The organism is Pseudomonas sp. GL-B-19 (assembly GCF_019956415.1).
GTDB lineage: Bacteria > Pseudomonadota > Gammaproteobacteria > Pseudomonadales > Pseudomonadaceae > Aquipseudomonas.
The window spans coordinates 1-57671 of sequence record NZ_JAHBDK010000097.1; the positions used below are offsets into that span (position 1 = coordinate 1).

The 57671-nt window shown below is 59.4% G+C and carries 49 protein-coding genes and 1 pseudogene (1 of these 50 running past the window's edge); 15 read left to right on the forward strand and 35 right to left on the reverse strand.

Features of this window, described 5'->3' with window-relative positions:
* The 8 genes and pseudogenes from KGB06_RS27980 to KGB06_RS28015 all read right to left on the reverse strand — a co-directional run.
* Positions 1–334, reverse strand: a pseudogene (locus KGB06_RS27980) (aconitate hydratase B); the annotation flags it as partial.
* A gap of 412 nt (positions 335–746) precedes the next feature.
* Positions 747–1430 carry an MliC family protein gene (locus tag KGB06_RS27985; protein WP_223521515.1) on the reverse strand — a complete coding sequence of 228 codons (684 nt, stop codon included), beginning with the start codon at positions 1428–1430 and terminating at the stop codon, positions 747–749.
* Positions 1431–1755: 325 nt separating this feature from the next.
* Entirely contained in the window at positions 1756–2115 is a 360-nt protein-coding gene (locus KGB06_RS27990) for a hypothetical protein (RefSeq protein WP_223521517.1), read from the reverse strand.
* 239 nt (positions 2116–2354) lie between these two features.
* Complete coding sequence (locus tag KGB06_RS27995) at positions 2355–3719, reverse strand: purine-cytosine permease family protein (RefSeq protein ID WP_223521518.1); 1365 nt, start codon at positions 3717–3719, stop codon at positions 2355–2357.
* A 5-nt stretch (positions 3720–3724) separates the two neighbouring features.
* Positions 3725–4402, reverse strand: a complete 678-nt coding sequence (locus KGB06_RS28000) for an isochorismatase family cysteine hydrolase (RefSeq protein WP_223521520.1) — start codon at positions 4400–4402, stop codon at positions 3725–3727.
* Positions 4403–4493: 91 nt separating this feature from the next.
* Positions 4494–4646 carry a hypothetical protein gene (locus tag KGB06_RS28005; protein ID WP_223521522.1) on the reverse strand — a complete coding sequence of 51 codons (153 nt, stop codon included), beginning with the start codon at positions 4644–4646 and terminating at the stop codon, positions 4494–4496.
* A 123-nt stretch (positions 4647–4769) separates the two neighbouring features.
* The gene (locus tag KGB06_RS28010; RefSeq protein WP_223521524.1) at positions 4770–5813 is read right to left on the reverse strand and encodes an LLM class flavin-dependent oxidoreductase; all 1044 of its coding nucleotides are present in this window, start codon (positions 5811–5813) and stop codon (positions 4770–4772) included.
* Positions 5814–5918: 105 nt separating this feature from the next.
* Positions 5919–6404, reverse strand: coding sequence for a flavin reductase family protein (locus KGB06_RS28015; protein WP_223521526.1), 486 nt, complete (start codon positions 6402–6404; stop codon positions 5919–5921).
* A gap of 322 nt (positions 6405–6726) precedes the next feature.
* Between KGB06_RS28015 and KGB06_RS28020 the strand changes: the two genes are divergently transcribed.
* On the forward strand, positions 6727–8133 hold the full coding sequence (locus tag KGB06_RS28020) for a purine-cytosine permease family protein (protein WP_223521527.1): 1407 nt from the start codon (positions 6727–6729) through the stop codon (positions 8131–8133).
* Between the two features lie 655 nt (positions 8134–8788).
* On the opposite strand, the gene KGB06_RS28025 is transcribed toward KGB06_RS28020, so the two are convergent.
* From KGB06_RS28025 to ribBA, 5 genes are all read right to left on the reverse strand, one after another.
* On the reverse strand, positions 8789–9943 hold the full coding sequence (locus KGB06_RS28025) for an ABC transporter ATP-binding protein (RefSeq protein WP_223521528.1): 1155 nt from the start codon (positions 9941–9943) through the stop codon (positions 8789–8791).
* Between the two features lie 17 nt (positions 9944–9960).
* On the reverse strand, positions 9961–10770 hold the full coding sequence (locus KGB06_RS28030; RefSeq protein ID WP_223521529.1) for an ABC transporter permease: 810 nt from the start codon (positions 10768–10770) through the stop codon (positions 9961–9963).
* Between the two features lie 6 nt (positions 10771–10776).
* Positions 10777–11721: an ABC transporter permease gene (locus KGB06_RS28035; RefSeq protein ID WP_223521530.1), complete on the reverse strand. Its 945-nt coding sequence runs from the start codon at positions 11719–11721 to the stop codon at positions 10777–10779.
* Positions 11718–12743, reverse strand: coding sequence for an ABC transporter substrate-binding protein (locus KGB06_RS28040; protein ID WP_223521531.1), 1026 nt, complete (start codon positions 12741–12743; stop codon positions 11718–11720). Before KGB06_RS28040 ends, KGB06_RS28035 begins: the two co-directional genes overlap by 4 nt.
* A 340-nt stretch (positions 12744–13083) precedes the next feature.
* Positions 13084–14193, reverse strand: coding sequence for a bifunctional 3,4-dihydroxy-2-butanone-4-phosphate synthase/GTP cyclohydrolase II (ribBA, locus tag KGB06_RS28045; protein ID WP_223521532.1), 1110 nt, complete (start codon positions 14191–14193; stop codon positions 13084–13086).
* A 71-nt stretch (positions 14194–14264) separates the two neighbouring features.
* On the opposite strand from ribBA, the gene KGB06_RS28050 reads away from it, so the two are divergent.
* Entirely contained in the window at positions 14265–14561 is a 297-nt protein-coding gene (locus tag KGB06_RS28050; protein ID WP_223521533.1) for a DUF1330 domain-containing protein, read from the forward strand.
* Between the two features lie 118 nt (positions 14562–14679).
* On the opposite strand, the gene KGB06_RS28055 is transcribed toward KGB06_RS28050, so the two are convergent.
* From KGB06_RS28055 to KGB06_RS28110, 12 genes are all read right to left on the reverse strand, one after another.
* The gene (locus KGB06_RS28055) at positions 14680–15243 is read right to left on the reverse strand and encodes an NUDIX hydrolase (protein WP_223521535.1); all 564 of its coding nucleotides are present in this window, start codon (positions 15241–15243) and stop codon (positions 14680–14682) included.
* Between the two features lie 2 nt (positions 15244–15245).
* Positions 15246–15998, reverse strand: a complete 753-nt coding sequence (locus KGB06_RS28060; protein ID WP_223521537.1) for a GntR family transcriptional regulator — start codon at positions 15996–15998, stop codon at positions 15246–15248.
* Positions 15999–16085: 87 nt separating this feature from the next.
* Entirely contained in the window at positions 16086–16475 is a 390-nt protein-coding gene (locus tag KGB06_RS28065; RefSeq protein ID WP_139645298.1) for a carboxymuconolactone decarboxylase family protein, read from the reverse strand.
* A gap of 123 nt (positions 16476–16598) precedes the next feature.
* Positions 16599–18050 carry an NAD-dependent succinate-semialdehyde dehydrogenase gene (locus KGB06_RS28070; RefSeq protein WP_223521538.1) on the reverse strand — a complete coding sequence of 484 codons (1452 nt, stop codon included), beginning with the start codon at positions 18048–18050 and terminating at the stop codon, positions 16599–16601.
* A 31-nt stretch (positions 18051–18081) separates the two neighbouring features.
* Positions 18082–18567: a flavin reductase family protein gene (locus KGB06_RS28075; protein WP_223521540.1), complete on the reverse strand. Its 486-nt coding sequence runs from the start codon at positions 18565–18567 to the stop codon at positions 18082–18084.
* Between the two features lie 12 nt (positions 18568–18579).
* Positions 18580–20061 carry an aldehyde dehydrogenase gene (locus KGB06_RS28080; RefSeq protein ID WP_223521542.1) on the reverse strand — a complete coding sequence of 494 codons (1482 nt, stop codon included), beginning with the start codon at positions 20059–20061 and terminating at the stop codon, positions 18580–18582.
* Positions 20058–20891, reverse strand: a complete 834-nt coding sequence (locus tag KGB06_RS28085) for an alpha/beta fold hydrolase (protein WP_223521544.1) — start codon at positions 20889–20891, stop codon at positions 20058–20060. The genes KGB06_RS28080 and KGB06_RS28085 overlap by 4 nt, the downstream gene beginning before the upstream one ends.
* Positions 20892–20934: 43 nt before the next feature.
* Positions 20935–21525: an amino acid synthesis family protein gene (locus KGB06_RS28090; protein ID WP_201112043.1), complete on the reverse strand. Its 591-nt coding sequence runs from the start codon at positions 21523–21525 to the stop codon at positions 20935–20937.
* 248 nt (positions 21526–21773) lie between these two features.
* On the reverse strand, positions 21774–23111 hold the full coding sequence (locus KGB06_RS28095; protein ID WP_223521778.1) for an MFS transporter: 1338 nt from the start codon (positions 23109–23111) through the stop codon (positions 21774–21776).
* A gap of 276 nt (positions 23112–23387) precedes the next feature.
* Entirely contained in the window at positions 23388–24803 is a 1416-nt protein-coding gene (locus KGB06_RS28100) for an amino acid permease (RefSeq protein ID WP_223521545.1), read from the reverse strand.
* A gap of 176 nt (positions 24804–24979) precedes the next feature.
* Positions 24980–26035, reverse strand: coding sequence for an ornithine cyclodeaminase (locus KGB06_RS28105; RefSeq protein WP_223521546.1), 1056 nt, complete (start codon positions 26033–26035; stop codon positions 24980–24982).
* Positions 26036–26085: 50 nt separating this feature from the next.
* Positions 26086–27120, reverse strand: a complete 1035-nt coding sequence (locus KGB06_RS28110; protein WP_223521547.1) for a histone deacetylase family protein — start codon at positions 27118–27120, stop codon at positions 26086–26088.
* Positions 27121–27239: 119 nt separating this feature from the next.
* Between KGB06_RS28110 and KGB06_RS28115 the strand changes: the two genes are divergently transcribed.
* Both KGB06_RS28115 and KGB06_RS28120 read left to right on the forward strand, forming a co-directional pair.
* Positions 27240–27740, forward strand: coding sequence for an Lrp/AsnC family transcriptional regulator (locus tag KGB06_RS28115; protein WP_223521549.1), 501 nt, complete (start codon positions 27240–27242; stop codon positions 27738–27740).
* Between the two features lie 202 nt (positions 27741–27942).
* Positions 27943–28716, forward strand: coding sequence for a ParA family protein (locus tag KGB06_RS28120; protein ID WP_223521551.1), 774 nt, complete (start codon positions 27943–27945; stop codon positions 28714–28716).
* 287 nt (positions 28717–29003) lie between these two features.
* On the opposite strand, the gene KGB06_RS28125 is transcribed toward KGB06_RS28120, so the two are convergent.
* Entirely contained in the window at positions 29004–30278 is a 1275-nt protein-coding gene (locus KGB06_RS28125; protein ID WP_223521558.1) for a glucarate dehydratase family protein, read from the reverse strand.
* A complete protein-coding gene (locus KGB06_RS28130; protein WP_223521563.1) occupies positions 30275–31672 on the reverse strand; it encodes an MFS transporter in 1398 nt (465 codons plus the stop codon). The genes KGB06_RS28125 and KGB06_RS28130 overlap by 4 nt, the downstream gene beginning before the upstream one ends.
* 106 nt (positions 31673–31778) lie before the next feature.
* Between KGB06_RS28130 and KGB06_RS28135 the strand changes: the two genes are divergently transcribed.
* Positions 31779–32681, forward strand: coding sequence for a LysR substrate-binding domain-containing protein (locus KGB06_RS28135; protein ID WP_223521565.1), 903 nt, complete (start codon positions 31779–31781; stop codon positions 32679–32681).
* Positions 32682–32760: 79 nt separating this feature from the next.
* Here the strand turns inward: KGB06_RS28135 and KGB06_RS28140 are convergent, their stop codons facing one another.
* The gene (locus KGB06_RS28140) at positions 32761–33201 is read right to left on the reverse strand and encodes a hypothetical protein (RefSeq protein ID WP_223521567.1); all 441 of its coding nucleotides are present in this window, start codon (positions 33199–33201) and stop codon (positions 32761–32763) included.
* A gap of 604 nt (positions 33202–33805) precedes the next feature.
* Between KGB06_RS28140 and KGB06_RS28145 the strand changes: the two genes are divergently transcribed.
* A complete protein-coding gene (locus KGB06_RS28145; protein WP_223521569.1) occupies positions 33806–35527 on the forward strand; it encodes a type I secretion system permease/ATPase in 1722 nt (573 codons plus the stop codon).
* On the forward strand, positions 35520–36890 hold the full coding sequence (locus tag KGB06_RS28150) for an HlyD family type I secretion periplasmic adaptor subunit (protein WP_223521571.1): 1371 nt from the start codon (positions 35520–35522) through the stop codon (positions 36888–36890). The genes KGB06_RS28145 and KGB06_RS28150 overlap by 8 nt, the downstream gene beginning before the upstream one ends.
* A gap of 135 nt (positions 36891–37025) precedes the next feature.
* Here KGB06_RS28150 and KGB06_RS28155 read toward each other — a convergent pair whose 3' ends face one another.
* From KGB06_RS28155 to KGB06_RS28180, 6 genes are all read right to left on the reverse strand, one after another.
* Positions 37026–42641, reverse strand: a complete 5616-nt coding sequence (locus KGB06_RS28155) for a putative Ig domain-containing protein (protein WP_223521573.1) — start codon at positions 42639–42641, stop codon at positions 37026–37028.
* A 282-nt stretch (positions 42642–42923) separates the two neighbouring features.
* Complete coding sequence (gfa, locus tag KGB06_RS28160; RefSeq protein ID WP_223521575.1) at positions 42924–43502, reverse strand: S-(hydroxymethyl)glutathione synthase; 579 nt, start codon at positions 43500–43502, stop codon at positions 42924–42926.
* A gap of 371 nt (positions 43503–43873) precedes the next feature.
* A complete protein-coding gene (locus KGB06_RS28165; protein ID WP_223521577.1) occupies positions 43874–44317 on the reverse strand; it encodes a hypothetical protein in 444 nt (147 codons plus the stop codon).
* A 183-nt stretch (positions 44318–44500) separates the two neighbouring features.
* Complete coding sequence (locus KGB06_RS28170) at positions 44501–45103, reverse strand: TetR/AcrR family transcriptional regulator (RefSeq protein ID WP_223521579.1); 603 nt, start codon at positions 45101–45103, stop codon at positions 44501–44503.
* A 143-nt stretch (positions 45104–45246) separates the two neighbouring features.
* On the reverse strand, positions 45247–46575 hold the full coding sequence (locus tag KGB06_RS28175) for a spinster family MFS transporter (protein WP_411741880.1): 1329 nt from the start codon (positions 46573–46575) through the stop codon (positions 45247–45249).
* The gene (locus KGB06_RS28180) at positions 46572–47555 is read right to left on the reverse strand and encodes a flavin reductase family protein (RefSeq protein ID WP_223521580.1); all 984 of its coding nucleotides are present in this window, start codon (positions 47553–47555) and stop codon (positions 46572–46574) included. The genes KGB06_RS28175 and KGB06_RS28180 overlap by 4 nt, the downstream gene beginning before the upstream one ends.
* A 151-nt stretch (positions 47556–47706) precedes the next feature.
* On the opposite strand from KGB06_RS28180, the gene KGB06_RS28185 reads away from it, so the two are divergent.
* The 6 genes from KGB06_RS28185 (at position 47707) to KGB06_RS28210 (ending at position 55551) form a co-directional block, all read left to right on the forward strand.
* The gene (locus KGB06_RS28185) at positions 47707–49188 is read left to right on the forward strand and encodes a coniferyl aldehyde dehydrogenase (protein WP_223521582.1); all 1482 of its coding nucleotides are present in this window, start codon (positions 47707–47709) and stop codon (positions 49186–49188) included.
* 53 nt (positions 49189–49241) lie between these two features.
* Positions 49242–49475 (forward strand): hypothetical protein, encoded by a 234-nt coding sequence (locus KGB06_RS28190; protein ID WP_223521584.1) that lies wholly within the window; start codon positions 49242–49244, stop codon positions 49473–49475.
* A gap of 153 nt (positions 49476–49628) precedes the next feature.
* Positions 49629–51197, forward strand: coding sequence for an amidase (locus KGB06_RS28195; protein WP_223521780.1), 1569 nt, complete (start codon positions 49629–49631; stop codon positions 51195–51197).
* A gap of 159 nt (positions 51198–51356) precedes the next feature.
* Positions 51357–53066: an FAD-binding protein gene (locus tag KGB06_RS28200; RefSeq protein ID WP_223521586.1), complete on the forward strand. Its 1710-nt coding sequence runs from the start codon at positions 51357–51359 to the stop codon at positions 53064–53066.
* 8 nt (positions 53067–53074) lie between these two features.
* A complete protein-coding gene (locus KGB06_RS28205) occupies positions 53075–54775 on the forward strand; it encodes an FAD-binding protein (protein ID WP_223521587.1) in 1701 nt (566 codons plus the stop codon).
* A complete protein-coding gene (locus tag KGB06_RS28210; protein WP_223521588.1) occupies positions 54772–55551 on the forward strand; it encodes an SDR family oxidoreductase in 780 nt (259 codons plus the stop codon). Before KGB06_RS28205 ends, KGB06_RS28210 begins: the two co-directional genes overlap by 4 nt.
* A 137-nt stretch (positions 55552–55688) precedes the next feature.
* Here KGB06_RS28210 and KGB06_RS28215 read toward each other — a convergent pair whose 3' ends face one another.
* On the reverse strand, positions 55689–56474 hold the full coding sequence (locus KGB06_RS28215) for an enoyl-CoA hydratase (RefSeq protein WP_223521589.1): 786 nt from the start codon (positions 56472–56474) through the stop codon (positions 55689–55691).
* Positions 56475–56616: 142 nt separating this feature from the next.
* Between KGB06_RS28215 and KGB06_RS28220 the strand changes: the two genes are divergently transcribed.
* Both KGB06_RS28220 and KGB06_RS28225 read left to right on the forward strand, forming a co-directional pair.
* On the forward strand, positions 56617–57402 hold the full coding sequence (locus tag KGB06_RS28220) for an SDR family oxidoreductase (protein ID WP_223521781.1): 786 nt from the start codon (positions 56617–56619) through the stop codon (positions 57400–57402).
* A gap of 56 nt (positions 57403–57458) precedes the next feature.
* On the forward strand, positions 57459–57671 hold the beginning of the coding sequence (locus tag KGB06_RS28225; protein ID WP_223521590.1) for a bifunctional MaoC family dehydratase N-terminal/OB-fold nucleic acid binding domain-containing protein. Its footprint extends 756 nt past the window's final position; the window shows 213 of its 969 coding nt (coding positions 1–213); the start codon lies at positions 57459–57461; its stop codon lies beyond the right edge, outside the window.

A 57671-nucleotide genomic window follows, 5' to 3' on the forward strand; every position in this document is an offset into this window, starting at 1 on the left:
CCAGTTCGGCGTCGTCCAGCAGGTTGACCAACGTGACAATGTTGTAGCCGCCCTGCATGGTGCCGAGCAGTTCAACCGCGCGCTTCTTGTCGATCAGAGGGGATTTGGCTTCGCCTTTGGCGAGGGCGGACAGGAAGCCGGCCTTTACATAGGCCGCTTCGTCCACGCCAGGTGGAACGCGATGGGTGATCAGGTCAATGAGGAACGCTTCTTCGCCAACCGGAGGATTTTTCAGCAGCTCAACCAGGCCTGCCGTTTGTTCGGCGTTAAGCGCCAAGGGTGGAAGCCCTTGCTCGGCACGTGCTTGTAATTGTTGTACGTAGGTCTCAAGCACTGGGCTTCTCCTGTCATACCGCGTGTTGTTGAGTGAACGAACAGGGCGCAAAGCAGCCGGGTATTGGTCCACTAAATAAAGGTAGGAACAGTTGTTCAGTAATCGAGGGTGACCACCCAAAACCACCAGATCAACTGTTCCTACAAAAGGTGTTCTGTCCCGAAGCCGGAAGGCACAGATCGGTGTCTGCCCCAATCGGAGATTTTCGCCAATGACACTCATTGTCGACACTATTTCGTGATCGAGCCGAAATATAATGATTTGTCGGAGGGTAATCAACAGGATTGTCGACACATTTTGGATGGTGGTCGAAATGTTATGCCGCAAATGGCGGTTGGGGCGGCTGAAATATTTGATTGATCGCAACGGGTGTCGACAATGAGATGGCTCTGTTGCAGGCGTGCCAGAGCCCTCAGCCGACCGGCTCGACCGTACAGCTCATTTCCCCAGAGCCTGGCTTCTGGAAAAACACCCCATAGTCGTTTTGTCGGAAGCTGTAGTTCCCCTGGTAATCCTTGCCGATGTATCGGCTTCCTGAATCACTTGGCACCTGGTTCAAGGTGATCGAGGCGTTTGCCCATTTCAGGTACACGACACCCGGCTGCGTGTGAAAGTAAGTGGCGGCAATCAGCGCGTTGAGTCCGATACACCGAAACGCCAGGGGGCCATCGGTCAGTCTGTCGGGGTCTTTGGTTCTCACAATGGCCGAGCCTTGGCGTAGCTGGTGCGCACGCTCGGCATAACTTCGGACCGTGCAGGTCTTGGGCTCCGGCGCGGTGCCACACTGATTGCGGGCATCGATCCAGAACTGCTGGTCACGCATGACTTTGTCGGGAAGCGGTACGGAATGTTCATCCGTGAGCGCCAGGCGATAGAGACGCATCAGTTCAATATCCATCTGCGCCAGTTGTGGATCGTGGCAGATGAGTTTTTCTACGCGTGCTCTGGCGTCGCCGCAGTCGAAGCTGGTTTTGTAGGTTGGCGCAGGCTTGGCAGGCTTGGCATGCTTTTCATGCTTGGCAGCATCGGCAAAGGGGATCGTCGCCGCGCATACGCTGACGAGAAGACAGGTGAAAAGGGTCGTGACCGTTTTCATGTTGACGTCACCCGGATTGTGACAAGCTTCTAAAAAACAAAATAAAAATCTAATAAAAACAAATTGTTATGAGGTCTTGTAGCTAATAAAAAACCCTCGGGAATTTGGTTTTCTATCGTTTTCAATCAACCTCTTTCTTGCCCACACCTGTACCTGATCATTTCAAGTCAAAGGCGTGACTGTAAAGTAGCACGACGGTCTGACAGTCGCTCATTACGGTGCCGACGCTGCGATGCTCGGTCATAGCCATCACCACTGACGAGTAGGACCCCGAGTCCAGGACGCATTACTGTGAACAAAATGATGGTTATCCAATTTTGAACAATTAAACCGGTGGTTCGTCGCGCTGGCGAAATTGTTGGGCGCGCTCGACGCTGTGGGTCATCTGTGCGGACGCGTGAAGGGTCAAGGGATGCTGGGTAAAACCGGGTCTTGGGGAAATGTAATCGGCCATTTCTCTGGCAACGGCGAGCTGACGTTCCGAGCCTTCGGCCAGCAACGCGATGACCAGGTTTTCCAGGGCAATGACTCGGACTCGCAAGTGAACCAGTTCGGCGTTGGTCAGCGCGGGCGGGGCGGTAAACGCATCGCCCTCGATGGATGTTGCAGCGGCTTGATCGTCCCATGTCGACAAAGGTGGATGGACTGGTGTCTCAGCGTTTGGGAAAGGATTTTTATTGAGCATGAGCGAGGTCTCCAAGGGTGTTCAGCGGTTAGAAGCTTAGCCCCTGGATCGCGCATGGGGAGGGCAATCGCTCGATGTCGATATCTTGATATCAATCAAGGATGGCTTTGCGCAGAGGCTGTAGGGTGGAAAAACGCCTCGGGGCTGGATCTGGCCGAGCACAACGAGCGTGCCTACAACCATTAAGGTGGCCTGAAACAGTGCAACGCCGGCCCAGGGCCGGCGTTGTTGTTTTACGGTTACTGCGACGCTTGATTCAACGCCGGCGCCCGCTTGCCGAGTTTCATTAGCCAGTAGTAACTCAAGGCCGGCACCAGCAAGCCGACCAGCCAGGCCAGGTCGACACCATCCAGTGCCGTGGCCACCGGGCCAACGTACAACGTGGTGTTCATGAACGGAACCTCAAGGGCAATCGCCAGCAGGAAACTGCCGCAGGCGATCCAGTTGACCCTTCCATACATCCCGTTGAGGTCGAAGATGTCATCGATCCGGTACTGGCCTTTTCGCAGGCAGTAGTAGTCCACCAGATTGATTGCCGTCCAGGGGATCAGGAAGTAGCTCATGAAGAAAATGAAGTTGAGAAAGAAGCTGATGAAGTCGTCCTGACTGATCGTGCACAGCGCAGTCGCCACCAGGCTGATCACCAGCATGAACAGGCCACGCACTCGCGGTGTCACCTTGAGCCGGGCGAAAGGTTCAATCACGGTGATGGTCGACATGAACGCCCCGTACAGGTTGAACACGTTGATTGACACCTGGCCATAGACAATGAAGGCGAACAGCAGGATCGCGCCGCTGCCGAACAGCCCGGCGACATGGCCGCCAACGTTGCTGGAAAAGTCGCCGATGCCGACGCTCAGGATTGCCCCGAGAATCATCATCCACGCGCCGCCACTGACCGTGCCGGCGTAGCTGTACCAGAACACCTGAGCGGTCGGCGTGCTGCTTGGCAGGTAGCGCGAATAGTCAGCGACATAAGGCGCATAGGACAGCTGCCAGGTCACGGCAATGCTCACCGCCACCAGAAACTTCGACAGCGAAAAGCCTGTTGGCAGCCATTGTTCGGCGGGAATCGACAGCTGTAAGGCAAACAACGTGGCGGCGGCAAACACCAGCAGTGAAAGGATCGAGAGCAGCTTTTGCAAACGGTGAATCAGCCGATAGCCGTACAGCGCAACGACGAAGCACAAGGCACCGATCAGGTAGATGTTGCCGCTGGCCGGCAACGGGCTGACGGACTCCAGCGCCTGAGCGGCGAGCAAGGTGTTGCTGACGAAGAAACCCAGGTAGATCAGCATCACGAACAACAGCGGCAATACGGCGCCCAACACGCCGAACTGGGCGCGGCTCTGGATCATCTGCGGGATGCCCAGCTTCGGGCCCTGGGCTGAGTGGGACGCCATGAAAATCGCCCCGACCAGCGAGCCGATGATGATTGCCAGCGCGCTCCAGAACAGGTTGAGCCCCATCACCACCGGCAGCACGCCGGACGCGATGGTGGTGATGTTCATGTTGGCGCCGAACCAGATATAGAACAGCGAAGCGGGACGACCGTGGCGTTCGGTTTCGGGGATGAAATCGATGCTTCTTTTTTCGACTTTCATGGCGATTACTCCTGAGTCCGAACGAGATGGGCTTGCAGACGGGCGATGGTGCCTGGCAGCTCATGGGGCTGATGGGCAAACATGTCCGGGTGCTCGGGATTCAGGCTGACGTAATCGAGCTGTTGCAGGGCGCGCTGACATTCGGTGCTGGTGAGAATTTCCAGTGAATAGACCCAGTTGGCCATGATCAGCAATGCCGAATAGTGCCCCGCCAGGGTGGTCGTGGTGCAGGCGTCGCTGACCAGCCGAACGTGATAACCCAGCGCAAAGGCATCGAACACGCTGCTGAGTACGCAGACATCCGTCAACACACCGCAGATGATCAACGTGTCGACTTCCAGCGTCTTGAGCAGGGTATCGAGGTTGGTGCGGTGAAAGGCACTGTAACGGCCCTTGTCGATGATGAGTTCACCCGGTTGAGGCGCCAGCTGTTCGATGATTTCCACTTGCCGGGTGCCGGCGCGATAGCTACTGGGGCCGCCGTCGCTGGCCCGGGGTTCACCGCGCGGCAGGTCAATGCCGTCGGCTCGGTTGGTATGGCGGGTATAAATGACAGGCGTCCGCTGACTGCGGGCGGTTTCGAGCAGGGCTGCGGTATGGGCAATTACCGGGTCGAAGTTTTCCAGGACGAAACCGTCCTCCTGCTGCATGTCGATGATCAACAGCGCGTTTTTATTGTTCATTGAGCAAACCTGATCAAAGGCGAAACACGATGCACCGTTATTCGCCGTGAGAGGGCGAGGTGTCGGTGCGTGAATTCCAGTTCGGGTGGGCTCAGTGAACTAACTGCCAGAAGCCATTCTGCTTGGCTGAAACACTGGCGCGCAGGCGCTTGAAATGCAGGTGCGAAGCGGTCCATTCACCGCGCAGATAAGCCCGCGCGGCGCCGGAGGGAAGGGCGAGTGATTGGAGACGACCATTGAACATGGGAATCGACCCTTGTGGGAGTGAGCCTGCTCGCGAAAACGCCCGGACAACGCGGTTATTCAGGCGGAGCACGTTATCGTTGACGTCCATCGCGAGCAGGCTCGCTCCCACAGCGCAGAGTACTCAGCGGAACGCCGGGACCACGTGTTTGATAAACAGCTCCAGGGACTTTTTCTTCTCGGCGTGCGGCAGGCTGTTGTCGCACCAGAAGCTGAATTCGTCGACGCCCAGTTCCTGGTAGTACTTGATGCGCGGAATGATTTCTTCCGGGGTGCCGATCATGGCGGTCTTGTGCAGGCTCTCCAGTTCGAACTCTGGACGGCCGGCGAATTTCTCCTCAGGGCTCGGCGCCAGGAAGCCGTTGACCGGCGTTTCCTTGTTGCCGAACCAGGCATCGAAGGTGCGGTAGAACTTGGCGATCGCCTTGGCCCCGACTTTCCAGCCTTCAGGTTCGTCAACCGAGTGGACATGGGTGTGACGCAACACCATCAACTGTGGGCGTGGCACGTCCGGGTTGTTGTCCAGGGCGGTCTGGAATTTGTTCTTCAGGTCGAGGACTTCTTCGTCGCCCTTCATCAGCGGGGTGACCATGACGTTGCAGCCGTTGGCCACGGCGAAGTTGTGTGAGTCCGGGTCGCGCGCGGCGATCCACATCGGCGGATTAGGCTTCTGGATCGGCTTCGGCACGCTGGTGGACGTCGGGAATTTCCAGATATCGCCATTGTGGGCGTAGTCACCTTGCCACAATGCTCGAACCACCGGAACCATTTCCCGCAGCGCCTGACCACCGGAAGAAGCAGGCATGCCGCCGGCCATCCGGTCGAACTCAACCTGATACGCGCCACGGGCCAGGCCGACTTCCATGCGACCGTTGCTGATCACGTCCAGCAATGCGCATTCACCGGCGACCCGCAACGGGTGCCAGAACGGCGCGATGATGGTACCTGCGCCCAGGTGAATGGTGGTGGTCTTGGCAGCCAGGTAGGCCAACAAAGGCATGGGGCTTGGCGAGATGGTGTATTCCATGGCGTGGTGTTCGCCGATCCAGACGGTGCTGAAACCGCCGGCCTCGGCCATCAGGGTCAGTTCGGTCAAATCTTCGAACAACTGGCGGTGGCTGACGCTTTCGTCCCAACGTTCCATGTGTACGAACAAGGAAAACTTCATGACGCTACCTCGGATCTTTTGTTGTCGGCCTGTCGACTGCGGGCCTGATGGTTATTGGTATACCATAATACGCTATTCGCGCAAATTATTTCCGGATCAGCTGACTCATGCAAGTACGGGCAGGGCGCCCATCTTGCCGTGGCAATACACCAATGGTCCGGTGTTTTGCTGTGGCACGATCAGGTTCTTCACGGCACCCACCATGATCGCGTGATCGCCGCCTTCATATTCGCGCCACAACTCGCACTCGATGACCGCCGTAGCGTTGGCCAAAATGGGGTTGCCCAGTTCGCTCAAGGTCCATTCGATACCTTGCGCCTTGTCTTTGCCTTTTCGCGCGAACGCATAGGCTTCGCTCTGCTGGCCGCCGGAAAGCACGTGAATGGCAAAGCGTTTGTTCTTGATCAGAACGGGATAGGAGTCGGAACTGTAGTTCGGGCAGAACAGCACCAGGGCCGGGTCCATGGACAGCGAGCTGAAGGCGCTTGCGGTCAGGCCGACGATTTGACCGTCGTCATCCAGCGTGGTGATCACCGTTACGCCGGACGGGAACGAGCCCATGACTTGTTTGTAGATGGCGGCATCAATCATTGGACGGTCCTCGGGTGGTGAAACGTGTTTTTATCGGTTTGTAGGTATGATGGTATACCGTAATACATCGTTTGCAAGTGCTTTTTCTGTGGACTGATAAACGTACACCTTTGGTCTAAAAGTCAGCATTTACGGGGGGTTAAGATAGGAGGCGTGTGCACTTTTACGGCAGGATTGCGGATCAGATGGGTGCGCAAAGACCGAATCAGTCTTGTGAAAATGTTGGAATACCATAATATGGTCCGCATCTGAGGGGTGCCAAGATGTGCCCCCGGTTTGGCTTCATACAAAGATAAGAACAGACAAACTCGAGTTCATGCATATGTCCCAGATGTCCCGGCAAGACCCGTTGATCGAGAATCACACGGTCGATTACGTTCCACTCGCAGAGCGCCACGGGAAGGCCCGCGATCTTTTCACTTTATGGTTCAGCACCAACATTGCACCGTTGCCTATCGTTACGGGTGCCATGGTGGTTCAGGTGTTCCATCTCGATCTGTTCTGGGGGCTGCTGGCGATAGCGCTGGGGCACATGGTCGGCGGGCTGGTGATTGCCCTCGCATCGGCTCAGGGACCCCGCATGGGAATTCCGCAAATGGTGCAGAGTCGCGGCCAGTTCGGGCGCTATGGCGCGCTGCTGATCGTGTTCTTTGCCGCCCTGATCTACATCGGTTTCTTCATCTCCAATATCGTGCTGGCCGGCAAATCGATTGTCGGAATCGCTCCCTCAGTCCCGGTCCCCGCAAGCATCCTCATCGGCGCCCTCAGCGCTACGGCGATCGGGGTGATCGGTTATCGTTTCATTCACACCCTGAACCGCATCGGCACCTGGGTCATGGGCAGTGCCTTGCTTGCGGGTTTCCTCTACATCTTCGCCCATGACCTGCCGGCGGATTTCTTTACCCGCGGCGGGTTTAACCTGTCGGGCTGGTTGGCCACGGTGTCTCTGGGGATCATCTGGCAGATCAGTTTCTCGCCTTATGTGTCGGACTACTCGCGCTACCTGCCGGCCGATATCGGCATCGCCCGTCCGTTCTTCGCCACTTATCTGGGCGCAACCCTGGGCACGATCCTGTCGTTTACCTTCGGCGCGGTGGCGGTACTGGCGACCCCTGAAGGTACCGAAGCCATGGCGGCGGTGAAGCAATCCACCGGGTGGCTGGGGCCGATTCTGATGGTGCTGTTCCTGCTCAATATCATCAGTCACAACGCCTTGAATCTGTATGGCGCGGTACTGTCGATCATTACCTCGATCCAGACCTTCGCCAGTCAGTGGACGCCCAGCATCAAGGTGCGTGTGGTGTTGTCGAGTGTGGTGTTGGCAGGTTGCTGTGTGGTGGCGCTGGGGGCGTCTGCAGATTTCATTTCGCAGTTCATCGGACTCATCCTCGCGCTGCTGCTGGTGCTGGTTCCATGGGCCTCGATCAACTTGATCGACTTCTATGTGATCAAGCGCGGGTGCTATGACATCGCCTCGATCTTCCGTGCGGATGGCGGGATTTATGGGCGGTTCAATTGGCATGCAATCGTGGCGTATTTCATCGGGATCATCGTGCAGCTGCCGTTTGCCAATACGTCGCTGTATGTGGGGCCGTATGCCAATCTGGTTGAGGGTACGGACCTGTCGTGGTTGGTGGGGTTGGTGGTGACTTGTCCGCTCTACTATTGTCTGGCTACGCGAGGGGAGGCTCGGGGGAGCAGGGCTTCGAGGTTGAGTTATACCCGTTGATTTAAGTTTGTTTGGGATGCCCGGCTTTTTGCCGGGCATTTTTGTTTGGGCTCTTTGATTGTGTACATATCCATTCCTGCGGTAACGGCTGCTAGCGGTTTCGCTCTTACAGCGAGTCACTTGGAAAAGCCCCAAGTAACCAAGGGCTCTTGCCCCTTTCGTTCGGTGCCTCGGCCAGGCTCGGCATGCCCTCGCTCCGGTCCTGCTCCGTGGGCCCGCCGCCATCGGCCATCCATGGCCGGGGGCGGCTAACCCGGCATCCATGCCGGGTTGCCCACTGCGCAGAACCTCCACTCGGCCTCTCGAGGGGGCGTGCACCGCAAACGCTAAAGCGAGGCGGCCGACCGGCCTGACCGGGAGGTTGTACGCATTTCCCTGTGGGAGCTGAGCTTGCTCGCGATGACTGTAGAGCAGTCGACATCGAAGCGCCTGACCCACCGCCTTCGCCAGCAAGCCGTGCTCCTACAGGGGAGTGTGCCAAACACAAATGTTGTGTACATCACTGAACAATGTGGGAGCGAACCTGCTCGCGATGACGTCTGCGAAACAAATAAGGCGTGGAATAAATGCAAAAAAAAGGGCCACCGCAACCCGACGTTGCGGCGACCCGAGAGTGGCACTTAACTAGCAGCTCACTGGCGTGAACATCAAAAAATCAATGCGCCCCAGCAGCCTTGTTCAAATCGCTCTCAGCCCATTCGGTATAGACGCAGGCATCCGCAGTAGCCCAGCGCACACGCACCGGATCACCTGCTTTCATTGGCATGCCAGCAGCTGAAAGTGCCTTCACGGTCATCGACGTACCGCCCGAGGTCAGTACGCTGCAGGTCTGGCTTTCGCCCAGGAACAACACCTCCACAACCTTGGCTGATACTTCATTCCAGCCCGCAGCCAGCGGCTCCTGAGTGGCTTGTTCGATACTCAGTGCCAACGCCTTTTCCGGGCGCACCATCAGCAAAACATCCTGATTGGTTTGCAGGCCGGCTGTCAGGCGGATCGACAGCGATTGCCCTTCGAACGAAGCCACCGCGTTGCCCTGAGCCTTAAGTTTCAGGAAGTTCGAGTTACCGAGGAACGAGGCGACGAACGCATTCGGCGGGTTCTGGTACAAGTCATAGCCACTGCCCAGGCCGACGATCTTGCCGTGACTGAAAATCGCGATGCGTTGGGACAAACGCATGGCTTCTTCCTGGTCGTGGGTCACATAGACAATGGTGATGCCCAAACGTCGATGCAGTTGGCGCAATTCATCCTGCAAGTCTTCGCGCAGCTTTTTATCCAGCGCACCAAGGGGTTCATCCATCAACAGAATGCGTGGCTCATAGACCAGCGCCCGGGCGATGGCGACGCGTTGTTGCTGCCCCCCGGAGAGTTGCGAAGGGCGGCGATGGGCGAATTGTTCAAGCTGCACAAGCTTGAGCATTGCATCGACCCGACGTTCACGTTCCGCTGTGGCCAATTTGCGAATCGCCAATGGGAAGGCGATGTTGTCGCGCACCGAAAGGTGCGGGAACAACGAGTAGCGCTGAAACACCATGCCGATGTCACGCTTGTGTGGCGGCACGTTGACCAGCGATTGGCCATTGACCAGGATCTCGCCGCTGCTCGGTGTTTCGAAACCGGCCAGCATCGACAGGGTGGTACTTTTACCGGAGCCGCTGGAGCCGAGAAAGGTGAGGAATTCACCGTCCTTGATGTCCAGCGAAATGTTGTCCACGGCGGCAAAGTCGCCGTAGTGCTTGTTCAGGTTGCGCAGGCTTACCAGCGACTGGTCGTTCTGTTGAGCGGAATCTTTAATCACTGCACTCATGTCGTACTCCTGCGCGCTCAGGCGCTGATTTCATTGCGCCGGCGCAGTGCGGCGGCGATCACCATGACCAATACCGAGAGGCCGATCAGCAGCGTCGAAGCGACGGCGATCACGGGCGTCAGGTCCTGGCGCAGGGTGGTCCACATTTTCACGGGAAGGGTTTGCAGGGTCGGGCTGGCCATCATCACGCTCAGCACCACTTCGTCCCACGACACCAGGAACGCAAACAGGGCACCGGCGACCATGCCCGGACGGATCGCCGGAAAGGTCACCTTGAACACCGCTTGCAGGCGTGATGCACCGCAGATCACAGCGGCATCCTCGATCGACTGGTCGAACAGCTTCAGCGAGTTGATGATCGAGATGATGGTGAACGGCAATGCAACGATGACGTGGCTGACCACGAAAGCGAACATCGTCCCGGTGTAGCCCAGTTTAAGGAACAGCGCGTACACCGCCACGGCGATGATCACCAAGGGCACGATCATCGGCAGGGTGAACAGGCCGTAGAGCATTTCCCGGCCAGGGAAGCGGCCGCGTACCAGGGCAAATGCAGTGGGCAGGCCCAGGGCGACGGCGAAGAATGTTGTCAACACCGCAACCTTGAGGCTGGCCATTGCAGCGTTCATCCAGTCGGCGTTGGAGAAGAACTGGCCGTACCATTTCAGCGTCCAGCCCGGTGGCGGGAACACCAGCCATTGCGACGATCCGAACGACAGCAGCACGATGAACACGATCGGCAGCAAAAGGAACAGACCGATCAGCCCGGTGGTGAAGTACAGGCCGAAGCGCATCCGACGGCTCATGGCATTAGGGGTCAGGAGCATGACGGCTTACCTCGCGTTGCTGGCGCCAACCGGGGATTCCGGTTGAAGCTTCAGGTAGAAGTAGAACAACACCAGCGTAATGACGATCAACAACGCGGCACCGGCGCTCGCCAGCCCCCAGTTGAGGAAAGACTGCACCTGTTGAATGATGAACTCGGGCAGCATCATGTTCTGCGCACCACCCAGCAGCGCCGGGGTGACGTAGTAACCCAGAGACATCACAAACACCATCAGGCCACCGGAGAACAGGCCTGGCCGGCACAGCGGCAGGAACACCCGGAAGAAGTTGGTCCAGGGACTGGCACCGCAGATCGAGCCGGCTTGCAGAATCATCGGGTCGATAGCCTGCATGGTCGCCTGCAGCGGCAGTACGATGAACGGGATCATGATGTAGCTCATGCCGATCACCACGCCGGTGAGGTTATGCACCATCTCCAGCGGTTGATCGATGATGCCCATCGCCATCAACGCCTTGTTGATGACCCCCGAAGCTTGCAACAGCACAAGCCAGGAGTAGGTACGGGCAAGGAGACTGGTCCACATCGACAACAACACAATGTTGAGAATCCAGCGACCCCAGCCATGCGGCACCAGGGTGATGGCCCAGGCCAGCGGAAAGCCCAGCAGCAGGCTGAACAGTGTCACCAGGCCGGCCACCGAGAAGGTGTTGAGCAGCACCCGGGCATACGCCGAGTTGGCGAACAATTGCTCGTAGTTGCCCAGCCCTGGAACCGGCTCAAGCACGCCGCGCAGCAGCAGGCCAATCAACGGTGCCAGAAAGAACAGACCGAGGAACAGAAGGGCGGGGATCAGGTTGCTCGAACCACGCCAGCGTTGTGCCAGAGTCGGGGATTGCCTCATCGCAACCGCCTCGCCGAGGGCCAGACCGGCAGCACCATTGGCGCTACCGGATGCAGTGGGTTGACGGGGCGCGGTTACCGTCATTTTCATTTGACCAGCCATTCGTTCCACCGTGTCGCGATGGCAGGACCGTTTTTGGCCCAATACGCGAAATCAAGAGTGATCTGATCCTTGGCGTAGGCAGTCGGCAGGTTAGGTGCCAAAGCCGAATCCAGGAGCGCGACGCTGTCGACGTTGACCGGAGCGTAGGCGGTCAGGTTGGAGAAGTCGGCCTGACCCTTGGCACTGCTGGCGTTAGCCAGGAACTTCATTGCTGCGTCCTTGTTTTTCGAACCTTTGGGAATGACCAGGATGTCGGCCATGACCAGGTTCTGTTTCCAGCTCACGCCGACGGGGGCGCCGTCTTCTTGCAGCGCGTGAATGCGGCCGTTCCAGAATTGACCCATGCTCGCTTCGCCGGAGGCCAGCAACTGTTGCGACTGAGCGCCGCCGCCCCACCAGACGATGTCTTTCTTGATGGTGTCGAGTTTCTTGAAGGCCCGATCCAGGTCTAGCGGATAGAGTTTGTCCGCGGCGACGCCGTCAGCCAGCAGCGCCAGTTCCAGCACACCTGGGCTTGGCCATTTATAGAGTGCGCGTTTACCGGGGTAGGTCTTGGTGTCGAATAGCGCGGACCAGTCCTGGGGTTTGCTGGCGCCGAGCTTGCTTTCGTTGTAGCCGAGGACGAAGGAGAAGAAGAACGAGCCGACGCCGTGATCGGAGACGAACCGCGGGTCGATTTTATCCCGTTCAATGACTTTGAAATCGAGGGGTTCGAGCAGGCCTTCGGAGGCGGCGCGCAAGGCGAAGTCAGCTTCGACATCAACCACGTCCCACTGCACGTTGCCGCTTTCGACCATGGCTTTGAGTTTGCCATAGTCGGTGGGGCCATCCTGGACCACGGTGATGCTGCTGGCCTTGCTGAACGGATCGGCCCAGGCTTGCTTTTGCGCATCCTGAGTGCTGCCGCCCCAGCTGACAAAGTTGACGCTTTCAGCTGCCATCAACGCTTGGCTGGTCACGCTCAGCAGTCCCGCAAAAAGAACCGCGGTTGCACGTTTGTTCAACACCATTTTCACGCCCTCATTGTTGTGTTTATGAGCGGGGCTTCGAGCGCCCGCCTATCGGGAGCAGTAGGTCCATCGAGTCAGTTCTGACTGTCCGGTCTATGGAATATCATATTATGGTATTCCAAACTTTGTGCAAGCACTTTGCCGTACCGGCTATCAGCCAAAACATGCTTTTTTGTTCGGCGAGGGCATTGCCCAACCTAACTCGAATCCAGAGGACGACTTGCCCTTTGTAGGAGCTGGCTTGCCAGCGATGGATTCACAAACACCGCGTTTATCCGGCAAACACGCGTCATCGTTGACGACCATCGCTGGCAAGCCAGCTCCTACAGTGGGTCACTATTCACTGGGCGAACGGGATGCTTTCTACGACTTCCAGGTCGTACCCGGTCAAACCCGCGTATTTGAGCGGTGGGCCGAGATGACGCAGTTTGCCCACGCCAAGGTCTTGCAGGATCTGCGCCCCAGTCCCCACTTCAGAATAGATGCGTGACTGCGAACGGCTGAACTGGCGAGGCGGCTGCGTGAGTTGCGGTACACGCTCGAGCAATGCCTGTGACGACTCATGGTTAGCCAACACCACCACCACGCCACGACCTTCTTCGGCAATCCGCTGCAACGCGGCCCATAGCGTCCAGTTGGACGGGCCGCTGTACTCGGCGCCGACGAGATCGCGCAATGGGTCGATCACATGCACACGCACAAGCGTCGCTTCATCGCGGCGCAAGTCGCCCATCACCATTGCCATGTGGACACCGCCTTCGATGCGATCCTCGAAGGTGATCAGACGAAAGGTGCCGTGCACGGTGGGCAGCTCGCGTTCACCGATGCGCACCACGGTGTGTTCGGTGCTCAGACGGTAGTGAATCAGGTCGGCGATGGTGCCAATCTTGATGCCGTGCTTGCGCGCGAACACTTCCAGGTCCGGACGACGGGCCATCGTGCCGTCATCGTTCATGACTTCTACGATCACCGAGGCCGGCGTGAAGCCTGCCAGGCGCGCCAGGTCGCAGCCAGCCTCGGTATGACCGGCGCGGGTCAGCACGCCGCCTTCCTTGGCGCGCAACGGAAAGATGTGCCCCGGCTGTACCAGATCGGTGGGCCCGGCATTCGAGGCAACGGCCGCCGCAACGGTGCGCGCCCGGTCCGCCGCGGAGATGCCGGTAGTCACCCCGGTGGCGGCCTCGATGGACACGGTGAACGCGGTGCTGAACACACTGCCATTGCTCGGAACCATTTGCTCCAGACCCAGGCGCTGGCAGTGGTCGTCGGTCAGCGTCAGGCAGATCAGGCCACGCGCCTCACGGGCCATGAAGCTGATCGCTTGGGCTGTGCAACAGTCGGCTGCCAGCAGCAGATCGCCTTCGTTTTCCCGGTCCTCGTCATCGACCAGTAGCACCATTTTGCCTTGGCGATAGTCTTCGATAATTTCTTCGATAGTGTTGAAGGCCATGTCGGGAATCTCAGTGTTTGATGGAAATGTATTGTGGTATACCATAATACAAAATCAACCGAGAGGTCACTATGAAGGCGTACTGGATTGCTCACGTGGATGTCACCGACCCCGATCAATACAGCCAATACACCCTGCGGGCACCGCAGGCATTTGCCGAATATGGCGGACGATTGCTGGCGCGCGGCGGGCGCAGTGAGGCGATGGAAGGTCGGCCGACGCCACAACGCAGCGTGGTGATCGAATTTGACTCTTATGAACAGGCGCTGGCGTGCTATCGGTCAGATCTGTATCAGGAGGCGAAAGGGCATCGCGAGGGGGTGGCTCGGGCCGAGGTGATTATTGTCGAGGGTGTAGCGCCAGCATGAAAAACGCCACATAACCCTGTAGGAGCCGGCTTGCCGGCGAAGGCGTCCTTGAGCATTGCACTTATCTTGCGGGCGCCTTCGCTGGCAAGCCAGCTCCTACAGGGGATACCGGTTTTCGCTAGCGGATGAAATGAATCTTGCCGCTGTCGTCGTTGCCGATGTAGATGCCATAGACGCCGGCCTGCCGTTCCTCGATGTAGCGCTCGAGGATCTGCCGGATCGCCGGGTAATAGATGCTGTCCCAAGGGATGTCCTCGGGTGCAAAGAATTTGTAGTCGAGGGTTTCCGGCCCGAACTGGCCAGTGATTTCCAGGGCGATGGCGCGGAAGATGATGTACACCTCGCTGATCTTCGGCACGCTGAAGATCGAGTAGGGTGAGAGGATTTCGCCCCGCACGCCACTCTCTTCCCAGACCTCGCGCAACGCTGCCTGCTCGGTGGTTTCGCCAGCCTCCATGAAGCCCGCTGGTAACGTCCAGGTGCCGGGGCGCGGCGGGATCGCGCGTTGGCACAGCAAGTACTTGCCGTCCTGCTCGATGATGCACCCGGCAATGATTTTCGGATTGATGTAGTGGATATAGCCGCAGCTGCGGCACATCAGGCGCTCGTGCGTATCGCCCGGCGGTTGCTGCTGACCGAGGTCATTGCCGCCGCACTTTGGACAAAAGCTCGGGCTGAACATGATTAGCGACCTATGCGCGGTTCTTTGAGCGCGATGGGTTGGGTGATCTCGGGGATCGCCCCGGTCTCATCCTGCTTGCGCTTGAGGTAATCGAGGGCGACGGTGGCGGCGGCGCGGACGTGGTCGACGCAAGCCTGGTGAGCGGCCAGAGGATCACCGCTCTTGATCGCCTCGACCATGCGTTCCATTTCCTGGTTGCTGGCGCCACGACGGTTTTCCTGGGACACCGACGTCGCGCGCAGGTAGCTGATGCGCGCCTGAAGCTGACGCAGCTGAGTAGCCGCGACGTGGTTACCGGAGCCTTCGAGCAGTACGTCGTAGAAACCTTGCACGGAGTCGATGACTTGTTGCAGTTCGCCTTCCTTGAGCGCCTGACGGTTTTCCTCCAGGGCTTTTTCCAGGGCCTTGATGTCCTTGGCCTTGGCGCGCAGGGTGAACAGCTGAACGATCAGCCCTTCGAGCACGCAACGCAGCTCATAAATATCGACGGCATCGGCCAGGGTAATGATCGCCACCCGTGGGCCCTTGGCGTCGGCAAATTCCACCAGACCTTCGGATTCCAGGTGACGCAACGCTTCGCGCACGGAGGTACGGCTGACGCCCAGGCGATCGCACAGATCGCGTTCGACCAGACGGTCTCCCGGCAGAAGCTGGAAGTTCATGATGGCGCTTCGCAGTTTATCCAGCACGATTTCGCGCAGGGTAACGGGGTTGCGATTGACCTTGAAGCTGTCGTCGAGTGGCAGGCGTTTCATGGGGTCCGCTCTGAATGTGGCTGTCCATGCAAAAAGAGCACTTCGATCCTTTGGATCATCCGTACTCATTCAATCAAACAGCCAAGGTTAACTGGAGGCCTCGGCATCGGCTTCGGCGAACGCTTCACGGGCGAGCCGGAAACTGTCGACGGCAGCGGGTACACCGCAATATATGCCGACCTGAAGCAGAATTTCGCGTATTTGCTCACGACTCAGGCCGTTACGCAAGGCACCGCGCACATGCAGCTTGAGTTCGTGAGGCCGGTTGAGGGCCGAGATCATGGCCAGGTTGATCATGCTGCGCTCTTTTAGCGACAAACCCTCACGACCCCAGACGTGGCCCCAGCAGTACTCGGTGACCATTTCCTGCAACGGACGGGTGAAGTCGTCGGCATTCTCGATGGAGCGTTTCACATAGGCTTCACCCAGTACCTGGGTGCGGATCTGCAAGCCTTTTTCGTACTTCTCGTTACTCATTTCGCTTATCTCCGTGGGGCACGGATATCAGTGCTGTTCTGTCGGAGCCCGGCTTGCCGGCGAAGGCGTACTCAAGAACGCCATCGCCGGCAAGCCGGACTCCTACAATATGACCAACATGACCTAGAGCCCGCCCATCAGGGTGTATTTAAGTTCAAGGTAGTCTTCGATGCCGTACTTGGAGCCTTCGCGGCCCAGACCCGAGGATTTGATCCCGCCAAAAGGCGCGACCTCAGTGGAAATCAGCCCTTCGTTGATCCCGACCATGCCATATTCCAAGGCTTCACTCATGCGCCATGCCCGGCCCAGATCACGGGTGTAACAGTAGGCGGCCAGACCGAACTCGGTGTCGTTGGCCATTTGGATCGCTTGGGCTTCGCTGTCGAAGCGAAACACGGCTGCCAATGGGCCAAAGGTTTCTTCCTGGGCGACTTTCATCGCGCATGTCACGCCGGCTAGCACTGTTGGCTGGAAGAAGCCGTGGCCCAACGCGTGACGCTCGCCACCACAAAGCAATTGCGCACCTTGTGCAAGCGCGTCCTGCACATGGTCTTCAACTTTGGCGACGGCGCGGTCGTTGATCAGTGGGCCTTGATTGACCCCGGCATCGAAACCGCTGCCGACGTTGAGTTGCGAAACCCGTTCGGCCAACCGCGCGACGAAGGCGTCGTGAATTCCGTCCTGCACCAGGAAGCGATTGACGCAAACACAGGTCTGGCCGGCATTGCGAAACTTGGCGATCAGCGCGCCCTCCACGGCACGTTCCAGGTCTGCATCGTCGAAGACAATAAATGGCGCGTTGCCGCCCAGTTCCAGCGAGACTTTTTTCAGTGTCGGTGCGCACTGCGCCATCAGCAATTTGCCGATGCCAGTGGAACCGGTGAACGACAGCTTGCGCACCAAGGGACTTGCAGTCAGCTCGCCGCCGATGGCGACAGCGTCCCCGGTGATTACGTTGAAGATGCCCGCTGGAATGCCGGCCTGTTCGGCCAATGCGGCCATGGCCAATGCCGAAAACGGGGTTTCCGGCGCCGGTTTAACGATGCATGGACAACCCGCAGCCAGTGCCGGACCGGCCTTGCGAGTTATCATCGCGGCAGGGAAATTCCATGGCGTGATCGCCGCGACGACACCGATCGGCTCTTTGCTGACGACGATGCGCGCATCGCCCTTGTGGCTTGGAATGGTGTCGCCGTAAATGCGTTTGGCTTCTTCGGCAAACCACTCGATGAAACTGGCCGCATAGAGAATTTCCCCCTTGGCTTCCGCCAGGGGCTTGCCCTGTTCCAGAGTGAGGATTTCGGCAAGGGCATCGGCGTTTTCCAGCATCAGGGCGTGCCAGCGCTTGAGTGCGTTGCTGCGTTCCTTGGCGGTTATTGCACGCCAGGCTGGCCAGGCTTGATTGGCAATAGCGATGGCCTGGCGCGCTTCGGCGGCGCCAAGATTCGGCACCCGGCCAATCAGTTCGCCGGTGGCGGGGTTGAAAATGTCCTGTTGCGCACCATCGGGCGCATCCAGCCATTGGCCGCCGATGTAGGCCTGCTGGCGGAACAGTTGCGTGGCTGCTGGGCTCATGCCGGCTCCTACAGGGTTTTTTGTGAAGCCATCAAGCCAGGGCGGGCAGGGGACCCAGCTTGCCCTTGTGATAGATCATCGGTGTCACGGGTTGCTCGGGAAGAATCAGGTTCTTCACGGCGCCGACTATGATGGCGTGATCACCACCATCGTATTCGCGCCACAGTTCGCACTCGATGATCGCGGTGGCTTTGCGCAGTAGCGGGTTGCCCAACTCGCTCAGGTGCCAGTCGATGCCGCTGGCCTTGTCCTTGCCTTTTCCGGCAAAGGCATAGGCTTCGGCGGTCTGGTCGGCGGACAGCAGATGAATCGCGAACTGCTTGCTATCGCGTAACACCGGGTAGGTGTCGGATGCGTAATTGGGGCAGAACAGCACCAGTGCCGGGTCAATCGACAGTGCACTGAAGGCGCTGGCGGTAATGCCGACGATGCCGCCGTCCGGGTCCAGGGTGGTCACTATCGTGACGCCTGACGGAAACGAGCTCATGACGTCTTTGTAAATGCCGGGTTCGATCATTTCTCAAGACTCCTAACGCATCACGAACGGATCAGGCATCGGTGCCTGGGAGAGGTTGATCCACACCGTTTTCAGCTCGGTGTAGGCCAGCACCGAATCGATGCCGCTTTCGCGTCCATAGCCGCTGTTTTTGAAACCGCCGATTGGCGCCATGGCCGACACTGCGCGGTAGGTGTTGACCCAAATGATCCCCGAGCGCACGTCCCGGGCCAGGCGATGGGCACGGCCCAGGTCGCGGGTCCAGATGCCGGCGGCGAGGCCGAACTGCGAGTCGTTGGCGATCGCCAGGGCTTCGGCTTCGTCCTTGAAACGAATGACTGAAGCCACCGGGCCGAACACTTCTTCTTGCATGATCTTCATCGAGTTGCTATCGCACTCGAACAGCGTCGGCTCATAGAACCAACCGTCACCGAGATTGGCCGGACGCTTGCCGCCCAGGCGCAGTTTCGCGCCTTCGGCAATGGCATCAGCCACCAGACCTTCAACCACTGCCAGTTGCTGCGCGGTGGCCATAGGGCCCATTTCGCTGCTGTCTTCCTGCGGGTTGCCGATGCGGATGCGCTGGGCGCGTTCCACCAAGCGGCCGACGAATTCATCGTAGATTTCGTCTTGCACCAACAGACGCGAACCGGATACACAACTTTGCCCGGAAGCGGCATAGATCCCGGCGATCGCGCCGTTGATCGCGCTGTCGAGGTCAGCGTCGGCGAAAATAATGTTCGGCGATTTGCCGCCCAGTTCCAGCGACAGCTTGGCGAAATTTTCGGCGCTGCTGCGTACAACATGCCGCGCTGTAGCCGCACCGCCGGTGAAAGCGATTTTGCGAACCAGCGGATGGCGGGTGAGGGCGGCGCCGGTGCTTGGGCCGTAACCGGTGACGACGTTGACCACACCGGGCGGAATCCCGGCTTCCAGCGCCAGGCGCGCCAGTTCGAGAATGGTTGCCGAGGCGTGCTCGGACGGCTTGATCACGATGGTGTTGCCTGCCGCGAGGGCCGGAGCCAGTTTGATCGCCGTCAGGTACAGCGGGCTGTTCCACGGAATGATCGCGGCGACCACGCCCATGGCCTCGTGCACGGTGTAGGCAAACAGGTCAGGCTTGTCCAGCGGCAGCGTTCCGCCTTCCAGTTTGTCAGCCAGGCCTGCGGTGTAGTGAAAGAATTCCGGCAGATAGCCGACCTGGCCGCGAGTCTCGCGAATCAGCTTGCCGTTGTCGCGGCTTTCCAGCTGCGCCAGTTGTTCCTTGTTTTCGGCGATCAGATCGCCCAGGCGGCGAAGCAGTTTGCCGCGAGCGGTGGCGGTGAGACCTCGCCAGGCCGCACTCTCGAAGGCAGTCTGCGCAGCCTGTACGGCGCGCTCGACGTCAGCTTCGTCGGCATCCGGCAATTCAGCCCAGGCTTGTGCCAAGGCCGGGTTCAGGCTTTCAAAGGTCTTGCCGGACAGGGCATCGACCCATTCACCGCCGATGCACATCTGGAAGCGTGCGAGTGTCATGCAACGATCCCCTTTATATGGTTTGGTCGGGAGTGCGCGGTGTCGAGAAACTCCAGCAACAGCTGGTTGACCAGGCGCGGCGATTCTACGGGCATCATATGCCGCTGTTCGGCGAGCACGGCAACGGTCGCGCCGGGAATGCGCTGGGCCAATTGCTCAGCCATTTCGGGAGTCGATCCCGGATCCAGCTCGCCGGTTGCAATCAATGTCGGCACCTGGATGCTGGCCAAGTCCTCGGCACGGTACATGTCTTGGGTTGCAAACAATTCATAGGTGGTCAAGTAACCCTGAGGATCATTGCCCGCCAGTGTCTGGCGGATCGCAGCGATCTGCGCAGGATTGGCTGCCTGGTATTCACGACTGAACCAGCGTGACAGCGCCGCCTCAGCGTTGGCGTCCGGCCCGTGTTCGGCGGCCTGGCTGGTGCGGGCGATAACACCGGCACGTTGTTCAGGGCTGCGATTGAACACGCTGTTGAGCACCACCAGACTTTGCAAGCGCTGCGGGTAATGCAGGGCAAAAGCCCGCGCCACCAGCCCGCCCATGGAAAAGCCGATCACCGCGGCCTTGGGCAATTGCAGGTGATCGAGCAACTCCAGCAACTGGTCGGCATAGCCAAGCAGGGGGGTTCCATTTTCCGGACGAGGACTGGCGCCATGGCCCAGCATGTCGTAGGCAATGACACGGTACTTCGTGGCCAAGCCAACGATCTGGCCGCCCCACATTTCTTTATTCAGGCCCACGCCGTGGATCAAGACCACGGGCTGGCCTTGGCCGGTCGCCAGGTAACTGGTTCCAGCCGGGGTGCGTTCAGCGGTGAGCCGAATCATGGAGCGCTCCTGCATACCTTTTTGTTGTAGTGACCGACCTTTATTACTGGGCTTTTTCGGCCGCCAGTTCTTCCAGGTCGATGTAGCGGTTGCCGATGCGTGGGTGCAGACGGCCGCCGTCCGCGCAACCCAGGACCACGACAATTTCGTCGGCACGTGGCGCGTCTTCGATCTGCATTTCCAGGGTGATGTAGTGCGAACGCAGGCCTTCGTCATCCTTGTGCATCATCGGAATCTGGATCGAGGTGCCCGGGCCACCGCGCTTGTTGGTGAAGCTCAGATAACTCTTGGCTTTAACCGCTTCGCGGTAATGGTTACCGAAACGCAGGGTGTGGATGACGGCGGAAGCGTGTTCGATTTCACCATCGGCACCGACGACGGCTGCCTTGCCATAAGCCTCGATTTTCTCGGCACCGCCGATGATGCCTACCAGGCGCTCAACCATAAGTGCTCCGAGGTCCGAGCAGTTGGCGCGGATTTCCGGCTTGAGGTCTTCGACGAAGCCGCGACCCAGCCAAGGGTTTTTCATCACCACAGCCAGGCCGACCATGGTCACTGGCGTATCGGTGGCCTTGCCGCCTTCGATAAAGGTTTCTTCGACATAGCTGACGATCTTGCGGATTTCGAAACTCATGAGCTGCTCCGTTTCAGGTTGAAAGTGTCTGTGCGTATGATGGTATACCATAATACCGGATGCGCAAGACCCTGAAATGAGTTTCTGGTCGGAAGGTGATGAAAAGAGGGGGGGAAGGGCGCAGTAGCTTTTAAGCGTCTCCACCAAAGCACTGCTACTCAGACATGGGCCTGCAGCAATACCCGGTGCTCCGTGCGGTGGATCGTCGGCAAGAATGGGCGACCCACCGTCTCGGCTCGTTTCGTGTTTCAGGCCGCAGCGCTCACTCCTGCGCCTTTCCCCTCCGTCGGAATGTCATGAAGGGAAATCCTTGAAGTCTCCGGCAATGCCAGTCCACCCGCCAGCGCAAGCAAAGCCACAGCGATTAGGTAGAACGCCGGCGACAAGTTGCTGCCGGTGGTGCTGATTAGCCACGTAGCCACCAGCGGTGCAGTGCCGCCGAAAATGGTATAGGCCATGTTGTAGGTAATCGCCGATGCGGTGTATCGAGTACGGGTAGGGAAGGTTTCCGAGAGCAAGGCCGCCGTTACCACACCGCACAACACCGCTCCAATCGCCAAGAGCATAACGCCGGCGATGGATGCTGCGAACGAGCCGGAGCTGGCCATCAGGAATGATGGATACACGGCCACAATTAATAGAGCGCAAGCCGTCATCACCGTTTTTCGACGCCCGACCCGGTCCGAATACAGCCCGGCCAGTGGGCAGATCGCCGCAGCGAATAGCAATGCAATCAGTGACACCAGCAACGCTGTTGCGCGGCTCAGGCCGCCCGCGACTTGCAGGTAGGTAGCGAAGTAGGTGGTGAACATATAAAACGATAGCGCCGTGAGCGACACAAAAGCGCCCAGGCAACAGATTGCCGCACCATGGTTGCGCAAGGTTTCCCTAAGTGGGGAATGGGCTACTGCATGCTCCTGAGTCACCGCCTGGAATGCCGGTGTCTCATCGAGCTTCCAGCGCAAGTACAGGCCCACCAGGCCCAGCGGCGCGGCAATCAGGAATGGCAGGCGCCAGCCCCAGCTACCCATCGCTTCGGCCGATAATGATGCCTCGAGTGCGTAGGCCACCACGGCTGCCGCGGCGAAGGCGGAAAAAGTAGACACCGGAATGAAGCTGCCGTACCAGGCGCGTTTATCATTCGGTGCATGCTCCATCAGATAGGCACAGGCACCTGCGTATTCTCCCCCGGCGGAAAAGCCTTGGGCGCAACGGATCAGGGAAAGCAGAATCGGCGCCATGACCCCGATCGCGGCATAAGTGGGCAGCAGACCGATCAAGGTCGTTGCACCGGCCATCAGTAGAATCGTCATCGCAAGGGTTCGCTTGCGGCCGATCCTGTCGCCCAGCATGCCGAAGAAAATCCCTCCAAGAGGCCGAAACGCAAAAGCCACGGCGAATACCGCAAAGGTTTTCAGCAGCGCGGCACTGGCATCGCCGCTTGGGAAAAATTGCTGGGCGATGGTTGTGGCCAAAAAGCCGTAGACGGCGAAGTCGAACCACTCGACGAAATTGCCGATGCCGGCGGCCACAATCACTCTTCTCAGGGTTCTTGGGCTGACTTGTTCTGTCGTTGCGCTCGTCATGCTGGACCTCGAGAGTTCGTTAGTAAGCTTTCGATTATCGGGGCAGGTACTAAGGCTGCTCACTTCAAAAGTGTCATCCACATAGTCAGTACCGACTTCAAGCACTTGAATTAAGCATTACTCGCGCCAGATGGGTTGGTCGTTCATCCAAAGAGTTGGCCGTCAGTGATATTTGACGGCCTTGGCTTGCAGCTTTTCGATCCGCAGGTGCCCCACAAATGCAACGTCGCTCAAGGGCGTTTCACTGCATCGGCACCCGAAGGCTCCAGGTGAACATCAGCTGTACTGACTTGTCGATCCAGCTGCGGGTTTGGGCCTCCAGTTGTGGGTCAGCTGATAGGCAATTGCCAGCCATATGAACCATCCCGGCATGACCATTAAGGCAATACGGGTGTCAGGTCTTAATGCCAGCAAACAGAGAACAAAGCCCAGGAACGCCAAAGAGAACCAGGCCATCGGTACGCCTCCAGGCATCTTGTAGGCTGATTGAGCATGCAGGTCGGGCCGGCTTCTGCGATAGGCAATGTACGACGCGAGGATGGTCGACCAAGTGAAAATCACCAGGATCGCCGACACGGTAGAGACGATGGTGAACGCTGTCATGACTTCTGGAACGATGAACAGCAGCAGTACACCCACCAGCATCAACAGTGTGGTGAACGCCAGGCTCAACAGAGGCACGCTATTGCCCGACAAACGCCGAAAAATTCCCGGAGCATTGTCGTGACTGGCCAGCCCAAACAGCATGCGGCTGGATGAAAATACGCCACTGTTGGCCGATGAGGCGGCAGACGTCAGCACCACAAAGTTGACGATACCTGCTGCGGCGGGAAACCCTGCCACTAGAAACAGTTCGACGAAAGGGCTCTTGTTGGGCGAAACCTGTTGCCAGGAAGTCACTGCAATAATGCAGGCCAGTGCCAGCACATAAAACAGGATGATTCTCAACGGAATCGAGTTGATGGCTTTAGGCAGGGTCTTCTCGGGGGAGCGCGTTTCGGCGGCTGCAGTGCCGATCAGCTCAGTGCCGGCAAAGGAGAAGATTGCCATCTGGAAACCGGCGAAGAAACCAAACAGGCCGTTGGGGAAGGCTGCCTGTTTATCCAGCAGGTGGTTCAGGGATGCAGTGACGCCATTGGGTGAGACGAAGGAGCTGGCAATCAGCACCATGCTGACGCCAATCAAGGTGACGACGGCAATGATCTTGATGATCGCGAACCAGAACTCCACTTCACCGAAAAGCCTGACCGTCAGCACGTTCAAGGCAAACAGCGTCATTAACATACCGATGGCCGGTATCCAGGCGGGTACATCGGGGAACCAGTACTGAAAGAATCCGCCGACCACTACTGCATCGCCTACCACCGCGACGCTCCAGCTCAGCCAGTACGACCAACCGAGGAAGAATGCCGCTCGTGGGCCGAGGTAGGCACCGGCAAAATCCGCGAAGGTTTTGAAGTTCAAGTTGGAGAGCAACAGTTCGCCCATGGCGCGCATGACGAAATAGACGAACAGACCGATGATCATATAGATGAGGATGATCGACGTGCCGGAGAGGGCGATGATCTTCCCGGAGCCCATGAACAGACCTGTTCCGATGGCACCTCCCATGGCCATTAACTGAATGTGACGATTGCTGAGCGTGCGCTGCAGCGCGGGCTGTTCAACCAGCCCGGACGGAGTCGATTTCATTACAAAACCTCTTGATTTTATGTTTTTGAGTTTTGGCAGAAAAGTGGATGTCTAGCGTTCTTGTTAGAGATGCAACGGCTACTGACGGTGGTGGTTTGCGGGTGGCAGGGTTTCTCGTCCGCGAATAAGGTGCGCGGCCCCTTGGCACCTTGCTCAGGGGGCCTCACCTATGGCGATCAGCTGACTGTGCGCAGGCGCGAGGGGGCGATTGCTGGCTGCGGATCAAGCAGTTGGTAGAGATTTTTTATGTTGGCAGGCGTCGGCACCAAGTGGATGCGCTCACCGATTGCATGCTCCCGCGCTAGGTCGTGCACGTAGCGCAGTGACGAAAAGTCTTCCAGAGCAAAACCCACTGAATCGAACACAGTGACCTGTGCGTCGTTCTCGCGCCCCGGGACTTCGCCTTGAACAATCTGGAAGAACTCGACGACGGGAAAGTCGGGCTCCAGTTGTTGAATATCGCCTTCAATCCGGGTTTGAGGTTCAAACTCAACGATGACCCGGGCATTGCGCAGGATGTCGGTGTGCAGTTCGGTTTTCCCCGGGCAGTCACCGCCGACGGCATTGATATGCATGCCGGGCTCGATCATCTCGGGCGTCAAAATCGTTGCATAGGCCTTGTCTGCAGTGACCGTGGTGACGATGTGCGCGCCCTTGACCGCTTCCTGTACCGAGTTGGCCAGAATCACCTCAATCCCCGGGAATGCGGCCAGGTTGTGCTTCAACTTGAGTGAAGCATCGCGATCGATATCGAAAATGCGGATTTCCTTTATAGACAGCATTTCGTGGAAAGCGAGGGCCTGAAACTCGCTCTGGGCGCCATTACCGATGATTGCCATGATGCTTGAACCAGGGCGCGCCAGGGACTGCGCGACCAGCGCGGAGGTCGCTGCAGTGCGCACGGCTGTGGTCAGCGTCAGTTCGCTGAGCAAGGTTGGATAGCCACTGTGAACATCGGCCAGGACACCGAAGGCCATGACCGTCAGCAAGTCCCTTTGACCGTTGTCCGGGTGACCATTCACGTATTTGAACGAGTACTGTTGGCCATCGTCGGTCGGCATCAACTCGATCACACCGTCGGCCGAATGATTGGCGGTGCGAGGCGACTTATCAAACTGCGCCCAGCGTGAGTAGTCAGCTTCGATGTAAGCCGCCATTTCGCGGATTACCCGGCGGATTCCCACCTTGGCGAACAGGCGTGCGGCATGATCGACATCGATAAAAAGAGTCATGTTTTTATTCTCCGGTTCAATAGTTGAAACGCTGCGATTCAGGGGATGACTCAGGCGCGTTTGCTCTCGTAACCATGCAGCACGTTGACCGCATTGATCCCGATTTCATCGACCATGTAGCCGCCTTCCATCACGAACAGGGTGGGGCAGCCCACACCCGCTATCAGCTCGCCGATGCCGATGAAGTCTTCGCTTTCCAGCAGGAAATGGCTGATGGGATCGTCCTTGAACGTGTCGACGCCCAGTGAAATAACCAGCACTTCAGGGGCAAATTGCTGGAGCTTCTTGCAGGCGTGGAACAAGGCGTTGCGGTAACTTTCCCAGGTAGTGTTCTTCGGCATCGGATAGTTCAGGTTGTAACCTTCGCCGTGGCCTGCGCCGACTTCATGGCTGAAGCCTGAGTAGTACGGATAGGACACCGCCGGCTCGCCGTGCAGCGAGACAAACATGACGTCGCTGCGCCCGTAGAAAATGTTCTGGGTACCGTTGCCATGATGAAAGTCGACGTCCAGTACCGCGACATGCTTGGCGCCTCGGGTAATGGCCTGCTGTGCGGCGATGGCGGCGTTGTTGAGATAGCAGTAGCCGCCCATGTATTCACGCGCGGCGTGATGGCCGGGCGGGCGGCAGAGGGCAAAGGCACTGTCGTGGCCTTCATCGATCAGCGCCAGTCCGGTCAGCGCGATATCGGCGCTGGTTTTTACCGCTTGCCATGTGGTGGCGGTAATGGGGGAGCCGGCATCCATGGCGTAGAAACCCAGCTTGCCGTCGATGAACGTCGGGACTTGCTCGTTCGCCAGATCGCGCACCGGCCATACCAGCGGCAAGGCATCGTGGGTGCGTCCGGTTGCGCTCCATTCAGACCAGGCGGATTCCAGAAAAGTTACGTAGCGCTCGCTGTGCGCGTTGACATAGCACGACCGGTCAAATGCTCGTGGTTCGATGATCTGGCCTAGCCCTACCTGTTTAACCCGATGATGGACGGTATCAGCCCGACTGGGCTGTTCAAAGGACGGTTTGAGCACGCCGTCTTTCAATTCGGTGCCGTGGTGCAAACGGTGGGAATCACTGAAAACTGTAAACATTGTGCGCATCCGTTGATGTGAGCCAGTGCAAATATTTTGTTCTGGTTCAGATGCGAAATCTTTGCTTTGTTTTCAAGGTTTGGTAGATATTGCGGGTGGTTTTACTCAGGAATGGCGCCATGCAGAAAAAAATATCCAAACGCATCAGTCTCGACGACACCGACCTGGCGATTCTCGCGTTGTTGCAGGAGGATGCGAGTATCTCCAACGCCGAGCTCAGTGAGCGCCTGTCGTTAAGCCTTACGCCTTGCTGGCGGCGTCGTAAGAGAATGGAGGAGGCGGGCGTGATTAAGGGCTATCAGGCGAACCTTGATCGACGAATGCTGGGGCTGGATATCCTGGCGTTCGTGCACATCCGTTTTTCCACCCACGCTGATCACGCTCCCGACGCTTTCGAGGCGGTGATTGCGCAATTGCCTGAAGTGTTGTCCTGTCACAAGATCACCGGGGATGCCGATTACGTGCTGCAAGTGTTGGCAGAGGATCTTGATAGCTACAGTGACTTTATAGAGCAGGTGCTCAGGCGTCAGGTGGGTATTGCCTCCATCCAGTCCAGCCTGGCTTTACGCGAGGTCAAGACCAGTAGCCGCATTGCGATACCCAAATCGAGCAAGGACTGAGCGGGCAGGGGTTAGATCACCTTTTCAGGGGCGTGTTAGGAGACTGTATTGTTTCGACGGCACTTGGCAGTCAAACGCTCTAATCCGCGGCTTCGGCTAATCACTGTCGTAAAACTGTAATGTTACGGTCATAGAATTGACACGACTTCTTACATTTGACCTAAGCTGGCCTCTGGCCTTTTTCACGGATGAGCAAGCCCCCATGCGTCGTGTCGTATTCAATCAGAAAGGTGGTGTTGGAAAATCCAGCATTGCCTGCAACCTTGCCGCTGTGAGTGCTGCCGAAGGCTACCGAACGCTGCTGGTAGATCTCGACCCCCAGGCAAATTCGACTCACTATCTCACTGGCCTGATCAACGAGAGTATTCCGACGGGCATCGCCGATTTTTTCAAACAAACATTGTCTGGCGGCTTCGAAGGCAGAAAGAGTCGCGTGAACATCATCGAGACCCGTTACGACAACCTCCACCTGGTGGCTGCCAGCCCCGAACTGTCAGACCTCCAATCAAAACTGGAGAGCAAGTTCAAGATCAATAAGCTGCGCAAGTTGCTGGTAGAGCTTTCCGAGGATTATGAGCGCATCTACATCGATACACCTCCGTCACTGAATTTTTATACCTTCAGCGCGCTGGTGGCTGCGGACAGGTTGCTGATTCCGTTTGATTGCGACAGTTTTTCTCGTCAGGCGCTGTATCGCGTCATCGCGCAGGTAGAAGATCTACGTTGTGATCACAATGAATCACTGAAAGTGGAAGGGGTGGTGGTTAACCAGTTCACTGGGCACACTGGCTTGCACCAAAGTCTCGTTGATGAGCTGCTGGCAGAAGGATTACCAGTACTGCCGGTTTACCTGAGCAGCTCCGTCAAGATGCGCGAATCTCACGAAGTTTCAGTCCCCCTCATCCATTTAGCTCCTCGCCATAAGCTTTCACTGGAATTTGTTGGCTTGCTGGATGCCCTGGAGCGGGCCGCCTAGCGTAAGCGTCCAGCCAACACACCTTCCAAACGCCAGCATTAAAGGCGAGGGTGTCTAATGCCGATCAGTTAAGGCGTTGAACGCCGAAATCCTTGTGGGAGCGAGCCTGCTCGCGATGACGGTGGAGCAGTCAACACTGCGTTGCCTGACAGTCCGCCATCGCGAGCAGGCTCGCTCCCACAGGTTCTTGCCCTTTAACTGATCGGCATTAGGCGAGGGTGTCCGCGTATGTTTTATCGGTGCTGAATAACCGGTGCCTTGCCCTGACAGCCGGGCACCGGACACCCTCAAAAACGCGGTTTGATGGTTTTCCAATCAGGCTTGTAACGCTGCATCTGTTTCACATCATCGCGCTGGCGAATGCCACAAGTCAGGTATTGGTCATGCAGCTTGCCCAATTGATCGTGATCCAGCTCCAGGCCCAACCCGGGCGCTCGGGTAATTTTCACGCAACCATCGACGATGGGCAGCTTGCCGCCCTTGATCACCTCTTCGTCCGGCTCCTGCCAAGGGTAATGCGTGTCACAGGCGTAATCGAGATTGGGCACCGAGGCGGCGACATGCGCCATGGCCATCAGGCTAATACCCAAGTGTGAGTTGGAATGCATGGACACGCCCACGCCAAAGGTTTGGCACATTTTCGCCAGCGCCTGAGTGTCGCGTAGCCCGCCCCAATAGTGGTGGTCGGCGAGGACGATCTGCACGCTGTTCAATGCCACACTGCGGCGAAACTCATCGAAATCAGTGACCACCATATTGGTCGCCAGCGGCAGGCCGGTGCGTTTGTGCAGTTCGGACATACCCTCCAGGCCCGGCGTCGGGTCTTCGTAATATTGCAGGTCGTCGCCCAGCAGTTCGGCCATGCGGATCGAGGTTTCCAGGGACCAGTTAGCGTTCGGATCGATCCGCAGCGGGTACCCCGGGAAGGCCTTTTTCAGCGCCTTGATGCACGCAACCTCATGCTCTGGCTCCAGCGCGCCAGCCTTGAGCTTGATGCTCTTGAAACCATAGGTCTCGATCATGCGCCTCGCCTGGGCGACGATCTGCTCTTCGTTCAGCGCTTCACCCCAGCTGTCTGGTTTGTAAGGCGAATCGATATGCTGGGCGTATTTGAAGAACAGATAGGCGCTGAACGGAATCTCGTCACGGATCGCACCGCCCAGCAAGTCCACCAACGGCACGTTCAGCGAGTGTGCCTGTAAATCCAGGAACGCCACTTCGAACGCCGAATACGCATTGCTCACCGCTTTGCTGGCGTGCGAACCGGGTGCCAGTTCTGCGCCGGCGATGCTCGCCGGTTTGTTCGCCGCCACAGTGGCCTGCACGATGGCGCGCAGCTGATTGAGATTGAACGGGTCGAGGCCGATCAACTTGGCTTGCAATTGCTGCTGGATCGCCAGCGCCGGAGCGTCGCCGTAGCTCTCACCCAGGCCAATGTAGCCATTGTCGCTCTCGATCTCGATGATCGATCGCAGCGCAAACGGTTCGTGGATACCACTGGCATTGAGCAGTGGCGGATCACGGAAAGCGATGGGGGTGACGGTGACTCGTTTGATTTTCAAGAGGCTGCTCCCTTTGAACCTGAACTCAAGGCTTGTTGACTGATGGATTTTTTGCAGGCTGCGTCTGCGACGGGTTTGCCGGTCAGCGAGCGAAAGGCGTCGCCACGGGGTGCCGTGCGGGCGAAAAAGATCATCACGGCCGCTACCAGTGATGTGGCGGCCAGGCCGTAAAGTCCACCCTCGATAGAGCCGGTTTTTTGTTCCAGAAATCCGAACGCCGTCGGGGCGACGAAACCGCCAAGGTTGCCGATGGAGTTGATCAGGGCGATCACTGCGGCGGCGATGCGCGCATCCAGATAGCCTTGCGGAATCGGCCAGAACAACGCCGAGGCAGCCTTGAAACCTATGGCCGCAAAACAGATGGCGACGAAGGCGAAGATCGGTCCGCCCGTGGTCGACATGAACATGCCGAAGGCCGCAATCACCAGCGTCAACGACACCCAGGCTTGCTGGTGTTTCCATTTACTGGCCATGGCGGCGAAGCCATACATCGCAACGATGGAAATGAGCCACGGAATCGAGTTGAACAGGCCGACCTGGAAGTCGCCGAGGTTGCCCATTTTTTTGATCATGCTCGGCAGCCAGAACGTGGCGCCATAGATGGTCAAGGCAATGGAAAAGTAGATAAAACAGAACAGGGCAATTTGCTTGTCGGCCAGCAATTTGAACATCGACGGTTTGATCGTCTGCGCGGCTTCGCGAGCCTGCTGCTCCAGCGCGATGGCGCCAACCAGCGCGTCCTTTTCTTCGGCGCTCAGCCATTTCGCTTCACGCGGATGGGATTGCAGCCAGAACCAGACAAAACCGCACAGGACGATGGAGGCGAAGCCTTCAATCAGGAACATCCACTGCCAGCCATGCAGGCTGAAACCGCTGACGTTCAGCAGCGCACCGGACACCGGGCCAGAAATGACCGAAGCAATGGCGGAACCGCTGAGAAAGATCGCCATGGCTTTGCCCCGTTCAGTCGACGGCAGCCACTGGGTGAAGTAGTAAATGATGCCCGGAAAAAAACCCGCTTCGGCCGCGCCGAGAATGAAGCGCAGCACATAGAAGCTGGTTTCGCCACGCACGAAGGCCATGGCCATGGCCGCTGCGCCCCAGGTGAACATGATGCGCGTCAACCAGGCGCGAGCACCGTAGCGTTGCAGCAGCATGTTGGAGGGCACTTCGAATATCGCGTAACCGATGAAGAACAGCCCGGCACCCAGTCCATAGGCCGCTGCGCCGATGCCCAGGTCGGTTTCCATGTGGCTGCGTACGAAGCCGATGTTGACCCGGTCGATGTAGTTGACGATGAACATCACCACAAACAGCGGCAACACATGGCGCTTTACCTTGGCTGCGGCGCGGGCAAGCACATTCGGGTCCGGCGGATTCTGGAGGGTATTCAAGAGGCAACTCCCGATCATTGTTTTTTTAGGGACGAGCCGATCATGGACGCGGCAATTAATCCCGTCTAATCTAACTTGGCATTCGATTGATACCTGGATTAGATCAATGTTCGAACTGACTCAACTGCGCTGCTTCACCACGGTGGCCACCGAACTCAACTTTCGTCGCGCCGCCGAGCGCCTGAACATGACGCAACCGCCCCTCAGTCGACAGATCCAACTGTTGGAGCACCACTTGGGTGTCGAACTGTTCACCCGCACTACCCGCAGCGTTGCTCTCACCGCCGCCGGTCGCGCCTTTTTCATCGAAGCGCAGAATCTGCTGGAGCGCGCCCAGCAAGCCGCCGTCACTGCCCGACGTTTTGCCGAAGGCGACATCGGCTCGATCAACATCAGCTTCGTTGGCAGCGCGGTGTACGAATTCCTGCCCAAGGTCATTGCTGAAGCACGGCTCAAACAGCCTCATGTCAAAATCGATCTGTCGGAGATGAACACCTACCAACAGCACGAAGCCCTTCGCGCCCGGCGTATCGATCTGGGCATCGTCCGTGCGCCCTTGCTGGAACCGGGCTACGCCACCGAGTGCCTGGTGCGCGAGCCATTTGTATTGGCCGTCCCCAGTCGCCACCCGCTGGCCAGTGCCGAAACCGTGTCCGTCAAAGACCTCGATGCGCAACCGTTCCTGATGTACTCCCACGCCGCCTATCCACCGTTCAACGAACTGCTGACCGGCATGCTGCGTTCAGCCCGCGTCGCTCCGGAATACGTGCAATGGCTCGGTTCGTCACTGACTATTCTGGCGCTGGTCAACGCCGGAATGGGCCTGGCCCTGGTCCCTCGCTGTGCCACCAGCGTGGTGTTCAAGAACGTGGTGTTTCGGGATATCGATCTGGGGGAAGGCGTACAGAGCGAGCTGCATTTAATCTGGCGCGAGAATAATGACAACCCGGCGTTTGCGATGTTGCTGGAGGGGATTCGAAAGGCTGTGAGGGAAGGGTGGGGCTTGTGAATTTGGCCATTTTTTTGTTGGCTCAAATGTAAGTCTGGGTTACGCAGTTATTGAGCGGTGATCTGGTTAGCGCAGAGCGCTAGCTACAAGTGAGACTGACTGCCTTTGCGGCGCGTTCGAGTTGTTGTTTAACATCGACGGGTATCCGCTGCTTCTTTAATCGTTGTTCGAGGAATGCTTGATTGCCTCGAGCGTCCACCTCGGCCTCGACAGCGGCGTCCTCCGCTTCTATGGCGGCAGAGTGACTCTCCATGACCGTATCAACATCTGCCGCGCTATTCGCACCTTCGAGAGCGCGGATCAGTTTCGCCACTTCCTCTTCTTCAGCGTTAGCGTACGCCTCTACGGTCATCCCGGCAGCCAAGGCTCGCGCTCGAATTTCCACTCCTTTTAAGGCGTGCCTGGCTTCACTGCAAGAAACTTCTTGATTCTGCTTTGCGACGGCTCTCCATTGGAGTAGACCAACGGTCATCGTGCTGATGATTGCCAGGGTGATAGCACCGCTCAGGATCCGCTTCATGGCCACTCTTGGTCTCTATGAAGTGAGTTTTCGATAGGCGTCGCTTCATCTCATGTCGATGAGATCAAAGCGTAGCATTTACGTCAGTTTAAGGGGCTGTCGATCTCCTGCCACCGACGGTGCAACCTGGAACTGACTTACTGACTATAGCTAGGAGCAGATGAACCGGGTTCAAAATTTTGTCCTGATTTACTCCTGGGCATGAACGCCCGAGGTTTCAAAAAGAATCTCACAGCGGCACCCGAGCGTCTTGGATTCTCTCGTTCTACTGGCCTTTAAAAATCTTTTTAAACCCGAAGGTTCAAAGGAAAAGGCAACTTTGCAGGGCGGTACGTCGTCCCTGAGCCGTCAATCCCCACCTTGAGGCCCTCAGGTCCCCTTGGGCGAATGCAACATTCCCGCCCGTCACCCACATGAACCCCCAGCCTGTCGAACCGGCACTAACCCGTCGTTGCGTTGTCAGTAATTGGCACCTGTAGCGACGAGGATCGTCTCTGATAGCGGCACATCAAGCTACGTGTAGTGTTTTCTCCAATGCCTTACGGCAAAAAAACTCGCGACGGATTGCTCTTGGACCGACTATTCCTTTTGCGGGCGACACTCTATGGGTTTACTTCTCGATCCGCGTCATGACATTGATGCCGCTTTATTAAGCTATCGCCGGGTGTTCTGGTCGCTGGCGCTGTTCAGTGGCGTGATCAACCTGCTTGTGCTGGTGCCGTCGCTCTACATGATGCAGGTGTACGACCGGGTCCTCACCAGCCGCAACGAAACCACCTTGTTAATGCTCACATTGATCGCCCTGGGACTGTTCATGTTCAGCGCCCTGATCGAGTGGGCACGTGGTGTGGTGATGATTCGCATGAGTGCGGGGCTGGACGATGCCTTGGGCGAGCGGATTTTCGACGCCGCCTTCGCCCGCAGCCTGCGCGAGCACAACGCCAACCCGGCGCAGGTGCTCACCGATCTGGCGACACTGCGTCAGTTAATCACCGGCCAAGGTCTGATAGCCTTGCTCGATGCGCCGTGGTTGCCAATCTTCCTGCTGGTGGCGTTCATCTTTCACCCCTGGTTCGGCGTGCTGACGCTGGTTCTGGCCCTGGTGCTGATTGGCCTGGCGCTGTGGGGCGAGTTGGCGACTCGCACGCGCTTGGGCGAAGCCAATCGCCTGGGTGTGCAGTCATCGATCTATGTAAACAGCACGTTACACAATGCCGAAGTCATCCAGGCCCTGGGCATGCTCGGGCCGTTGCGCCAGCGCTGGAGCCTGCTGCAGCAACGCATCATTGCCGCCCAGGCCCATGCCAGCGATCGTAGCGCGCGTATCACTTCGACGACCCGTTTTGTACGCATATCCGGACAGTCGCTGGCCCTGGGGCTGGGGGCGTTGTTGGTGCTTGAAGGCCAATTGTCGGCGGGCATGATGATTGCGATGTCGCTGCTGCTGGGGCGGGCGCTGGCGCCCGTGGAAATCGCCATTGGCTCGTGGAAGCAATTCAACTCCGGCCGCCAGAGCTACCAGCGCCTGAGCCAACTGCTTGCCCAGCATCCGCGCGAGCGCCTGCGCATGCCTTTGCCACCGCCCACCGGCGCGGTGCGCCTGGAGCAGTTGTATGTCGGCCCGCCCGGCGCCTCGCAACCGGTCCTGCGGGGCATCAATTTCAGCCTTGCCAAAGGTGATGTACTCGCCGTCGTCGGCCCCAGCGCCAGTGGTAAATCAACGCTGGCCAGAGCGCTGGTCGGGGTATGGCCGGCCATGGGCGGGTCGGTGCGCCTGGACAATGCCGAGATCAGTCAATGGTCCCACGACGCCCTGGGCCCACACCTCGGATACCTGCCTCAGGACATCGAGCTGTTCGACGGCAGTGTGGCCGACAACATTGCCCGCTTCGGCGAGCAGGACGCCGACAAGATCATCGCCGCCGGGCGTCACGCCGGCATTCACGAGATGATCCTGAGGTTCCCCAAGGGTTACGACACGCCGCTGGGCCCCGGCGGGCTTGGCTTGTCCGGTGGACAAAAGCAACGCCTCGGCCTGGCTCGCGCGCTCTATGGGTGCCCGTCGCTGATCGTGCTCGACGAGCCCAATTCCAACCTCGATGAAGCCGGAGAGCTGGCGCTGGTGCAGGCCATCAATGCGCTCAAGGCTGCTGGCAGCACCGTGGTGCTGATTACCCACCGGCCTAATGTGCTGGCGGTGGTCGATCACATCCTGGTGCTCAAGGACGGCACTCAACAAGCATTCGGTCCACGGGATCGGGTACTCAAGGCATTGATGCCGGGGCCAAGACCGGCCGCAGTCAGGGAGGCTGGCAGAAATGCGTGATCTGACCCCTGGGACACAAATGTACAGCGAGCAGGGGCTGACCGTGCGCGGCACCACGCCGCAGCCCTGCGCCAGTACCGACGCCGGGGGGGCGGCACGCTATGGTGTGGGTTTCCTGGTCCTGACACTGGGCGGCTTCCTGCTCTGGGCCTGCCTGGCGCCGCTCGACCAGGGGGTCGTGGGCAGCGGCACTGTGGTGGTGGCGGGCGAACGCAAGGCTGTGCAGTCGTTGGTCGGTGGGGTGGTGGAAAAGCTGCTGGTCAGCGATGGCGACCGCGTCACGCAGGGACAGTTGCTGGTGCAGCTCAATACGGTGCAGGCGCAGTCGCAACGGGATGTGACCCTGGGCAAGTTGCTCAACGATCGTAGCGTCGAGGCGCGATTGATTGCCGAGCGCCTGGGCTCAGCCGAGATCCAATGGCCCGCTGAACTGCTGGAACGTGCCGACGAGCCACGGGTCAAGGCCGCCATGGTCTTGCAGAGCCAGTTGTTTCTGACCCGCCGCGCAGAATTGGGCAGCCGCTTGCAGATCATCGAACACGAAGTCGCGGCATTGCAGCAGCAATTGCAAGGTTACGAAGGTGTCAAACGTAACTACGACGCGCAGATGCGTTTCCAGCAGCAGGAGCTGGAAGGCCTGCGTGGTTTGGCCAGTGAAGGCTACATTCCGCGGAACAAGCTTTTAGAGGCCGAACGCAACGCAGCCCAACTGGCCGGGCAGATTGCCTCCGGGGTGGGCGATGTCGGCAGGACCCGCCAGGCGATCAACGAAAGCGGGCTCAAGGCCTTGCAGGCGAAGCAGGAATTTCGCCGCGATGCCGAAACCCAGCTCAGCGAGGTCTCTGCCGAGGCCGCAGGTTATGCCGATCAGATTAATGCCTTGCAGTTTGAAGTCGACAACGGTGCGATCCGTGCGCCGGTGTCCGGGCAGGTCATGGACGTGAGCATTCATACGGTCGGGGGCGTTGCGCAGGCCGGCCAAACCCTGATGCAGGTGGTGCCGCTGGACGCGCCGATGGCGATCACCGCGCGTTTCGAGCCGCTGATGGCCAATAAGTTGCGCCCGGGGCTGCCGGTGCATGTGCATTTCACCGCGCTGCAACGGGTGGATACGCCGACCGTCACCGGCACGGTGACTACGGTGTCGGCGGACCAGTTGATCGATGAACAGACGCGCCAACCGTACTTTTCCGCCAAGGTCGAAATTCCCGCCGACACCGTCGCCTCGCTGCAGGCCTCCGGCCTTCTGGTGCGCCCCGGCATGCTCGCCGATGTCACGGTGGTGACGGGGGAACGCACCTTGATGAATTACCTGATGAAACCTTTGCGTGAACGCCTGCTAGCGGCCTTCAAAGAGGAATGAGCATGACCGCCGTTGCCGCTATCGCGGCGGTCGCGACACTGCATATCCCCTGTAGGAGCGAGCTTGCTCGCGAAAGCGGTAGATCAGTCAGCCTGCTTGCTGAATGTTCCGCCGCCTTCGCGAGCAATGTGCAACTCAGGCTGCAAAGTCGCTGGCGTGCAGCTCCTTGACGCCCACCAGTTCGAATTCGAACTCAGGGGTGGCGTCGGCGTTGACACTGCCTTCGAGGATGCCATCGGCAAAGCGCAGTTGGCCGGTGGCGTTGGTGGGGTCGAAGGCGTTGCTGCCGATGAACGTGAAGGCGTCGACGGTGGCCGTCAGGGGGTTGGCATCCAGGCCGGTAAGGTCCAGATGATCACCCTCGGTGGTCTTGAAGCCGCTGATCACATCACGCAAAGCCCCGACGCCCATGTCCGACAGGGCAGCAAACGCGTAAGTGTCCGCGCCAGTGCCACCGGTAAGGCTGTCAGTGCCTGCACCGCCGATCAGCCGATCATCGCCCGAACCACCCACCAGCGTGTCGTTACCCGCACCACCGTTCAGAATGTTCCCGGAGCTGTTGCCCGACAGATTGTCGGCGTAAGCGCTTCCCCTCACGTTTTCGATAAATTTCAGGGTGTCGAGCCCGGAACCCACGGTATTTTGTTGTGCGGACGTCGATAGGCTTACGGTAACCCCCGCCGAGGCACGCTCATAGGACACTGTGTCATTGCCATCGCGCCCGTCCAGCACGTTGTTGCCGGCACCGGCGAACAGCGTGTTGTCCAGCGCATTCCCTGTGCCATTGGCAGCGCCAGCACTATCGATATACAGATTCTCGACGTTGCTGCCGAGGGTATAGGCCGCCAGGCTGCTGTGCACGCTGTCGATCCCTCCAGGCACCCTATTGCTGTTGGTCTCGATCACGCTGTCGTCGGCGTTGTCGACATAGTAAGTGTCGTTGCCATCGCCACCGCTCATGCTATCGTCACCTGCGGCACCATCGAGCACGTTGTCGGCGGCATTGCCGGTGATGAAGTTGCGCCGCTCATTGCCGGTACCGTCGATCTCCGACACACCGGTGAGCACCAGGTTCTCGAGATTGGCGCCCAGCGTCCAACTGACCGAGGCCTGCACCGTATCGATCTGCGAGGTCGAGGTGTTGGTTTCTACCACGCTGTCGAACGCGTTATCGACCACGTAGATGTCGTTGCCATCACCCCCGGTCATGGTGTCGGCGCCCAGGTCTCCATCCAGTGTGTCATTGCCGGAGCTGCCTACCAGAGTGTCCGCTTGATCGGTGCCGGAAATCATCCCGCCCTGGTTCTGAGCGTTGTCGAAAATGTCCTGCACGCTGTTGTTGTCGTTGGGGTCGCCCTGGAAGCCAAGGTCATCGGCGATGTAGTCGGCCAGGCGCTGGCCGACGATTTCTGCCGATTCCTCGTGCAGGTGCCAGACGTCATCGGGATACACCAGCGGATCGACTTCATAGCGCAAGGGCAGGTCGGTGTAGTCCACTGCCAGCTTGACGTCGGCGCGCTCGGTGGCGATGGCTTCCTGGGCGGCGCGGACATAGCCGACCCCCTCGACGATGGAGGCAATCTTCTCTTCTGAATAACCACGGGCACGCGCCGCGTCCTGCTCGTAGTGACCGGTTTCCATCATGTACACACTGAAGTTGCCGAACTGGGCATGCAGGTAATCAAACACCTTCAGGGTCGCGGCCTTGTACGCCGCTGCGGCCGCCGGTTTGTCCGTGGCGCGGCCGATCTCTTGGGCGGCTTCCTCGCCCTGGCCCCAAATGATGCCCATGGTGACGTTATCGATGGATTGGAGTTCGGTGAGCTGGTCCTGCAGCAACGCTACGGCACGCAACAGCGCAGGCCCGGGTTGATTGGTGTCGGTCAGCCACCAGCACAACTTGAGTTCCTCGGCGCTCAGGGTCGACAGGCCGTTGACTGTGCTTCCACCCACGGCGATGTCAATGCCGTTGCCATCGGCGTCGGTGAACTGGCTGCGCACGTCATAGGGGGTGTAGCGGTCCAAGTCGTTGACCAGCATCGAGGTGCCGGATTGATCGTCGTCCTCCGTCATGCGCAGCAGGCGCGCATTGGATTGGCCGAGTGTGGGCAGGTAGAGGATGTCTTGCTGGGCTCGCTCGCCGAACACGAAATCACTGGTGGTCAGGGTGTTGAGGTAGTTGCCGTTGAGGGCGATTTCGAAGCGATTACCATCGGCGTCGACCTCGGCGGATTTGATGTAGGTCTTGTCGCCGGCGGCATTGAGGGTCGTGTACAACGTGCCATTGCTGCCATCGCCAAGACCGAGAATGCCAAGACCGGAAACATTGATCTTGTCGACGCCCACGGTAAAGTCATAAATCGTGTCGGTGGCCGTGACGCCGCCGGTGTCATAGTCGCGATAGCTGTCGAGGACGTTGGTGTAGCGGAAGGTGTCAGCACCGTCGCCGCCGTACAGCGAATCGCGTCCGGCGCCGCCGTCGACGATGTCCGCGCTGGTGCCGGCCTTGATGGTGTCGTTGCCACCGAGGCCGAGGATCAGGTCGGCGCCCGCCGTGCCGTTGAGACTTTCGGCATTGTTGGTGCCAGTGATGGTGTTGTCGGGCGCATCGGCCACCGCCAGGGCGAAGCTGTCGCTGACCGACGCACCTGAAGGATCGGTGGCCTTGACCAGTACGTTGTAATTACCAGACGCTGTGCTGATCGGCGTGCCGGTGAACGTCAGGCTGGTGGCGTTGAAACTCAGCCAGGCGGGCAGGGCTCTGCCGTCGGCGAGGGTCGCGGTGTAGGTCAGCACATCCTGGTTGGCGTCGGTGAAGCTGTCGTGGGCCACGGTGTAGTTGAACGGCGTGCTTTCGGTGGCGTTCTGGTCGAGGAGGGGGATGGTCACCACCGGCGCTATATTGCTGGGGGTGTTCTGGTCGGCGAAGACAAAATGACTCGTCGTCAGGCTGTTGACCAGGTTGCCCGCCAGCGATACTTCGAAGCGGTTGCCGTTGGCGTCGACGGTGAGATCCTTGAGGTAGGTGCGGTTGGTCGAAGCGCTGTAGGTCATTTGCAGCGTGCCGTTCAGGCCATTGCCCAAGGCCGTGTAGCCGAGCGCCGAGACATCGATCTTGTCGGCGGTCACGTCGAAATCGAGGATCTGGTCACTGGCGCTGGTGGAACCGGTGCGGTAGCTGTCGAGCTTTGAGGTGTAGCGGAATACGTCGGCACCCGCGCCGCCGGTGAGTTTGTCCACGCCAGTGCCGCCGATCAGAATGTCGTTGCCGGCGCCACCATTAAGGGTGTCGTTACCGCTGCCACCGAACAGTTGTTCGTTGGCAGCAGTGCCCGTCAGCGTGTCGTTGTTCGGCGTGCCATTGATCACAGTGGGTGCGCCGGGTACATCCTGTACGGCCAAGGTAAAGCTGTCGCTGACAGTTGCATTGCTGCCATCGGACGCGGTGACCTGTATCGAGTAAGTGCCCGACGCCGTGTCGCTTGGCGTGCCGCTGAAGGTGCGGGTGGCGGCGTCGAAGGTGAGCCAACCGGGCAGGGCGCTGCCATCAGCCAGTTTGGCGGTGTAGCTGAGGCTGTCGTTATCCGGATCGGTAAAACTGGTGGCCGGCACCACATAACTGAACGGGGTGTTTTCGGTGGCGTTCTGATCCAGCAACGCCGTTGCCACCACCGGTGCCTGGTTAGTCGGTGACGACGTGGCAAAGACGAAGTTGGCGCTGCTCAGCTTGTCGACGTAGTTGCCGTCCAGTGCCACCTCGAACCGGTTGCCATTAGCGTCGGCGGTCAGGGTCTTGATGTAAGTCTTGGTGCCAGCAGCATTGAGCACCAGGTACACGGTGTTGTTTTTGCCGTCCCCCAGGCCGGTGAAACCCATGGCCGAGAGGTCGATCTTGTCGGCGGTGATATCGAAGTCGGTGATCAGGTCGCCAAGGTTGACGCCGCCGGTGTTGTAGTTGCGATAACTGTCCAGGCGGTTGGAGAACACGAAAGTATCCGCCCCGGCGCCACCAGTGAGAGTATCCATGCCGGCGCCGCCATCGAGCTTGTCGTCGCCCGCGCCACCACTGAGGCTGTCGTTGCCCGCCAGGCCGAGCAAGGTGTCGGCCGAATCACTACCCGACAGCGAGTCGCTGCCGCTGGTGCCGGTGACCACCCGATTGAAAATGAAGTGGCTGGCGGTCAGGGTGCTGGCCAGGTTGCCCGAGAGAATCAACTCGAAGCGATTGCCGCTGGCGTCGGCATCGTAGTCCTTGATGTAGGTGCGGTTGTTGCTGGCGTTGTAGCTGACCTGCAAGGTGCCGCCACGGCCATTGCCCAGGCCGGTGAAACCGAGGCCGGCGAGGTCGATCTTGTCCTGGGTGACATCGAAGTCGGTAATGGTGTCATCGAAGCTTGCGGTTGCGTTGCGGTAACTGTCGGACTGAGCGGCGAAACGGAACGTATCCGCGCCGGTACCGCCGGTGAGTTTGTCGATGCCTGCACCGCCTACCAGAATGTCGGCGCCGGCCCCACCATTGATGGTGTCGTTGCCGGCACCGCCGTAGAAAATCTCGCTGGCGGTGCTGCCCAGCAGGGTGTCGTTGCCAGCCGTGCCTTGCACGGTGGTCATCGGCACCGTGGCGCTGACGTAGCTGCCGTTGCCATAGACCAGCGTGGCCCCATTGCTGGTGTGGCTGATGGTGTTGCCGATGATGGCGTTACGATCGGTGCCGTCTTCATTACGCTCTGCAACACCGTAGGTCGACAGGTTGCTGCCGCTGATGATGTTGCCCTGGATCGTGTTGTCGCTGCCGTTGAAGTACTTGCCGGACACGCCCAAGGTGTCGTCGTAGGACTGGATGATGATTTCCGGCACGGGGCTGCCCAAGGAATTGTTGTTGAGCGTGTTGTCGATGATTTCGACGTGGTTGCTTCCGTAGACTCGGATCCCGGCGCTGGTGTTGTCGTGGATATCGACGCCGCTGACGGTCACCTCGCTGGACAGTTTGATCAACACCCCTTCGGCGCCGTTGCCGTACACCTCGCCACCGGTGATGGTGATGTGGCTGGGGGAGGGGATGTTCTCGCTGCCGCGCTGCACCACGATGCCAGTGCCGCCATTGTTGTAGGCAACGTTGTTGGTGAGGGTGAAGTCGTGTGTACTGGTGACGACGTTGAAACCGTGGCGGTCATTGTCGTAGGCGACGTTGTTTTCGAAGGTGCTGTCGCTGAGGAAGTCAGCCACGAAGCCGTCCAGGCCATTGCCGTGAGACACGCTGTTCTTGATGACCATGTTGACGGTCTGCTCGTGGGGGTCGAAACCGTACCCGGAGCAATCCTTGATCTCGACGCTGTCGAGGGTGACGTTGGAGTCGTAGCCTTCTACGCCGGGAATGTAGCCGTTGAACCAGCCGTCGATCTTGCCGGTGGTGTTGTCGCGGTTACCATCGATGGTGAGGTTGCTGACGCCAAAGTCGTGGGTTTCCTCGCCATAGGCCGAGCGGATGACCCCCGTGATCTTGGTGTCAGAGCCGTCAGCCACCTTGACGGTGGTTTCGCCCATGCCGTCGCCGTACAGGTAGACGTTGCTCTTGAGCATCAGGCAGCCGTCGGAGGGTTCCTCGCCTCCCGAAACGATATAAGTTCCGGTCGGCATATACACCTGCCCGCCGCCTGCGGCAGCCGCTGCATCAATCGCACTTTGTATCGCCGCTGTGTCGTCTGTGATGCCATCTCCTATGGCGCCAAAATTCTGTACGTTGAAAATCATAAACTTACTCCGTATCAGGTTAAAACCTCGATAGGCGCCAATATTCCATCGGCGGCCACCGTGTTATGACCCAGCGGAGCGCAAAAGTTTTGACAGAAAACCGAACTAACTGATCAGCGGTTGTGAGGTGTTTCAAATAAGTAACGTTCTGTTGACGCTTGCTTAAAGTGCCACTATCGCAGCATCGGCCAGGATCGTGCCCTGGCCGAGCAGGCCCGCATTGCCTTACTGGAAAACGAAAAAGCTCATGCCACCGACAGGATCGCCGCGATGGTCGATCAATCAGGCGGCGGGGAGCAGACCTTTCTGTCTCGCAACATGAGTCGCCATTGCGTCCATCAAGTCCGGGGACAGGCAGTCATAGGGCTCCAGGCCGATCGAGCGCAGGCGCTCACGTATCGCCTTCATTTGCGCTGGCGGTGTGCCGGTTTCGATGATGGAGGACACGAACGCGGCGAAACCCGGCGCAGCCCATCCGCTTTGGGGAGAGAGCTCGGTGTGGACGAAGTCCAGGCCATAAAACGCATGGCCCTTGTTCTCGATGCGCCCGAAGAGATGGGTGTGGCACTGCTTGCAGGCGTGGCGCTGAATGGTGGCGGTTTCGTCGATAATCGCCAGTTTCTCGCCATGGGCAGTGACGCTGACTTTGTCCCGAGGTACCACGGCGATGACGGCGAATGTCGCGCCTTGCGGTTTCCAGCATTTGCTGCAGCCACACGCGTGGTTATGCAGCGTTTGTGCGTCAATCCTGACCTCGACCTTGTCGGTCGCACACAGGCATTGCAGGGTGCCACCTGTGAAATTCGTGGCGGCGGGTTGGATACCATTGTCCAGTGCAGGGTGAAGTTTCAAGGTGGTCATGCTGGCGTCTCCTTTGCAGTTTGTCCCCAGATAAAGGATAGCTCGTCGTTCGAAGCGTTCCTCTTGGTAGATGACCTTGCCTTGTTTTTCGAATGCACAAATCCCCCTCCCTGAGGGCGGTTCTGCTGGCGACCTGGAGTTTGCGTAGGAACTCGATTTTCGTTCCGATTCGGACCGTCAACCCCGCCCTAAAACGTTTTCACACAGCCTCGGCCGAACGCTGCCAGAAGTTTTGCCCTCCGACCTCGGCGGTTACTGAAGCTTCAATTTTTACCATAGGGGAGAATTGGAGCCCGCACTGATGGACGCATCACCGCAGCCTGTCGGTAGTTGTACAGGCCACGGTACCGAACAGCTTGCTCGATGCGCCCCTAGCCAGCGCTGATGTTGCCACAGAAAATAGGACGGCTGCCGTCTGCCGGGCTGGTGCGAACGAGTAAGGCATATTCACCCTTGGTCAGTTCGTTCAGCGCCACCGGTGCCTGAGCCCAGTACTGGGTTCGCGACGCTAACGATGGATAATCGACACTGTTGGCCTGATGGGTCTTGTACGCCGGTTGTGCGCCCAAATGCTGGCACGAGCCAGCATAGATAGCGGTGTCAAGGCGGCTAGGTACGGCCAAGTCGGGGGGGACACCACCGATGGTGAGCCAGATGCTGGTTTGATTGCCCACCGGACTAAGGTTGGCTCGAGCGATATGCTCAGCGTTTTGCGGGGTAGCCTGTAAGGGGACATCAACAATTTCAGTTCTGCTCGCACAACCTGAAATCGCCCCTGCCACTACTACCAACGCCAGCCAAGATGTTCTGTTCATTACAGATCTCCTGATTTGAGGTGCGTTGATTTCATCCCCCTTGTGGAGTTTAGTGGCTTGTTCCGTGTGCGGGATCGAACTGATGGATGGTGTGTAAAAGCGCATTCGTGCTGCGTCGTGCAAAGCGCCGACGGCCGTTTGATGAGTGATTTTGCGATATGCGCTGCTAAGATAAATCCATCTTTAGTTGCTACTGTAGTTGCCAATCATGCACGTAAAAATATTTGTGAGTGTTGCTGTGAGTTGTAATTCGGTTGTTTCAGGGTTGTACCACTGCGACTGCCCAAATAGAATTATGACGGCTGTATTTGTGAGTGGGCAGTTGTCGCCATTAAACGTTTCTTTCTCGTCGCGCTCATAAGCGATAACGGTGCTTAAAAGTGACGAGTATCGGTTTTTTAGCTGAATGATCCGAGTTTGTTGTTCTTTATTAAGATTGGCAAACTCGCTGGTAATCAGGGTTAGCTTATGTTTTTCATTAAAGTTGAATTTGACGAAGGCTTGAATAAATAAATTTAGTCGCTCGCAAGGGCTTCGTGCATTTTTCATTCGACGCTTCGTTTCCTGCAATAAATCCAATAAGCCGAACTCTATGAGTTCGAACAACAAGGCTTGTTTGTTATCGATGTGATGGTATAGCGATCCGGCATGCAATCCCAGGTAGCTCGCCAGATCTCGCAAGCCGACTGCCTGAAAGCCACGAGTGGCGAAGAGTTCCATCGCAGCGTCAAGAATTCGATCGCGAGCGCTGTGTATTGGATTGGCTGATGCGATGGTAGTTTGCATGTCGATCCGTCTACTAGAAAATGAAAGCGTGGCGAATACGCGTCGTAGATTGATGCAGGTTTTATACATCTGCACGTAACCGGACACGCGCGCGCCGCAAATCTCAGAGTTGAAAGTATTTTCACCATAGGAATGGACTTAGCTTATCCCCCGTGGCGATAGCCCGTTCTGGACGCATGGCTCGCGGTGCGCATTAGCAATAGCACTGCGCAAATTACCGGCAGGTTCACCAGCAGCAGCGCATATCGCAGCGACTCGTGGCCAAACAGAGGAAGCAACATATCGCTGAACAAGCCGGTTATCAGTGGCCCGATGCCGACCCCGAGCAGCGTGCTGACGATGGTTTGCAGAGCCATGGCGGTACCGCGTCGACCGGGTGGCACCAGTTGGGTGACGAGGTTGTAGGACGGGGCGACCCACCAGACGGCAAAGAAGGAATAAAGCGCGCACCAGAGCATGGCGGTTGGAATCGGCACATCGCCCAAGCGCACCAACAGGGAGTCGGACCAGAGCAGATAGGGGATCAGCGCACAGATGGCCGTCAAGTGGCCGAATATCGGAATCGAAACTTGCCAGTGTGGATTGCGACGGCACAGGCGGTCACTCAACCAGCCACTAAACAAACCACCGATCCCGGCCGAAGTACCGCAGATCACCCCCGCCAGCAATCCGGCGTGTTGCAATGACAGGCCGTGGGAGCGCACCAGGAAGCTCGTGTTCCACATGCCAATGGCATAGGAGCTGAGCGTGGTCAGTCCTCCTGCGAGGATCAGGCAACGATAGGCCGGCAACGCCCAGAGCTTGCGTGCTTCAGCGCCCATGCCCAGCAGCGCAGGCTGCGTTTGGGAGTGTGGCGTAAGGTCCCAACGGCCACGCTGAGGGTCGCGCACGACAAAGGCCAGGATGGCGCTGAACACCAGCGCCGGCACACCAAGGGCAACGAACGCACTGCGCCAGCCATAGTGCTCCACCACCCAGGCGCCGATGCTTAACCCGATGATCGAGGAAAACGTCGGTGCTGCGGTAAAACAACTGATAGCGAATGAACGTCGTTGTGGTGGATACAGGTCAGCGATCAACGACAGCGAGGCCGAAGTCGTCGGCGACTCGCTGACTGCAACCAGCATGCGCGCAATGGCCAGCGCAAGAAAACTGCCGGCCAATCCGCAAGCCATTGTCGCCACGGCCCAGAGAAGACAAGACATTGCCAGCAGGCGTATACGCGGCATGCGGTCCACCAGCCGACCCGCTGGCAGCCCCATGAGTGCGTAGACCGCCGCGAACGCCAATCCCGAGATCAACCCGATGGCGGTGTCGCTGACCGCGAATTCGGATTTGATCGGTTCGACCATGACCGCCAGTATTTGTCGCCCGACGAAGTTGTCGGCAAACACCATGGCCAGCAGCAATAGCAAGCCGTGGCTGCCCCAGCCGACCCTGGCCGGTGCCAACAAACCTGCGCGGGCAGTCACCGCGGCGCCCACAGATCAGGCAGGCCGGGGTCACTCACGACGATCAGGCGCTTGAGCAAGACCTTCAAGGCCTGCGCGTCGGCCGCGCCGAGCTTGACCGAGAGATCTTCTTCCACGGCCTTGGCCAGCGCCAATTGATGCAGTGAAACCTCGCGGCCCTGGGCCGTGAGGACAAACCGTAATGAGTCTGCCGAGCCCTCGAACGCGACCAAGCGCTGGCGTTCGAGAAAACGCATGCTGGCCAGCGTGACTTCGCGGCCAGTGTAGTTAACAAAGGTGTTGATTTCCTCAAGGGTCAGGTTGTCGCGGATACACAAAATCGAAAGAACAAAAAACGTCTGTTCGTCCAGCTGCTGGCTGCTCAGTAGCTGCCGCAGGACGTTCAGGACCTGATAGTGCCCACGCCCCAGCAGGTAACCGAGCAAGTCTTCGGTGTAGCTGCACTCCGGTGGCGGCGGGGTGGTAGCCAGTCGCAGTTCGCTACGTGGCTTGCGCGTGGCCAGGGCGTATTGGCCACTCTGGAACGCCAGCGGCGCACGATCGCTGTGATCGAAGGCGAGTACCTCACCGACAAAGATCACATGGTCGCCGCCTTCGTACTGGAACGCCGTGCGGCACTGGAAACGTGCCGTGCAATCTTGCAGTAGCGGTGCTTCGCTGATGCCATTGTCCAGTTCGATCTCGGCGAACTTGTCCTCGCCCTGGGTGGCGAAACGTCCCGACAGAGTCTCTTGCTCCGTGGACAGCACATGCACGTTCCAATGCTTGCCGCTGCTGAAGATCGGCAGACTGCGTGCTTGCTTGGACAGACTCCAGAGCACCAGCGGCGGATTGAGCGACACCGAGTTGAAACTGTTGGCGGTGATGCCCACCGGCGAGCCGTCTTCGGTCTGGGTGGTGATGATCGTGACCCCAGTGGTGAACGTGCCGAGCGCGGCACGAAATGCCTGGGGATCGAAGCTGATGTTTTGCATTGCCATGACTGGCCTCATGGAGTGGAGTTTTCGTATGGCCAGTATTAGGCGTTTGCAGGTGCTGAACATCGTCTCAACGGACTAACACTAATGCAGGGCCTCGTCCGATTGGACGAGGCGGCGCAGGTGTTAGCAAGGCTAGGGTGGCGCCTGGCGCATGGGGCGCTTAACGGCCATTGAGCCAACCTGCAAGGGGATAACAATGAGTTCAGCCACGTCTTGCGTCGAAGACCTTTCCAGCCTGCTGGCGCGACAGAAGAGCGCCTTCGCCAGTGCCGGGCTTGTCAGCGCCGATACCCGCCGCCAGCGACTCCAGCAAGTGATCGACCTGTTGGTCCACAACCATGCAGCATTGACCGCGGCGATCGACCAGGACTTCGGCGGGCGACCTGCCGGTTTCTCATTGATGAATGACGTGCTGGGCGCACTCGCATCGCTCAAATATGCCCGCGATCATCTGCAGGCGTGGATGCAGGACGAGCCGCGCGAGATGTTTTCCCCTTATGACCAGCTCGGGGCCCGGGCTTGGGTCATGCACCAGCCAAAGGGCACGGTGGGTATCCTGGGTACCTGGAATGCGCCGCTGTATACCTTGTTCAGCCCTCTGGCCTCGGCGCTGGCCGCCGGTAACCGGGCGATCCTGAAACCGTCGGAAGTGGTGCCACGCACCGCCGAACTGGTGGCGCGCCTGTGCGCCGAACACCTCGACCCGCTGGTGGTGGCGGTGGTCAACGGTGGACCGGAACTGGGCGAGGCCTTCAGCAGCCAGCCCTTCGACCATCTGGTGTTCACCGGCAGCACGGCGATTGGCCGGCTGGTGATGGGCAATGCCGCGAAAAACCTGGTGCCGGTCACCCTCGAACTGGGCGGCAAGTCGCCGGTGATCGTTTCGGGCAGCGCCGACCTGAACAAGGCCGCGTTCAGCATCGCCGTGGGCAAGGCCAGCAATGGCGGGCAGATTTGCATCAACCCGGACCTGGTGTACGTGCCCAAGGCCTCGCTCGAATTCTTCCTCGATGCGCTGCGCAGTGCCTATCGTGACCTCAACCCGACAGTGGCCGGCAACCCGGATGTGGTGGCGGTGGTCAACCAGCGGCATCTGGACCGGGTCGAGGGCCTGGTCGAAGACGCGCAGTTGCGCGGTGCGCGCATCGAGTGCCTGCCCGACCCCCTGGCCGTGGACGCCCGGGACCGTCGTCGTCCGCTGCGGGTGGTGGTTGATCCGGCCCCGGACAGCGAAATCATGCACGAGGAAATCTTTGGTCCGGCCATGGTCGTGCTCAGCTATGACGACCTCAATCAGGTCATCGCTGACATCAACGGCAGGCCACGTCCGTTGGCGCTGTACTACTTCGGCGAAGATGCGCAGGAGCAACGTCACGTGCTGGAGCACACCCTGTCCGGCGGGGTCACCATCAACGATGTGATGATGCATCCCGCTTTGCATGATGCGCCGTTCGGTGGCGTCGGCGCCTCGGGCATGGGCCATTACCATGGCCGCGAAGGCTTTCTCGAATTCAGTCATTTGCGCACGGTTTTCAAGGCGTCGGCTCACGACCCGCGCCGCGAGTGGGGCATGTTGCCGCCCTATGGCGAGCACTACCTGGCGGCCATGCTGGCTGGTGTCACATCCGACTGATTTCGGTGTGGGGGCCTTGCGTTCCCAATCCGTTGCATGAGGTAGGCGATTCGGTGGCGCAGATTCGCAGTGGCACCGATGATGTGATCCGCAGCGTGGACACCATAGCAGCAGTCATCACCGAACAGGTACGAGTCACACGGGAAATGGTCACCCGGGTCGAGAGTGTCTCCACCGGCACCGGTGCGCTGTCGGCCAATGCCGGTCGCAGTGCGGTGGCCGCCGCGGATCTGGAACAACTGGCGCGGGCGCTGGATCAATTGTCGGCGCGCTTTCATGTCGCGTGAACACCGCGATCCCCGTAGGAGCCAGGCTTGCCGGCGAATGGAATGCCGCGTTGTATCTGTCGCACCGCGTTATCGTTCTTCGTCGGCAAGCCGGACTCCTACAGGGCTGTGCAAATTTTCAGAATAATCATCAATCAGGGCGCGATCATCACCATGGATAACCACGAAAACGCACCACTCAACTCCACCACCGGCTGGCCGCGCCGCAGCGTGCTCAAGGCCGGTGCCGTGGCTTTCGGCGTCGGGCTCCTGGGGCGCTTTGCCGACGCCCGCGCAGCGGGACTTTCGGCCAGCGACTACCAGGCCATGGACGCCTGGGCGATGAGCCAGGCGATCCGCAGCGGCGAACTGAGTGCCGAGGACCTGATCACGGCGACGCTGGCCCGCTACAACGAAGTCAACCCCAGGGTCAATGCGGTGAACATGCTGCATGAAACCTACGCTCGCACCTTGCTGGCCCAGCGCCGCGCGGCGGGCACTCACAGCCAGGGCGCCCTGGCCGGCGTGCCACTGTTGCTCAAGGACCTCAACACTCCCCTGCAGGGCACCATCACCAGCAACGGTTGCCGGATGCTAAAGGACTCACCGCCCGCAACCCGCACCAGTACCCTGATCTCCCGCTATGAGCAGGCCGGTGCAGTGCCATTCGGCAAGACCACGTGCCCCGAGTTCGGCTTGACCACCACCACCGAATCCCTGGCCTGGGGCCAGACCCATAACCCATGGAACCTGGCCATGAGTGCGGGCGGTTCCTCTGGAGGCGCGGCGGCAGCGGTGGCGGCGGGGATCGTACCCGTGGCCCACGCCACCGATGGCGGCGGTTCGATCCGCATTCCGGCTTCGTACTGTGGCTTGGTCGGACTCAAGCCCAGCCGCTATCGCACCCCCAGCGGACCGCTACATTTCGAAGGTTGGTTTGGCGCCAGTGTGGCCAACGTAGTCTCACGCACGGTACGCGATACCGCGCTGTTCCTTGATGTCGGGCAGGGCCATGAAACGGGCAGTGCATATTGGTGCCCACCACTGGTGCGACCGTATGTAGAGGAATTACAGCGCGAGCCGGGCAAGCTACGTGTGGCCGTGGTGCGTCAGTCGCTGACCGGTGCGCCTCTCGAGCCGGCGATTGCCGCCACCCTGGAGCAGACCATCAAGCAACTGCTGGCTCTGGGGCACGAGATCGACGAGTTGACGCTCAACGTCGATCCGCGCCAGTTGTTCGGTGCCCATGGCATGGTCATAGGTACCGCGGTGCGAACCCTGATCCACGACCGTGAGCAGGTACTCGGACGGGTTGCCACGGCGCAGGACCTGGAGAAGATCACCATGGTCAACCTGGAGCGTTCGAAGGGCATCAGTGGCGAGGACCTATACCGCGCCCGCCAATCGTTTGAGAGTATCGGCGCGACCATGGAGCAGCACTTCGACCGCTACGACGTGATCCTGTCGCCTGTCACCGGCAGCCTGACCCCAAAACTCGGCCTGTTGTCCCTGGACCAACCCTGGGACAGCTACGCGCACAACGCCATGGGCAGCGCCGGCTTCACGGTACTGGCCAACGTCAGCGGTCAACCGGCTATCTCTCTACCGCTGGGCCAGAGCGACGACGGCCTGCCGGTGGGCATGATGTTTACCGCTCGCCTGGGAGGAGAAGACGTGCTGCTACGCCTGTCCAGTCAGCTGGAACAGGCCCATCCGTGGGCCGCCCGACGCGCCTCTTTGTAATCCGACACCCCCTCTGTAGGAGCGAGGGCAGTTACCCTCCCTAGTCCACTTTGACGATGAGCCCGTCCCCCCGCAGCCCTGATCATGGGGCTGCACTCCGCCAGCGCACCCTGCGTGGTCGGCGGTTTCTTTCTGACCTCAGCTAATGGCATAACAACAATGACGGCTCAAGTTCAGTCTCAGACCCACTATGACGTGATCGTCGTCGGTTCGGGCGCAGGTGCGATGACTTCGGCGGTGTTCCTCGCCGACCAGGGTTTGCGCGTGCTGGTGGTGGAGAAAAGCGACCAGTACGGCGGCACGTCGGCGATCTCCGGCGGCGGTATCTGGATCCCGAATAACCACTACTTCGCTCGCATGAACGGCAACGACAGCTACGCTACGGCCCTGACCTACCTGCAAGCGGCGGCGGGCGAGCATGTCGATGAAACACGCCTGCGTGCTTACCTGGACAATGCGCCGAAGATGATCGAACAGCTCACCCGTATCAGTCGGGTGCGCTACGCGGTAGCGGCCAAATACCCTGATTATTATCCGCACCTGCCGGGGGCTCTGGCCGGTGGACGGACCCTGGATCCGGAGCTCTTCGACACCAGCCTGTTGGGTGAGGAACTGGCGAACCTGCGCAAACCGTCGCCTTCAACCCTGCTGATGGGGCGCATCGCCTGGACTGCGCGCGATGCGCACAAGGCCATGGCCCGCAGTTTCGGCTGGCGCTTGCTGATCATGAAACTGATGCTGCGCTATAAGCTGGACTTCAAATGGCGACGCAAAAGCAAGATGGATCGCCGTGCATCCCTGGGCAGTTCGTTGGTGGCCTCGCTGCGCCGCTCGCTGATGGACCGCAACGTGCCGCTTTGGCTCAACACCGATTTTTCCGGCCTGATCACCGACAACGGACGGATCAGCGGTGTAACCGTGCTGCGTGACGGTGCCGAGTTGCAACTGCATGCGCGCCTGGGGGTGATCCTGGCCTCTGGTGGCTTCGAACAAAACCAACTCCTGCGCGACCAGTACCTGCCCAAGCCAACCCGCAAGGCCTGGAGCGCGACGCCACCAGGCAACAACACCGGCGCGGCGCTGCAGGCCGGTATGGCTCAGGGCGCAGCCACCGCGTTGTTGGATTGGGCCTGGTGGGCGCCGACCATTGCCGTGCCGGGAGAAGACAAGCCCCGGGGGATCTTTGCCGAGCGTGCGTTCCCTGGTGCCATCGTGGTCAACGGTGAGGGGCAACGGTTTGTCAACGAGGCTGCACCATACCTGGAGTTCGTCGATGCCATGCATCAGGACAACCAGAAAACCGGCGGGAAATCGGTGCCAGCCTGGGTGATCTTCGACGCGCATTTCCGCTTCAACTACGCCATGGGCCCGTTGATGCCCGGCCAGATCATGCCCGACAGCCGCCTGCGCAAGGAGTGGCTCAACAACCTGTACTGGAAGGCCGACACCCTGGCCGGGCTGGCCCGGCAGATCGGCGTCGACAGTGCCGGCCTGGAAGCCACCGTCAGCAAGGTCAACGACTATGCCCAAAGCGGTGTGGACCTCGATTTTGCCCGTGGTGGCAACGTCTTCGACCGCTATTACGGCGACTCCAACATCAAGCCCAACCCCTGCCTGGCGCCGCTGCGCAAAGGCCCGTATTACGCCATGCGCCTGGATGCCGGGGACATCGGCACCAAGGGCGGCCTGTTGACCAACGAGCACGCACAGGTGGTGCGCGATGACGGCACAACCATCGCGGGCTTGTACGCCATCGGCAACTGCTCGGCGTCGGTGATGGGCACCAGCTATCCGGGAGCGGGTGGCACCCTGGGGCCGGCGATGACCTTCGGCTATGTCGCCGCCAACCACCTGGCCAGCCAGCGATAGGAGCGTGTATGTCAATGTCCGATAACATCCCCAGCACTGAAATCCTGCCGCCCTTGCAGGTGGCCGATAGCAACAGCTTGACCTGGGACGAACAATGCGACGTGCTGGTCGTCGGCTGGGGCGCGGCCGGTGCTTGCGCCGCGCTGGAAGCTCGCGCCCAGGGCGCCGATGTGCTGATCGCCGACCGCTTCACCGGCGGCGGTGCCAGCGCCAAGAGCGGTGGGGTGGTATACGCCGGTGGCGGCACTCGCCATCAGCAGGCTGCGGGCTTCAACGACAGCCCCGAAGCCATGTTCGATTACCTCAAGCACGAAACCCGGGGCGTAGTCAGCGACGACACTTTGCGGTGTTTTTGTAACGACAGCGTGAGCAACCTCGATTGGCTGGAAAGCCACGGCGCACCCTACGCCCACCAGATGCCACCGGGGGGCAAGACCTCGTACCCGCCCGACGGTTACTTCCTCTATTACTCGGGTAACGAACTGGTACCTGACCACATCGGTCCCTTGCCTCCAGCGCCACGGGGCCATCGCACCGTGGGCAAGGGGCAGGGCGGCGCGGTGCTTTTTGCTCACCTCAAGGCGGCGTGCCTGAAGGCCGGAGTGAGGCCGTTATTGCAGGCAGCGGCGCGACGGTTGGTGATCGATCCCCGGGGGCGGGTACTGGGTGCTGAGTTTTGGTGTATGCCCGATGGCAGCAAGGAAGCGCAGTTGCATGCACGACTGGCTGCCCGCGCCGAACGATTGCAGAACTTCGCCCTTGGCTATTGCAACAAACTGCGCAAAAAGGTCTGCCAGCTCGAACGGGATTTCGCCCAGCCACGCCGGGTGCGGGCGCGCAACGGGGTGATCCTGAGCACCGGTGGTTTCATCTTCAATCGCCAGATGATTCAGCGGCATGCACCGAAGTTCCAGCGCAACTTCAAGGTCGGAGCCACCGGCTGCGATGGCAGTGGTTTGCGCCTGGGCGCCAGTGTTGGCGGCCAGGGTTGTGGGCTTGAGCGGGTATCGGCGTGGCGCTTCCTCAATCCACCCTATAGTTGGCACAAAGGCATCGTGGTCAATCGCGAGGGCCGGCGCTTCTGCAATGAAGAAGTCTACGGCGCCACCCTCGGCCAGCCGTTGATGGAAGAGCAGGGCGGCAAGGCGTGGCTGGTGCTGGATGCGCCGTTGCGCAGGAAAGCCATCCGCGAAGCGCTGTTTGGCGGCTACTGGTGGTTCCAGAGTTTTCCGGCCCTGGCGTTGATGCTGTTCAAGGTGCGCAAGGGTAAAAGTCTCAGCGAGTTGGCCAGTGCGACGTCCATGGACCCCGCCGTACTGCGTGCCTCGGTGCTGGCTGCAAACGCCGCCGCCCGTGGCGAGGCGCCGGAGCCGTTCGGCAAGTCCGAGGGCGGACGCCAAGTGCTTGAACAGGGACCTTTCTATGCCTGCGATATCTCCGTAACCAATCCGGTGTTCCCCCTGGGAGCCCTGACCCTGGGCGGCTTGCGCGTGGATGAACGCAGCGGCGCGGTGCTGGACGAGCAAGGCCAGGCGATCGACGGCCTGTACGCGGCCGGGCGCAGTGCCCTGGGGATTCCTTCGCACTTGTATATCAGTGGTCTGTCCCTGGCCGACTGCGTGTTCTCCGGTCGTCGTGCCGGCGCCGCTGTCGTCCGCTCGCACGATCAGCAACTTCAAACGACCCACGCACACGAGATGACACGATGACCCTCACTCACCACAACAAGAATGGCCGGGTTCACGGCAAGGTCGCTCTGGTCACCGGTGGCGCCAAGGGTATTGGCGCCGCCAGCGTGCGGCTGCTGGCGGCCGAAGGTGCCCAGGTACTGATCAGCGACCTGGACGTCGAGGCCGGCCAGGCCCTGGCGGCTGAAATCGGGCCGACTGCAGAATTTATCCACCACGATGTCGGCAGCGAAGACGAGTGGCGCCAGGTCATCGACCATGTGCGCGAGCGCTACGGTCGTCTGGATATCCTGGTCAACAACGCCGGCATCCTGATCTGCGGCTCGATTGAAGAAACCAGTCTGGCGCAGTGGCACAAGGTGATGCAGGTGAATGCCGACAGCGTATTTTTGGGCTGTCGCGAAGGCATCGCGTTGATGAAGGACAGCGGTGGTTCGATCATCAACCTGTCGTCCATCGCGGCTCTGGCCGGGCGGGACGATTACCTGGCTTACAGCGCCTCAAAGGGGGCGGTGGCGGCGTTGTCGCGTTCGGTGGCGGTGCTGTGCCGACGGCGCAAATACCGCATCCGCTGCAACACCTTGCATCCGGATGGCGTACTCACAGACATGACCCGCGGCGGCTTCCCCGAGGGCGTCGATCCGAACCGCCTGACCATCGACAGCGATCCGATGAACCGCATGTGCCGGCCCGAGGACGTGGCGGCCAGCGTGCTGTTCCTGGCTAGCGACGAGGCTCGGGCGATCAACGGTGTCGAGTTGCGCATTGATAGTGGTCAGATGGTGATGAGTATCTGAGAGCCTTGCTCTCACACAAACCCCCTGTGGGAGCGAGCCTGCTCGCGAAGGCGGCTCAGCCAACAACGATGTTGAATGTGCTGGCCCCATCGCGAGCAGGCTCGCTCCCACAGGTTTTGTGCCCGATAGACGAGCGCCTAGTACCCTTCAAACTGCGCCGGGCGTTTGTCGATAAACGCCTGCATGCCTTCCTTCTGATCCCGTGAGGCAAACAGCAGGGCATTGGCCTTGCGCTCCAAGGCCAGGCCGGCTTCCAGCGGGGCGTCCATGCCGGCCAGAATGACTTCCTTGATCTGCTCGGCTGCCAGGGACGGCATCGCCGCGATGACACGCGCCAGCTCCAGGGCGTGGACCTGCACCTTATCATCGTCCACCAGATCGCTGACTAGCCCGGCAACCCAGGCTTCCTCGGCGCTGATCGGTTGCCCAGTAAGTGCCATTCGCATCGCCTTGACCTTGCCCACGGCTCGCACCAGCCGTTGTGTGCCGCCGATGCCGGGCATGATGCCGATGCGGATTTCCGGTTGGCAGAAACGTGCGCTGCGCCCGGCGACAATCAGGTCGGCGTGCATGGCCAGCTCGCAACCACCGCCATAAGCGTAACCGCAGACCGCCGCGATTACCGGTTTCGGGCAGTGCTGGATCGGCCCCCAGACCCGCTCGGTGTGGCGCTTGTAAATATCGATGGCGCCGACCCCGGCCATGCTGTTGATGTCGCCACCGGCAGCGAAAACCTTCTCACCGCCTGTCAGCACGATGCAACGGACCTGCGGATCAATCGCCAGCTCACTGAAATGACGCGACAACAGCGCCTGCAATTCCAGGCTCAAGGCATTGGTCGCCTGGGGGCGATTGAGCCGCAGCAGGGCCACGCCCGGCAGTGGGCGTTCGAGCAGAACCGGTGCAGCAGATGAGTCGGACATGGGAATCCTCAAAGACCTGACAAGGTGTGAATGGCCGCCAGTGTCCTGTTCGCGAGGTTAATTTTTCATCGTCCGTTCAGACGTAGTTTGGCCCGCAGTTCATCCCTAGAGTGACCCTTGTCAGTAGAAAGAGGAGCACATGATGGAGCTGCATTCGGGGCTTGATTACAACGGCAAGGTGGTGCTGGTCACCGGTGGCACCAGGGGCATCGGCGCGGGTATTGCACTGGGTTTCCTGGCCGCCAACGCACGGGTGATCGTCTGTGCCCGGCGCGAACCTGAACGGGTGCCGATACTGGGTAGCAAGAGTGCGACCTTCATTGCCGCCGATGTGCGTGACCACGATTCCCTGCAACGACTGTTCGCCACCATCGAGCGCGATTTCGGGCGCCTCGACGTGGTGATCAACAACGCCGGGGGCAGCCCTGCCGCCGACGCAGCCACGGCCTCGCCCAGGTTTCATGAAAGCATCATCGGTCTGAATCTGATCGCGCCACTCAACGTCGCCCAGCACGCCAACCGACTGATGCAGGCACAGGTACAGGGTGGCTGCATCATCTTTATCGGCAGCATCAGTGCACTGCGTTCCTCGCCAGGCACCGCCGCTTACGGCGCGGCCAAGGCCGGGGTGCTGGCGTTGGTGCAATCGCTGGCGGTGGAGTGGGGCCCCAAGGTGCGGGTGGTCACGGTCAGCCCGGGGCTGGTGCTGACCGAGCAGGCGCATCTGCACTACGGCACGGAGGCCGGTATAGCCGCCGTATCTGCCGGCATTCCGGCTGCACGCATGGCGGTGGCCGAAGACATTGCCAACGCATGCCTCTACCTCGCATCACCGCTGGCCAGTTACGCCAGTGGTTGCAACCTGTTGCTGCATGGCGGTGGTGAACGCCCGGCGTTTCTCGGTGCTGCACAGGTTCTGCCCACCTGATCGACCTATTGCGGCGACCGGGTTCGGTGGCCGCCTTCAATGTGAAGGAGACGACTTTGGCTGATCCACAATTGCTATCCAATGTGCGCGCCCTGGTGGGGCGCCAGTACGGCCGCGTGTATGCCTGGGACGAGGTCAATGCCCCGATGATTCGCCAGTGGTGCGAGGTCATGGGCGTGGACAACCCGCTGTACACAGAACCTGCTTTTGCCCTGGGCACCCAACATGAGGGCCTGATTGCTCCGCCTGCGATGCTGCAGGTGTGGACT

Bases quoted from the DNA above. Each gene is read 5' to 3' on its own strand.
- KGB06_RS28085 (WP_223521544.1), bottom strand. From the start codon at position 20,891: ATGATTCGGCTCACCGCTGAACGCACCCCGGCTGGAACCAGTTACCTG.
- KGB06_RS28020 (WP_223521527.1), top strand. From the start codon at position 6,727: ATGTCCCAGATGTCCCGGCAAGACCCGTTGATCGAGAATCACACGGTC.
- KGB06_RS27995 (WP_223521518.1), bottom strand. From the start codon at position 3,719: ATGAAAGTCGAAAAAAGAAGCATCGATTTCATCCCCGAAACCGAACGC.
- KGB06_RS28055 (WP_223521535.1), bottom strand. From the start codon at position 15,243: ATGTTCAGCCCGAGCTTTTGTCCAAAGTGCGGCGGCAATGACCTCGGT.
- KGB06_RS28135 (WP_223521565.1), top strand. From the start codon at position 31,779: ATGTTCGAACTGACTCAACTGCGCTGCTTCACCACGGTGGCCACCGAA.
- KGB06_RS28110 (WP_223521547.1), bottom strand. From the start codon at position 27,120: ATGTTTACAGTTTTCAGTGATTCCCACCGTTTGCACCACGGCACCGAA.
- KGB06_RS28200 (WP_223521586.1), top strand. From the start codon at position 51,357: ATGACGGCTCAAGTTCAGTCTCAGACCCACTATGACGTGATCGTCGTC.
- KGB06_RS28220 (WP_223521781.1), top strand. From the start codon at position 56,617: ATGGAGCTGCATTCGGGGCTTGATTACAACGGCAAGGTGGTGCTGGTC.
- KGB06_RS28180 (WP_223521580.1), bottom strand. From the start codon at position 47,555: ATGGCAATGCAAAACATCAGCTTCGATCCCCAGGCATTTCGTGCCGCG.
- KGB06_RS28050 (WP_223521533.1), top strand. From the start codon at position 14,265: ATGAAGGCGTACTGGATTGCTCACGTGGATGTCACCGACCCCGATCAA.
- KGB06_RS28030 (WP_223521529.1), bottom strand. From the start codon at position 10,770: ATGCTCCTGACCCCTAATGCCATGAGCCGTCGGATGCGCTTCGGCCTG.
- KGB06_RS28150 (WP_223521571.1), top strand. From the start codon at position 35,520: ATGCGTGATCTGACCCCTGGGACACAAATGTACAGCGAGCAGGGGCTG.
- KGB06_RS28100 (WP_223521545.1), bottom strand. From the start codon at position 24,803: ATGAAATCGACTCCGTCCGGGCTGGTTGAACAGCCCGCGCTGCAGCGC.
- KGB06_RS28015 (WP_223521526.1), bottom strand. From the start codon at position 6,404: ATGATTGATGCCGCCATCTACAAACAAGTCATGGGCTCGTTCCCGTCC.
- KGB06_RS28040 (WP_223521531.1), bottom strand. From the start codon at position 12,743: ATGGTGTTGAACAAACGTGCAACCGCGGTTCTTTTTGCGGGACTGCTG.
- KGB06_RS28115 (WP_223521549.1), top strand. From the start codon at position 27,240: ATGCAGAAAAAAATATCCAAACGCATCAGTCTCGACGACACCGACCTG.
- KGB06_RS28105 (WP_223521546.1), bottom strand. From the start codon at position 26,035: ATGACTCTTTTTATCGATGTCGATCATGCCGCACGCCTGTTCGCCAAG.
- KGB06_RS28090 (WP_201112043.1), bottom strand. From the start codon at position 21,525: ATGAGTTTCGAAATCCGCAAGATCGTCAGCTATGTCGAAGAAACCTTT.
- KGB06_RS28010 (WP_223521524.1), bottom strand. From the start codon at position 5,813: ATGAAGTTTTCCTTGTTCGTACACATGGAACGTTGGGACGAAAGCGTC.
- ribBA (WP_223521532.1), bottom strand. From the start codon at position 14,193: ATGGCCTTCAACACTATCGAAGAAATTATCGAAGACTATCGCCAAGGC.
- KGB06_RS28120 (WP_223521551.1), top strand. From the start codon at position 27,943: ATGCGTCGTGTCGTATTCAATCAGAAAGGTGGTGTTGGAAAATCCAGC.
- KGB06_RS28005 (WP_223521522.1), bottom strand. From the start codon at position 4,646: ATGTTCAATGGTCGTCTCCAATCACTCGCCCTTCCCTCCGGCGCCGCG.
- KGB06_RS28075 (WP_223521540.1), bottom strand. From the start codon at position 18,567: ATGATCGAACCCGGCATTTACAAAGACGTCATGAGCTCGTTTCCGTCA.
- KGB06_RS28035 (WP_223521530.1), bottom strand. From the start codon at position 11,721: ATGAAAATGACGGTAACCGCGCCCCGTCAACCCACTGCATCCGGTAGC.
- KGB06_RS28170 (WP_223521579.1), bottom strand. From the start codon at position 45,103: ATGCAAACTACCATCGCATCAGCCAATCCAATACACAGCGCTCGCGAT.
- KGB06_RS28095 (WP_223521778.1), bottom strand. From the start codon at position 23,111: ATGACGAGCGCAACGACAGAACAAGTCAGCCCAAGAACCCTGAGAAGA.
- KGB06_RS28165 (WP_223521577.1), bottom strand. From the start codon at position 44,317: ATGAACAGAACATCTTGGCTGGCGTTGGTAGTAGTGGCAGGGGCGATT.
- KGB06_RS28025 (WP_223521528.1), bottom strand. From the start codon at position 9,943: ATGAGTGCAGTGATTAAAGATTCCGCTCAACAGAACGACCAGTCGCTG.
- KGB06_RS28140 (WP_223521567.1), bottom strand. From the start codon at position 33,201: ATGAAGCGGATCCTGAGCGGTGCTATCACCCTGGCAATCATCAGCACG.
- KGB06_RS28080 (WP_223521542.1), bottom strand. From the start codon at position 20,061: ATGACACTCGCACGCTTCCAGATGTGCATCGGCGGTGAATGGGTCGAT.
- KGB06_RS28195 (WP_223521780.1), top strand. From the start codon at position 49,629: ATGGATAACCACGAAAACGCACCACTCAACTCCACCACCGGCTGGCCG.
- KGB06_RS28070 (WP_223521538.1), bottom strand. From the start codon at position 18,050: ATGAGCCCAGCAGCCACGCAACTGTTCCGCCAGCAGGCCTACATCGGC.
- gfa (WP_223521575.1), bottom strand. From the start codon at position 43,502: ATGACCACCTTGAAACTTCACCCTGCACTGGACAATGGTATCCAACCC.
- KGB06_RS28065 (WP_139645298.1), bottom strand. From the start codon at position 16,475: ATGAGTAACGAGAAGTACGAAAAAGGCTTGCAGATCCGCACCCAGGTA.
- KGB06_RS28000 (WP_223521520.1), bottom strand. From the start codon at position 4,402: ATGAACAATAAAAACGCGCTGTTGATCATCGACATGCAGCAGGAGGAC.
- KGB06_RS27985 (WP_223521515.1), bottom strand. From the start codon at position 1,430: ATGAAAACGGTCACGACCCTTTTCACCTGTCTTCTCGTCAGCGTATGC.
- KGB06_RS28155 (WP_223521573.1), bottom strand. From the start codon at position 42,641: ATGATTTTCAACGTACAGAATTTTGGCGCCATAGGAGATGGCATCACA.
- KGB06_RS28215 (WP_223521589.1), bottom strand. From the start codon at position 56,474: ATGTCCGACTCATCTGCTGCACCGGTTCTGCTCGAACGCCCACTGCCG.
- KGB06_RS28060 (WP_223521537.1), bottom strand. From the start codon at position 15,998: ATGAAACGCCTGCCACTCGACGACAGCTTCAAGGTCAATCGCAACCCC.
- KGB06_RS28185 (WP_223521582.1), top strand. From the start codon at position 47,707: ATGGGGCGCTTAACGGCCATTGAGCCAACCTGCAAGGGGATAACAATG.
- KGB06_RS28210 (WP_223521588.1), top strand. From the start codon at position 54,772: ATGACCCTCACTCACCACAACAAGAATGGCCGGGTTCACGGCAAGGTC.
- KGB06_RS27990 (WP_223521517.1), bottom strand. From the start codon at position 2,115: ATGCTCAATAAAAATCCTTTCCCAAACGCTGAGACACCAGTCCATCCA.
- KGB06_RS28205 (WP_223521587.1), top strand. From the start codon at position 53,075: ATGTCAATGTCCGATAACATCCCCAGCACTGAAATCCTGCCGCCCTTG.
- KGB06_RS28145 (WP_223521569.1), top strand. From the start codon at position 33,806: ATGGGTTTACTTCTCGATCCGCGTCATGACATTGATGCCGCTTTATTA.